Below are 57,671 nucleotides of genomic sequence, written 5' to 3'. Positions count from 1 at the left end.
ACAAATGTAGGTGTTAGTTCTGTTTCAAGAAGAATTAATAGTACAGACAATTGGCCTAAAGTTCGTAAAGGAGCATGGTTAGCGATGGAGTCTAAAACAAATGGATTTGTTTTAAATAGAATTCCATTTAATAACCTAAATGAACCAATTGGTATTAACCCAGATAACTTTGTTGAAGGAATGACTATTTATGATACAACTAATAAATGTATGAAAATATACACTTCTAAAGATGATGGTGTATCATTTGGATGGTTCTGCATGACAAGTCAAGCTTGTCCTGATTAAAATAATAAACTAAGGCAATTAGCAATAGGTATTTTTTTCACCTATTGCTAATGCATTAGAAAACAACTAACCTTTTAACCTTTTTATATGAAAACTATAATTCCAATTATTGTTTTACTATGTTTTACAACAATAGTAAAATCTCAATTAACAATAGGAACACCAGAAGCAAGTAACTCATCTGTTTCGTTAGAGTTTTCCGAAGCTGAAAATAGAGGTATTATTTTACCTTATGTAGAAGACAAAAGTGCTATTACAGAAAGTGGTACTCTGATTTACGATGTTACTGATCATAAAGTAAAATATTTAAAAGACAGTGAATGGATAGACCTTTCAGTTGACGATAGTGGTTTGGCTGATATTTCTATTCAAACAACTAAAACAGAATTGCCAGATTCTAAAATGGCAATCGGAAATAATGCCGATACAGACGAAACAAAAGGTCTATTGGTATTAACAGATACAGACAAGGCTATGATACTTCCTAAAGTACCAGAACCTCATCTTAATATTATTGATCCTAGCCCAGGAATGATAGTTTATGATACTACAAACAGATTGCTTGCTGTATTTAACGGAAGTGTCTGGACTTTCTGGAAACCTTAAAATTAGAAACCTTCAAGAAAATCTTGAAGGTTTTTTTTATTTTAATGTACAGAGTAGTGGTTTTAAACAAAGTCCTAATTCCCTTATATCTTAAAACTAAACTCTAACTTCTAGTTTCCAACTTCTAAGCTCAAGATAAAAGGACATGATTATTTTGTGATGGCAACTTCCTCAAAAAAGTTGGCTTCGCAAAATACTTTGAGGTTAACGACTCAGGAAGAAAGCAACCAATAAGGTTGCGGGTTATTCAATTCTAAGTTTCTTTAAATTATCTCTATAGTTTTCTAATAATAAACTTTCTGTAACATAACCAACAAACTTTCCTTGTTTTGTAAGTAACATATATTCTATTTTTTTACTTTCCATCATATTTATCACATTTGCAGCATTTGCAAAAACTGAAGTTGATGATGCTTCTGTAATACAATCTTCGTAAGTTTTATTAGATGTATTATTTCTAAAAATAAACGAACGTATATGATCTAAAACTATAATTCCATGAATGGATTCGTCTTCATTTAAAATAGGAATAAAATCTTGTGTTGTTGATGCAAAAATCTCCCTTACATCTTCTATTGTATTATTTGGTGTTAATGTTTGAATATTTTTAATGTAAATAGAAAATAAATCGATCTTATTAAAAAGGTTTCTGTCTTTGTCGGATGTAAATACAATTCCTTGATCCGCTATAGAATGTACATCCATTGAGTATTTATCGTATCGTTTTGATATAGCAAAACTTATTGATGATACTAACATTAGAGGAATAATTAATCCATATCCTCCTGTAATTTCTGCTATTAGAAAAATAGCTGTTAATGGTGCATGAAATAGTCCACTAAGAACTGCTGCCATCCCTACAACAGTAAAATTTCCTATTGGTACAGTAAAACCTAATAAGTTGAAAAATTTTGAGACAAAATAACCCAAATATGAACCTACAAAAAGAGACGGAGCAAAGTTTCCTCCATTTCCTCCACTTCCCAATGTTAATCCAGTAGCAATAGATTTTATGAGAATCATAATTAATATTAATCCTAAAATAATCCATTGATTGGTTTTAAAAGTTTCTAACAAGGAATTATTTAAAAGAAAGCCTGCTTCGTCATTGGCTAGATATTTTATACTCTCATACCCTTCTCCAAATAAAGTAGGAAAGAAAAATATTAATATTGCTAAACTAGATGCCCCTACGAGAGCTCTCCAATATAAATTATCAGAATAATTCCCTATAAGATGTTCTACTCTTCTAAATAATCTGGCATGATATACAGAGATGAATCCAGCCAAAACGCCTAAAATAATATAGAAAATAACATTATGATAATCGAAACCAAGTGCATAACGAAAAGAAAGTAACATACTACTTTTTAATGTTAGATTAGCTATTAATGCTCCTGTTGCAGATGACAATAGTAAAGGAATAAAAGCTGTAACACTCATATCCGCCAAAACAATTTCTATTGCAAATAAAACTCCAGCAATTGGTGCATTGAATGCTGTTGCAATTCCTGATGCAACTCCACAGGCTAATAAGAGTGCTCTGTGTTTATATTTAAAACGGTAATATTGCCCATAGTTAGAACCAAAAGCTGCTCCTGTAATGGTAATTGGAGATTCTAATCCTGCAGAACCACCCATACCTACAGTTAAAGAGCTGGTTATAATTTGGGCATACATTTGCTTTTTTGGCATTATACCAGATCGCTTGGCAACAGCAATCATAATTTGTGATGTTCCTTTTTCTATAGATCCGTCTAAAAAATTTTTAACGACAAATACAGTTAATAAAATCCCTACTATAGGTAGTAAACTATTCATGTATGGTAATTTTAAAATACCACTAATGTAAACTGTGAATTGAAGTACGCTGTGCGCAAAAGATTTTAATACGATTACAGCAAAAGCTGAAGATATTGCAACTAATATACACGATAAATATAAAAATTGCCTCTCGCTTAAAACAAGTTTAAGGAGATTGAGTAAATTTTGGAAAAAATTTACACTTCTTTTTATAAATAGAAGAATCTTATATTTTCTGTTTAGTTGCATTAGACAAAAATAAATAAGATTTTAATACTCAAAAATTATAAAGTACTTTTTTTGAATATAAATAGTGTTAAACAAAATAACCAACTGCATGCAGTTGGTTATTTTGTTTAATTTAAGTAAAAAATTAAGGCGTTAATACTGCACGCCCCTTTATTTTACCTTGTCTCATTCTATCATAAACTTCGTTTGCTTGATCGAATTTATATTGTTCAATCTCTATATGAATTTTCTTTTGTCTAGCCAATCCTACAACTTCCATTAATTCTGTACGAGATCCCCAATAAGGGTTTGACATACTTACACCAAAAGGAAGACCATTCATACTATATTCATAGTAACCACCACCAAGTCCAACAATTGTTAAGTCGCCATCCATAGAAACTATTTTAGTTCCTAGCTCTATAGTTGGCGTTGCTCCTACAAAATCTAATACTACTTTTACTTTTTGAATTCCTGCAATTTTTAAAATCTGTTCTGCTGCATCTGCATCTTTTGAATTAACTGTGTAAGCTGCTCCTAAAGATTTTGCAAATTCTAATTTATCTTCTGTTACATCACAAGCAATGATTGCTGCTCCTGTCATTTCTCGTAAAATTTGAACTGCTACATGTCCTAATCCTCCTACTCCAATTACAACAACAAACTCATCTGGCATAAGTTTAGGCAAAGATTTTTTAATAGCTGAATAAGGCGTTAACGCTGCATCTGTTAATGGCGCTGCAATAACTGGATCTAAATCATGAATAGGAACCAATAATCTAGATGATGGCACTAACATATATTCAGACATCCCTCCGTCTAAACCTAATCCACCTCCATAACCAAGCTCACTTTGGTGATTGCAATAGTTTTCTTTTGATTGTTGACATGGTTTACAGTGTCCACATCCCCAAGGACCATATACTAAAACTGCATCTCCTTTTTTATAATCCGTTACTGTATCTCCTACTTCTTCTACCCAACCAGCATTTTCGTGCCCTAAAGTAAAAACTAAATCTCCTACAGTTCCTTCATCTATAATATGTAAATCTGAATGACAAACTCCCGCTCCTCCTATCTTTAATAAGACCTCATCGCCCTTTGGCGTTGGTTTTTCTAAATCATTAACAACTCTAACGTCTTTATGTCCAAAGTATCTAACTGCTTTCATATTTTTTTTAAATTTTGATGATAACCAAATTACAAAATGTAAACTTTATCTTAATTAAAAAAAATATTAAATATTTATTAAAACCTACTTTAGCGCTTTACCATAAACATCTAATGCTCTTTGTCTAGCTAAAGAATGCTCTACGATTGGTTGTGAATATTCTAGGGTTTCAAATTCTGTAACCCATTTTTTTATATACTTAAGTTCTTTGTCGAATTTTTCTGTTTGCAGTGTTGGATTAAAAACTCTGAAATATGGTGCAGCATCACAGCCAGAACCTGCTGCCCATTGCCAATTTCCATTATTTGCAGATAAATCATAATCATTTAATTTCTGAGCAAAATAAGTTTCTCCCCAGCGCCAATCTATTAATAAATGTTTACAAAGAAAACTTCCCACTATCATTCGGACACGGTTATGCATGTAACCAGTTTCATTCAATTGTCGCATTCCTGCATCTACAATTGGATAGCCCGTATTTCCTTGACACCATTTATCAAATTCTATTTCATTATTACGCCATTGGATTTCGTCGTATTTCTTTTTAAATGATTGATTGACAACATTAGGAAAATGATATAAAATTTGCATAAAAAATTCTCTCCAAATTAATTCTGAGAGCCATGTTGCATTATGCTTTAATGCAAAAGCAACACATTTTCTGATACTTATGGTACCAAAACGTAAAGCTGTTCCTAATTGTGTTGTTTTCTGAAGAGCTGGAAAATCTCTAAACTGATCGTAATCTTTTATAATTTCCTTATCTAATACTGGCTGAATAAATTTATAAGCTGTTTTCTGAAAGCCAATTTCTTTTAGTGAATGAATTTCTGAAAATGGTTGTTGGTAGAAGTTCGAAAAATTAGTTTTATGAGATTGATAATCTTCTTTCACTAAATTTTCTTTCCATTTCTTTGCATAAGGTGTATAAACAGTATAAGGAGTATTATCTTTTTTTAAAATATCATTTTTATCAAAAATAACTTGATCTTTATATGCTTTGAATGGTATATTTTTTTCTTTAAAAAAATTATAGATTTCTGTATCTCGATTAATAGCGCTTGGTTCATAATCTCGGTTACAGTAAACCGCTTGTATATCATATTTATCTGCTAAATCTCTGTAAACATCACTTGGTTTTTCGTAAAATGTTTGCAATTTAGATTGGTGAGATTTTAACTGATGATTAATTTCTGATAAGGCTTGATGAATGTAATCTACTCTCCTATCTTTTTTATCTTCTAGTTGATTTAAAATAGTAGCATCAAAAATAAAAATTGGTAAAACAGGAAATTCAGATTTTGTAGCTTGATATAAACCTACATTATCTTCTAAACGTAAATCTCTTCTAAACCAAAATATAGCAATTTTATCCTTCATTTATATTTTCGTTTTTGATTGATTTTTTAGCTTGAAATAATTTGAAAAAATATAAGTTTAATAAAAACTGTGTATATCCATAAACTGCATCTTCTATTGGAATTGTCAACATTCTAATTCCTAAAAAATCTTTCGGGTTATAATTTACTATTGGTGATTCTAATCCTGTTCCCGTTAAAACTCCATTTACAGGAAAAAAACCCAACATTAAAATTGTAAAAATAAGTGATGCCTTCCCTATCCAATCTACTCTAGCAATAAAGTGTAAATAGATTAACGTAATAATTGTTATAACAGCAGTAACTAAAGTATAAATCTTATCATAATGTAGCAATGCAACTACAGAGCAAATTATAATTGTAACAAAGGTTATTAAATTATTGAAACCGCTTAACCAATCTAGTTTAAAAAATTTATCGATGCAGAAATAAGTAAAAACACATGAGAAGGGAATAAAAATAAAAAACAAACATTCTTCCAATGGTAATCCTCCTATGTTAATTCCAATTGTATAATTTGTATTAAACCACCAAACTCCATTTGCTGTAAACCAAACATCCCAAGCAATAAAAGGAATTGCAACTATTGTAGATGCTTTTATAAAAGAACCAAAATGTTTATTGAATAATATTCGCTTATCAAACGAAGCTATAAAACAAATAATTACTGTAAAAAATAAAATTAGCGCGTAAGTATATTGTATCATTATTTTCCTTTATTAAAATACATTCTGAAATATTTCATTGGTACATATAAAAAACCAAAACACTCACCTTCTTCTTTTCCTAAATGTTTATGATGTTGTTTATGCGCTCTTCTTAAGGCCATAAAATAGGAATTTTTAGTTCTTGTAAAATATTTTAATCGCTGATGAATAAAGATATCATGTACAAAAAAATACGCCATTCCGTATAACATTATTGCTAAACCTATAAAAAACAAATAATTAAAATTATTTAATGATCCAAAATACATGAGAGCAATTGTTGGTAATGCAAAAATGACAAAGAAATAATCATTTTTTTCGAAATCACCTTCATTACTATGGTCATGATGATCTTTATGTAAATACCATAAAAAACCATGCATAACATATTTATGTATTAACCAAGTTGCGCCTTCCATTAATATAAATACAACAAGTACGATTAAAAAATTAAGCATATGTTATTGATTAAAAAATTGATCTAAAACTTGAAAACGATAATCAAATATCTTTTTTAATTTATCTTTTACAATTACTTGATGCGCTATACTTCCTAAAAAACCTAAAGGCAATTCGTAATCGACAGTGTCTTTCATTAAAACACCGTTCTCATTTGGAATAAACTCATGGAAATGATGCCAATATTTATAAGGTCCTTTTTCTTGAAAATCTGTAAAACTCTTATTTTCTTCTACCTGAATAATTTTTGTTGTCCATTTTAATGGAATATTAAAAAGTGGTGAAACAGTATAGTCTATTTTCATTCCAACAAAAATAGGTTGATCACTATCTTTAGAGAGAACTGTAAATGCCATGTCTTTTGGTGTTATTTTAGAAAGATTGTTAGGTGAAGAAAAGAATTTCCAAGCCTCTTCTACATTACAATTTAATTGTTGTTCTCTATATAACTGATGTCTCATATTTATTTTTTTATAAGTTCTTCTATATGTTGAAGAACAACATTTGATGAAATAGCAAATTGGTTGGAATTAATTAATTTAATATCTTCTTGTATATTACTCTTATATCCAAGAAATCCTGGTATATTTTTTTGAATAGATAAGCGAATAAATCTAATTTCTGGATTTGTTGGTGATAATTTCACTGCTTTTTCTATGTTACTTTTTCCTCTATTAAATGTACTTAATTTTTTAATGGGATTAAAAACATGATTCGCTTTAACGCTTTGCAAACCTCCTAAATATGCTAAAAAAATGGGTTCACCTTTTAATTCTTCCAATTCTTTAATCATTTGCAGGCATAGTTTTTTATCGGAAACTGCTTTTATATAGTTTTCTCTAAAAAAATTTAATGTATTATTTTGTGCATTAAGCTGCATTGAAACCAATAATAAAAATCCTACAATTATTCTCATTACAAAAAAGCTGATTTATAACGTAAATAGCTTTTAAAAGCAACATAAGCTTTCTGAGTATTAGGAATTCTTATTCTATTTTCTAAAATTTCGTCGGATGATTTATTTTTAATCTTCTCGAATAAAGAAAGATAATATTTATAAGCTAAATAAACTCCAAACATAGATGAACTTGGTAATTTTTTAATTCCAACAAGAGCTTCTTCAAACTCTTTTTTTATTTCCTCTTCTATTTTATACTTCACTTGATTATCAAAAATATTCATTTCAATATTAGGAAAATATGATCTTCCCAAAACATGATAATCATCTTTTAAATCTCTTAAAAAATTAACTTTCTGAAAAGCGGAACCTAATTTCATTGCATAAGGTTTTAACTCTTCATACTGTTTTTTATTACCTTCTGTAAAAACTTGTAAACACATTAACCCTACAACTTCTGCCGAACCATAAATGTATTCGTTATACAAATCAGAATTATATTCTACTTGTTGCAAATCCATTTCCATACTATGTAGAAATCTATTTATAAGTTCTCTATCTATAGCATATTTATGAATGGTTTCTTGAAAAGATTGCAAGATTGGATTAAGTGAAATCCTTTCTTCTAATGCATTATCTGTTTCAATTTTTAATCTATTTAATAATTTTTCTTTGTCGTAGTCATGAAAACTATCCACAATTTCATCTGCCAACCTAACATAACCATAAATAGCATATATAGCTGGTCTTATAGCTGGTTTTAATGCTAATATCCCTAAAGAAAAACTTGTGCTATATTTTTGGGTTGCTTTTTTACTTACATCGTAAGCAAGTTCGTCAAACAATTTTTTCATTTAATGTTAAGTTTTAAGATTACATATTTCTTGAGCAACAATTTTACCAGAAATTATAGATGGAGGAACTCCTGGTCCTGGTACAGTTAGTTGACCTGTATAATATAGATTATTTACTTTTTTATTTTTTATTTTTGGTTTAAGTACAGCAGTTTGGTTTAAAGTATTTGCTAGCCCATAAGCATTACCACCATAGGCATTATAATCGTTTACAAAATCACTTACACAGTAACTTTTTTTATATTCTATTTTAGATAATAAATCCTTTGCTCCAGTTAATTTCTCTATTCGTTGAAGCATTTCTTTCAGATAAATTTCTCTTGTTTCCTCTTCATCATCTAAACCAATTGCCAATGGCATCAATAAAAATAAATTCTCACAGTTTTCCGGTGCAACATTTTTATCTGTTTTAGATGGACAACAAGCATAGAAAAGAGGTTTTTCTGGCCATTTCTTTTCACCATAAATACAATCTATATGTTCATCTAAATCATTTTCGAAGAAAAGCGTATGATGTTTTAAATTTGGTATTTCCTCTGTAATTCCCAAATAATAAATTAAACTAGACGGTGCAAATGTTTTCTTACGCCAGTAATCTTGTGTATAATTTCTTTCATCTTCTATTAATAAACTTTCTGTATGATGATAATCTGATGAAGCAACTACGTAATCAAATTCTTTTAACTCACCATTTATTAATAGAGATTTTATATCACCATTTTGCGTATTTATTTTTTCGACTGTATGACTAAAATGAAATATTGCTCCTTGATTTTCGGCTACTTTTTGCATAGCTAATACCAACTGATAAAATCCTCCTTTAGGATAATGTGTACCCAAAGCATAACCTCCATAATTCATTAAACTATACAATGCTGGAATATTCTTTGGTGAAGCGCCAAGAAAGATAACAGGAAACTCCATTAATGTTCTCAATTTTTTATTCTTAAAAAATTTTGAAACATAACTTCTAAAATTTGATAGCAAATCTAACTTTATGGCACTTTTTGCAATTTTAGGAGAAATAAATTCTAACCAATTATGACATGGTTTATTTACAAAATCTTGCATTCCAACTTCATATTTATATTTAGCAGATTGCATAAACTTGTCTAATAAATCACCAGCACCAGTTTCTATTTTTTCAAATAATAGTTTTAAGTCGTCATATTTTTCTGGAATAGCAATTGTTTCATCCTCAAAAATCATTTCAAATTGAGGGTTAAGAGAAATCAATTCGAAAAAATCTGAAGATTTACAATCAAAGTCTTTAAAGAACTTATCCATAATATCAGGCATCCAATACCAACTTGGTCCCATATCGAATTGATAACCCAAATAGGTTGTAAATTGTCTTGCTCTACCACCAGGTTGATTATGTTTTTCGAAAACATGCACTTCATAGCCTCCTTTTGCTAGATATGCAGCAGCAGAAATACCAGAAAACCCAGATCCAATTATGGCTATTTTTTTCTTCATATAAGAGATTAAAGCATTTAATACTAAATTTTAAATTACTTTATACAAAAATACACTTTTTAAACAAATAATAGTACTATAATGTACTTTTATACAAATTTTGATATGATAAAAAATCAAATCACTTAAATTTAAATACTTATAAAACATAAACTTACTTAAATATTAACAACTTAACTGTGTATAAATGATTTCTAAACGATTATTTAACAAATAAAAATTTATAAAAAACAGCATTTTACGAAGATTTTGTCAAAAAAAAAGCAATATTTATGAATAACTATTAATTTAAAAATCAATTTTTGAAGAATTTTTATGGTAATTTTTAATAAAAACTGAGTTATTTTTAAAAAAGTTTATACATTATTTTAAAAAAATAGGTTTAAAATCATCATAAATTATCTTACTCTTTTTAAACAAAAACAGAATGTTATATTTAATGAATTTAAATAAAACAAATTGCTAATAAAGTGTTTATACATTTTATTATGCACCTATCCCTATTTGTACAATAAATTAAAACTATGATATTATAAAATAAACCTATAATGGTATAGTTTTTAAGTATTGTCATTTTATTTTTCACTTATCGTATTATTGTTTTTTTTTATAACTTTGAGTCAACCGATATAACCTATTACTAACCAAAACCTATTGTTATATTATTGTTAGGTTAACTCTGTATGATAATGTAAACAGTAAACTACTTGAATGACCAAAGTAAACCCTTTGGTCATTTTTTTATATAAAAAAAGATGAACTTTCGTCCATCTTTTATAAGTGTTATAGTATTTTATTAATCTAATATTTTTTCCAAATCTGCTCCTCCTTGTATATTTCGCATTTGTCTCTGTATATGACTTGCGCGTCTACTAATATAAGGAGATGGAGGATTTACATTATATTTTCTTGGAAGTGGTAATGCCGCTGCAATTCTAGCCGCTTCATTATTAGATAGATCTTTTGCAGGTTTTTTAAAATAATATTCAGAAGCTGCTTCAACTCCAAAAACACCTATTCCCATCTCAGATGTATTAAGATACATTTCTAAGATTCTTTTTTTACCCCATATCTTTTCTATCATAAAAGTAAAGTAAACTTCTAATCCTTTTCTCAACCAAGATCTACCTTGCCATAGAAATACATTTTTTGCTACTTGTTGAGAAATTGTTGAACCACCACTTAGCTTTTTACCTTTCTTATTTTTCTCCATTGCTTTCTCAATTCCTTCGAAATCGAAACCATTGTGCGTAGGAAATTTCTGGTCTTCTGAACCAATAACAGCTAATTTTATATTTCTACCCATTTCATCATATGAAATATAATCTCTATTAAATTTACCTTGTTCTACCATTTGTTGAACTTGTGTAATTGTAAAAGGAGGATTAATCCATTTTAATGCAACAATATATAATATATGAGCTAAAAATAAATAAAGTAGAACTCTACGAATAAACTTAAACATACTTTTTATAAATAATCTAAAAACAAATTTAAATGAATTATTGAAACTTTATCAATTGTATAGACCATCAATTTAAAAAAATTAAAACTTTCTTTCACTCAGCTATGTTCTAACAATTCACTAACTTTGACCTTGTAAATAAAAAACAATGAATAACGATATTTTAAACTTAGAACCGAAAGCCATTTGGAAAAACTTTTCTGCTTTAAATTCGGTTCCAAGACCATCAAAAAAAGAAGAGAAAGTTCGTCAATTTATCATCAAATTTGGAGAAGACTTAGGTTTAAAAGTTGAAACTGATGAAGTTGGTAATGTTTTAATCAAAAAATCTGCTTACCCAGGAATGGAAGATCGCAAAACAGTTGTAATGCAATCACATTTAGACATGGTTTGTCAGAAAAATAATGATGTAGAATTTGATTTTGATACACAAGGTATTGAAATGTATATTGAGGATAATCGTTTTGTTACAGCAAACGGTACTACATTAGGTGCTGATAACGGAATTGGAGTTGCTACAATTATGGCAATTTTAGAATCTAAAGATATTCCTCATCCAGCTATTGAAGCATTTTTTACAATTGATGAAGAAACAGGAATGACTGGTGCATTAGGATTAAAAGCTGGTTTTTTATCGGGTAAAATTCTTTTAAATTTAGATACAGAAGAGGACGACGAATTAGATATTGGTTGTGCTGGTGGTGTTGATGTAACTGCAACAAAATCATATTCTGCTGAAGAAGTAAACGGAACTGCTTTTATTTTAACATTAAAAGGTTTAAATGGAGGACATTCTGGAATGCAAATTCACGAAGGTTTAGGAAACTCAAATAAATTAATTGCACGCTTACTTAATGTTGGTATAGAATATAATATTCACATTGCTCACATGGAAGGAGGAAGTTTACGCAACGCTATTCCACGTGAATCTTGGGCAAAAATTGTTATTCCTACTGAAAATGTAGAAGGATTTAAAACAGCTTTCGAAACATTACAAGCGGAAATTATTGAAGAATATCAAACAAAAGAACCTAAAATGATTATTACATTAGAGCCTACAGAGGTTACTAATGCAATGTCTACATTAGATTCTAAAGTATTCATTCAAACAATTATGGCTGCTTATAACGGTGTTTTCCGTATGAGTCCTGATGTTGAAGGTTTAGTAGAAACATCTAATAATGTTGCTCGTGTAGAAGTTATCGAAGGAAAAGTTAGAGTTTTATGTTTAACACGTTCTTCTGTAGAATCTGGAAAAGAAGCTTTAGCACAAACATTAAAAAGTGGATTTGAATTAGGTGGATTTGATGTTAAATTTTCTGGTTCTTACCCAGGATGGAAAGCAAACACTCAATCTGAAATTCTAGAAATTATGAAAGCTATTTACATTAAACAAAATGGTGAAGAACCAAAAGTTGTAGCTTGTCATGCTGGATTAGAATGTGGTATTATTGGAACAAATTATCCTGGTTTAGATATGATTTCTTTTGGTCCAAATATTTCTGGAGCTCATTCACCAGACGAAAGAGTTGAAATTGTTTCTGTACAGAAATACTGGAAATATTTATTAGAAATTTTAAAAGAAATTCCTAACGATGGTCCAATTGATTATAGCTGCGCTAATTCTAAGAATAAATAATATTTTTCTAAAAAATAAATTTTAAATATCGCTCCACATGGAGCGATATTTTTTATTTTTACTAACCTTATTTATAGAAAACATATGAAATCGATTGTAAGAATTTTCTCTTTTATTTATCTCCTATTTTTAATAACATTCATTAACGCACAAAGCTCAAAAAATTATAGTTACAAAATTGATAGTATTCTACAGTCAAAACAAACTATTCCTTTTAACGGTGTAATACTTATTGCAAAGGATAATAAAATAAATTACCAAAAAAGTGTTGGATATAAAGATATTGATGCAAAAATTCCTCTTGACATGGATACTCAATTTGAAATCATGTCAATTACAAAACAAATAACAGCTGTTTTAATTCTACAAGAAGTTGAGAAAGGGAATATTTCGCTTAATCAATCTATAAAAAATTATCTTCCTAATCTTACACAACCATGGGCAAACGCTGTAACTGTACATCATTTATTAAACCATTCTCATGGTATTGATGACATAGAAAAACCCTTGTTGTTTGAGCCTGGTACAAATTTTAAATATGGAAACCTTTCTAATATTTTATTAGGAAAAATTCTAGAAAAAGTTACTGAACAATCTTACGCTCATCTTGCAGATAATTTGTTTAAAAAACTAAAGATGAATAACACTTCATTTTATTCTTCTCTGCAAAATCCCAATTTAGCTAATGGATATTTTTTTACTGATAAGCCAAATAAAGTTAATGATCCTATTAGCGTAGAAAGTTATCCGGCTGATGGTGTTATTTCTACTGCTGGTGATTTACTAATTTGGAACAATGCTTTACATAAAGGAAAGATATTACCTAAAAAATTATATAAATTAATGACAAGTGAGTCTATAAAATCTCAGCATGATTTATTTGGTAAAGAACCAATGGGATATGGTTATAATATTAGAATTGCAAAACATAATAATATAACTTATTTAGGACATACTGGTTTAGGAAATGGTTATTCTGCATTAGATATTTATATTCCTGAAAAGAAAATAAGTTTAATTATTTTAGAGAATCAGATGCCAGAAGATAGTGACTTATATTATTTTTCAGAAAATTTAATAAAAAACGCACTACTAGATAATCTTTAATTTATCTCTTTCTTTTTTTACTAAAATAGCGATAGTGATTTCAATACCTCCTTTTGGTTGCGATTTAGCAAACAAAAGAATATGGAGAATGCTTCGACAGGCTCAGCATTACAAAGTTTGATAAAATGAACGAATATATAAATGACGTTTCGTCAAGCTCAACGTGAAAAAAGTGTTTATGATGTAATCTAATATCTAATATCTAATATCTAATATCTAATATCTAATATCTAATATCTAATATCTAATTTATTTTATACTTTTAGATAATGAAAGATTATTATCCACAACGTATAATTTGCTTAACCGAAGAAGGAACAGAAATTTTATATTTAATCGGCGAACAACATCGTTTAGTTGGTATAAGTGGTTTTACCTATCGTCCTCCACAAGCTAGAAAAGAAAAACCAAAGGTTTCTACTTTTTTAGATGCTAAATTTGATGAAATTATTGATCTGAAACCAGATTTAGTTGTTGGTTATTCTGACTTACAAGCTGATATTGCAGCAGAATTAATAAAAAGAGGTATTAATGTTTTCATCTTTAATCATCATACTGTAGAAGGAATTCTGAATATGATTATACAATTTACATCTCTAATTGGATGTTTAGAGAAAGGATTAGAATTAGTAAAAAATTACGAAGTTAAAATTGAAAGAATAAAACAACAAGCATCTACTTATAATATTCAACCTCTTGTTTTCTTTGAAGAATGGGACGAACCTATTATTGCTGGTAGTACTTGGGTAAACGAATTAGTTGAGATTGCTGGAGGTAAATTAGCTTTCCCTGAGTTAAAAAATAAAAACTTAGCAAAACAACGTATTTTATTACATGAACAAGTTATAGAAAGAAATCCTGATGTTATTATTGGTTCTTGGTGTGGAAAAATGTTTAAACCAGATAAAGTAAAAGAAAGAATTGGTTTTGAGAATATAACCGCAATTAAAAATAATCATCTATTTGAAATAAAATCTGAATTAATTCTTCAGCCTGGTCCTGCTGCTTTGACAGATGGACTAGACGAAATTGTAAAAATTATTCAGAACGTTATAAAAAATCCCGCTAATTAGCGGGATTTAAATTTATTTTATAATATTAACTTCTCGGGTTAATGTAACACCAAATTTAGTTTTAATATCATTTATAATTTGTTCAGATAAATCATAAATTTCTCTACCAGTAGCATTTCCATGATTTACCAAGACTAATGCTTGTTTATCGTGAACACCAGCATCACCAAAACGTTTACCTTTCCAACCTGCTTGCTCAATTAACCAACCAGCAGCTAATTTAACACCAGCATCTGTTTTGAAATGAGAAACTGTTGGATAATTTTTCTCTATCTCAGCAAACTCTTCGATTGTTACAACAGGATTTTTGAAAAAACTTCCAGAATTACCTATTTGAGAAGGATCTGGTAATTTACTTTCTCTAATTCTAATTACAGCTGTGCTAATATTCTGAATTGTAGGTTCTGTTATATTCTCCTGTTCCAATTCTGTTTTTATAGCACCATAATCTAAATGTAACGTATGATTTTTCTTTGATAATTTAAAAGTTACAGCAACTAAAACGTATTGACCTCTCAACTCATTTTTAAAAACAGATTCACGGTAACCAAAATTACATTCTTCGTTTGTAAAAATTCTTTCGTCTCCTGTTTCAAGATGAAGTGTTTGTACTTCGGTAATATAGTCTTTTACCTCTACTCCATATGCACCAATATTTTGCATAGGTGCTGTACCAACATTCCCAGGAATTAAAGAAAGATTCTCTAATCCTCCGAAATCATTTTCCAATGTCCAAAGAACAAAGTTATGCCAGTTTTCGCTTCCTTGTGTTTTTACAAAGACTTCGTTATCATTTTCGTTAATGATTTCGATACCTTTTAAATTAAGTTTTAAAACAACACCAGGAAAATCATCAACAAAAAGTAAATTACTTCCACCACCAATAAATAAAATTGGTAGATTATTTTGACGACGAAAAACTAGAACTTTCTTTAAATCTTGAATAGTTGAAACTTCTGCAAAATATTTTGCTTTCGCTTCAATACCAAATGTATTATATAATTTTAATGAATAATTTTCGATGATATTCATTTCGATATGTTTTTAGATTATCTAATTGTACCAGGATATTGTTCTAAAGCAATTTTTAATAATTCAACAGAACGTATTAAATCTTCTTCTTTTAAAACATAAGCCAAACGTACTTCTTGTAAACCTGAATTTGGAGTAGAATAAAATCCAGCTCCTGGAGCTAACATAACAGTTTCTCCATCAGAACTAAATGATTCTAATAACCAAATTGCAAATTTTTCTGCATTATCTACAGGTAATTGAATCATACAATAGAATGCTCCTTTTGGATTTGGACAAATAACTCCTGGTATTTGTTGTAATCCTTCTACTAATGTATTACGACGTTTTAAATACTCTGCACGACAATCTTCGAAATATGTTCCAACATTTCTGTGTGCTAACGTTGCAATATATTGTGATATTTCTACTGGACTTAAACGAGCTTGTGCATAAAGCATTGCTGCATTCAAAAATTCTTCGTTTCTAGTAATTAAAGCTCCAGAACGAGCTCCACATAAAGAAAAACGTTTAGATTCTGAATCTATCACAATTGCATTATTCTTTAATTCTGGGAAACTTAAAACTGATGTAAATTCTTCTTCAGTATATAAGTACTCAGCATAAACTTCATCAGAAATTAAATAAATATCATGTGCAAGAACTAATTCTTTTAATTGATTTAATTCTTCTTTAGAATATACATAACCAGTTGGGTTTCCAGGATTACATATTAAAATAGCACGTGTTTTATCTGTAATTTTCTTAGCAAACTCTTCTACAGATGGTAAAGCAAAACCATTTTCTATTGTAGATGGTACTGGAACAATATTTACATCATTCTCACAAGTAAACCCATTGTAATTTGCATAAAATGGTTCTGGAATAATAACTTCGTCTCCTGGATTTGCAATAATTCCGAAAATAAATAATAAAGCTTCAGAACCTCCTAATGTTGCAATAAAATTAGTAGGATCTAAATTAATTCCTCTATTTGTATAATAGTCTGCTAAAGCTTGACGGTAATCTAATGTACCTTCCGAATGTGTATAAGAAATAACATTTGAAGGAAAATTCTTTAAACCATCTAAAACTGCTTTAGGAGATTCAATATCAGGTTGACCAATATTTAAATGATATACTTTTGTTCCTCTTTTTTTAGCTGCATCTGCGTATGGCACCAACTTTCTGATTGGCGAAGCAGGCATATTTTGAGATTTTTCTGATAATATTAACATTTATTGTATTTTTTTAAAGTTGTATTGACTTTTTTTGGTATTGTTTTTGTAATTTTAATGATGTAAATATAAATACGTTTAATCTCAAAAAAAACTAAATTATGAGTAAATTAAATAATGCGACTAAATTATTAGCAGGTTTAGCAATCGGAACAGCAATCGGAGCAGTAGTGGGATTATTATATGCACCAGAATCTGGAGCTGACACAAGAAAAAAATTGAAAAAAGAAGCTGACAAATACAAAAAAGAATTAGACAAGTATGCTAATGATTTTTCTGAAAAAGCTAAAAAATCTAAAAAAGAGTTAGAAGCTAAATTAGAAGATATCAAAGCAAAATTGGCTGAACAAAAAGATGAATTCGTAGCAAAAGCAAAAGAAGCTGGTAAAGATTTAAAATCTAAAGCAAATCAGAAAAAAGAGGAGCTTAAAGACGAATTCCAAGAAAATGTTGGAGTTTAATTTAAAAAAACATAAAACTTTCTAATTATAAAAACTAACTTTACCCGAAAATAATATTCCTTATGTTTAATGAACTAAAGACCTATATTAATAATAGAATAACCTTAGCAAAATATGATTTAGTTGATTCACTAAGCAGCATGTTAGCAGGTGGGATATATATATTAATTATTTCAGTTTTTGCACTGTTTCTTTTATTATTAGGAAGCTTAGCTTTAGGATTTATTTTGGGTAGTTACTTTGATGATACTGGATTAGGTTTTTTAACCGTAACTGGAATATATTTTATGGTAATGGTTTTATGTATATTATTCAAAAAGAAAGTAAAATTAATTTTGACTAATATTGCGATAGAAAATGCCATGGAAGCTATGTTGAACCAAGACGACGACGACGATGAAGAAGACGAAGACTAAAAAACAAAAAGAAGTGTCAACTATAAAAAATCTAGAAGATTTAAGACATGCTAGACGAAGTCTAAAATTACAAATGAAAGCAGCAGAAAGAAAACATGAAAATTCTTTCGTAAATAAAGCTGTTAATCTCGTGAGTAATCTTAGATCCGATACAAGTTTTGCGTCATCTAGAATAGAAAACACATTAAATTGGGTTGGCGATAAAGCCTCTAAAAAATACCCAATGAATGGTCTTTCGAAAATCATTATCTCTGGTCTAATAATGGTTGCAGTTCCAATTATTACCAGTAAAATTCAAGATTTTATAGAAGAAAAGTTTTAAGTAGAAACGCCTATTTTGATTTCAAAGTAGGCGTTTTTATTTTATTTAATATTTTTTGTGATAGTATTCGTTTTCAATCACTTTATTATCTTTTTTATCCACAGCCTCTTGGCTTCTTAATTCTACTCTACGTATTTTTCCAGAAACTGTCTTTGGTAAACTTTCTACAAACTGAACAATTCTCGGAATTTTATATTTTGCTAAATGTTTCTCGGTAAAATTAAATATCTCGAGTGCCAATTCTTCCGAAGGACTAAAATTTGAAGATAAAACCACAAACGCTTTTATGGCATTACTTCTTAATTGATGAGGACTTGCAACAACTGCCGCTTCTATAATAGCATCATGTTCTAATAAAATACTTTCCACTTCAAAAGGACCAACTCTAAAATCTGAAGCTTTAATCACATCATCATCCCTCCCAACAAACCAAACATAACCATCATTATCTTGATAAGCTTTATCTCCTGTATAATATAAACCATGTTTAAAAACAGAAGTCATTTTCTCTTTCTGAATTAAATATTCTTTAAAAATTCCATTGACAGTATCTGGTTTGTGAATAACACAAATGGTTCCTTCTTCGTTATTTGGTAAAATATTTCCTTCATCATCTGCTATTACAACATCATAAAGAAAAGTAGGCTTACCCATAGAACCAAATTTCACTTTTTCTTTTGGTAGATTAGCAACCATTGCAGTAGATTCAGATTGTCCATATCCATCTCTAATTGTAATGCCAGTTCCTTCTTTCCAAACATCTATTATTTCGGGATTGAGAGGTTCTCCAGCGGCAACGCATTGACGTAAATTAAAATTATACTGTTTTAAATCTTCAAGTATTAAAACGCGTAAAGCTGTTGGTGGAGCACAAAATGTAGTAACACCAAGCTCTTCTATTGTTTTTAATTGTTCTTCTGGTATAAATTTATCTATGTGGTATCCTAAAATTGTTGCACCCATATTCCAAGGAGCAAAAAAACTACTCCAGAAAAATTTTGCCCAACCTGGTTGAGAAATATTATAATGTATATCTCCTTGTTTCATTCCAACCCAAGCAGAAGTTGTAAAACCACCAACAGGATAAGTGAAATGAGTATGTACAACAATTTTTGGTAATCCTGTTGTACCAGAAGTAAAAAAGTAGAATAAATCGTCATCAGAATTTGTAGAAGCAGCTTCAGCATCTTTTGGTTCACTCCACAACTCATTAATATTTGTCCAACCCTCTCGTTGACCTTCTGTAATAAGTTTTACTTTTATTTTTTTATCGAAATTAGATTCTGCTTCATCAATTTTTGATGCATTATTTTCATCTGCTAAAACAATTTCGGGAAAAGTGGATTGAAATCGAAAAATTAAATCTCTCGTATCTAAGGTTGTTGCAGCTGGAATAACAATTATTCCGCCTTTAATTGCTCCTAAATAACTAATCCATGTAATGGGTAATAATGGAACTTGAGAAAACATTTTATCTCCTTGCTCTATTCCATTTTTCCTTAGAAAATTTAAAAATTGATTGTATTTTTCTGCTAAATCTTGAAAAGTATAATCTTCTCTTTTATCATTATATTTCCAAATAAGAGCTTTTTCATTTCCTAATTTTTCAACATTATGTGGTTCGAAAATATCACTAACCCAGTTAAATTTTTCTGGTTTAAAGATTGTTATATCTTTAAGTTGATTATAGTTTTCTTGTTCAATGGTTGATCGAATAGAGTCAAATAAGTTTTTAATATCCATTAATTAATGCTTTTAAACTAAATTTAAATAATTTATATCATCAATCAATACATTAAAAACAAAAAAAAGGAATGATTTAATAAAATCATTCCTTTTTATATAATTTATTGAGAATATGTTAATCTCTACCTCTTCTTGAGTTTCCTGATCTGTTACGGTCTCCTCCGCGGTAACCACCACGATCTCCTCCTCTATTATCTCCAGATCCTGATCTATCACGGTCTCCACCACGGTAACCACCGCGATCTCCTCCTCTATTATCTCTATCACGATCTCCTCCACGGTAACCTCCGCTTCTTTCACGATCTCCGTCACGACGACTGTTAAATCCTCTTCCGCGAGAATCACCTCCGCCATTACGACGACGATCACCTCCGCGATCTCCTCCACCACGTCTTGGTTCTGGCTTAGAAATTTGAACATCTAAATCAACTCCATCACGTTGAGCATCTTTGAAAGACTCTAAAACTAAAGATTCAAATTGCGTATCAACTTCGAAGAAAGAGAAATTACGTAAAATTTCGATTTTACCGATTTCGATATTACGGTTACGAGTTTGCTCGTTAATTAATCCAATTAAGTTTGGAACACGTAAGTTGTGTTTTTGTCCAATATTAATAAAGAATCTTGAGAAATCACGACCTCCACGACGATTAGAAGAACGATCATTTCTATCTCCACGATCACCTTCTGGTGTAATATCTTTTGTATTTTTATAATACTCTAAGAACGAGTTAAATTCTACAGTTAAGAAACGTTTTAATAAAGTATCACGATCTAAACTAGATAATTTTTCGTTTACAGTATCCATGTAAGGCTCGATTAATTCTTCATCTACTTCGATATTCTCGATTTTTTCGATTAAAGAAATTAAACGTTTTTCACAGATTTCTGCTCCTGTAGGAACATTTTTAGGCTCTATCTTAGAAGCGATTAATTTTTCTAAATCTCTTACTTTTCTAGCTTCACGTCCACCAGAAATAATAATAGAAATACCTTTGTTACCAGCACGTCCTGTACGACCTGAACGGTGAACATAAACTTCTGGATCATCTGGTAAATTAAAGTTGATTACGTGTGTTAATTCGTTAACGTCAATACCACGAGCAGCAACGTCTGTTGCAACTAAGATTTGGATATTTTGATTACGGAATTTTTCCATCACGTGGTCACGTTGAGATTGTGATAAATCTCCGTGTAATGCATCAGCATTATAACCATCTTGCATTAATTTATCTGCAACATCTTTTGCTTCACGACGAGTTCTACAAAAAACGATACCATAAATATTTGGGTAATAATCTGCTAAACGTTTTAGAGCTAAGTAACGATCAGATGAACGTACTAAATAAACGTGATGCTCTATGTTTTTTGATGCAGTATTTACTTTACTTACAGCAATTTCTACTGGATTGTGCATATACTCAGAAGCAATACGACGAACCTCAGAAGGCATTGTAGCTGAAAATAATAATGTTTGTTTTTCTTCTGGAGTAGTTTCTAAAATTGAATCAATCTCATCACGGAATCCCATGTTTAACATTTCATCAGCTTCATCTAAAACTGTCCATGTAATATCGTTAATTTTTAATGCTTTACGCTTAATTAAATCCATTGTACGACCTGGAGTCCCTACAACGATTTGAGGATTATCTTTTAAACCTCTAATTTGTTTAGTGATATCAGCACCACCATAAACTGCTTGTATACGTACTCCACGCATATCTGCAGAAAAAGATTCTAATTCTTTAGCAATTTGTAAACATAACTCACGTGTTGGACACAAAATAATAGCTTGTACCGCTTGTGAATCAGTTGATAAATTATTTAAAATTGGAAGCCCAAATGCTGCTGTTTTCCCTGTTCCTGTTTGCGCCAATGCAATAACATCTTGATCAGATGATAGGATTTGTGGGATAGCTTTTTCTTGGATTGGAGATGGGGTAACGAATCCCATTTTCTCAATTGCAGTAAGGATTTCTTCTTGAAGTCCTAATTCTTTGAATGTAACCATTGTTAGATACGATACCGAGATAATGAAATTCATTTAATATTTCATACCACGGTTTTTTTTAAATTATTTAACCAACAGATATGAAAGAATAAAATTAAATGGCTGAGCAGCCTAAAAAATCCCTAAATGAATATTCTTTAACATCCGTACCTTAACTCTAAAAGGCTGTGCAAATGTAAGGAATATTTTTTAATTACACAATATAGTTTCACAATCTTTCTAAAATGGATAACACACTAACAGATAGCACTTTAAATAAAATTAATTAGCAATCTGCAATATTTACAGCTACCGCCAACCCTCCTTCCGATGTTTCTTTGTATTTATTGTTCATGTCTTTAGCGGTTTCCCACATTGTATTTACAACTTTATCTAAAGGAACTTTCGCATTTAAAGGATCTGTATCTAATGCTAATTCTGCTGCATTTATTGCTTTTATTGCTCCCATTGTATTTCTTTCAATACATGGAATCTGAACTAAACCTCCAATTGGGTCACAAGTTAATCCTAAGTGGTGTTCCATTGCAATTTCTGCTGCCATTGTTACTTGTGCTGGTGTTCCTCCCATTAATTCACAAAGAGCTGCTGCTGCCATTGCAGAAGAAACTCCAATTTCTGCCTGACAACCTCCCATTGCTGCTGAAATAGTTGCTCCTTTCTTAAATATGGAACCTATAACACCTGCAGTGGTTAAAAATTGCTCAATTTCTTTTTGTCCGGCTTTATGGTTTTCAATAACTAAATAATACATCAATACAGCTGGTATTACTCCTGCACTACCATTTGTAGGTGCTGTAACTACTCTACCTAAAGATGCATTTACTTCGTTAACTGCTAATGCGAAACAACTTACCCATTTTAGAATTTGACGAAAATAGACTTTTGTTTTTCTAATAGATTTTATCCATTCTTCTGGTGTTGAATATGGTGTTGCTCCTACTAAATTTTTATGCATATTGTAAGCACGACGCTTAACATTTAACCCTCCTGGTAAAGTACCTTCTGTATGGCAACCAATATACATACACTCTAACATTGTATTCCAAACACGCATTAGTTCGTGATGAATTTCGTCTTCTGTTCGAATAGATTTCTCATTTTCGAACATTATTTCTGAAATTGATTTATTTTCTTGGTTACAAAATTCTAATAATTCTGTTGATTTATTAAATAGAAAAGGGAAAGCACAATTTACATCTGTTGAAGCTATATCTTCGTCTTCTTTTGTAATGAAGCCTCCTCCTATAGAATAAAAGGTTGAAGTATAAATTTCATTTTCAAAAGATGCTGTAAATGTTAATCCATTTGCGTGAAATGGTAAAAAATCTCTATTAAATACAATATCAGTTTCAGGATTAAAGTTTATTAAAAGTGTATTACCTACTTTTAATTTTTTATTTTCTTTAATAGCTGAAACAATTGTAGAAATATCTTCTACTGGAACATATTCGGGATCTGCACCACTTAATCCTAACATTACAGCATAGTCTGTTGCGTGACCTTTACCTGTTAATGATAAAGAACCATACAAATCTACTCTAATATGAGAAATTTGATCAAAAATATTAGCTTGTTTCAATTCCTTTAGGAAAGCTTCAGCAGCACGCCAAGGTCCTAAAGTATGAGAACTTGATGGTCCAACACCAATCTTAAGCATATCAAATATCGAAATGCAATCCATATTGTATCTTTAATTTAAATTTTTCCAACACAACACAAATATAGATGTAAAATTCTCATATTCGTTTTTTTAAGTACTAATTTTTATTAATTTAAAAAATATTGATAATAAAATGCTTAAAATAAACCACATATATAACTTAAAAAAGCTGTTTTCTTTATAGAAAACAGCTTTTTTTAAGTTATATATTTTTATTCTTTTATTTGAATTTATCCCAATACGGATAGATAATAGCTAAACCATAACCAATGAATACAAATAATGTAAACATTGTAAATAGTGTTCCATCTGCCATAAACTCTGGCTGAATTGCTGCAGCAAGAAATAATGAACCAACTACCATATAGACTCCTAAACGCTTATAGGCATTAACTAAAAAAATTCCGATTAAAGAAATTATTCCGAAAGCAATTGTTACAATAGGATACCAAGTTGGCATTTCTGGCGCATCTCCATTCATCATTTGACGGAATAAATAATCTCCAGTTATAACTAATTGTACGCCTCTATATAAAATACTTAAGATTAAAAAAGCCATAATAAAAATCATTGATTTAAAAAGGAATGACTTTTTGTTTCCTGTATGTTTTAAATCCTTTGACTTTGTATTATCTGACATCAAAACTTTTGTATCAAATAAATCGTCTCTTTCTTGCGTTTTATCTACCTCTTTTGTCATTGTAAATTTTATTAAAATAAGAAATCGTAACCTTTTAAACTTAATTTTTCGTATTTCTCTTCATCAAAACGATACAGTTTTGAGACTTTACGATGTTGTTTAGGATCTGTCGTATTTCCTGTTTCAATAATTAAGTTAGAGTTAAAGATTTTCTTTCTAAAATTACGCTTATCTAATTCTCTATTTAAAGCTTTTTCATACAAACTTTGTAATTGTGCAATTGTAAATTCATCTCCTAATAGATTAAAACCTACTGGACGACGTTTTACACGACGTTTTACACGTTCTTTTGCATATTGTACAATTTCGTTATGATCAAAAGCTAAATCTGGAATTCTATCGTAAGCATACCATTCTCCTCCTTGTGCTTTTACTTTTTCTTCTATCTGAGGTGTTAATTTCACCAAAGCATAATAGGCAACATTTATAACACGTCCTAAGGGATTACGAAAAACTTTTGTAAATGCCTTTAGCTGTTCTATATATGTTTGATGTTCATCATAAGCAATTTTCTCAATTAATAGTTCGTGGATTGCTTGATCATTACTATCAGTAACACCTATAAATTTTCCTGGTAAAACTAATCCTCCTTTAAAAGGATCATTTAATTTTCTGTAAACTAATATTTTTAGATCTTCTCCATCAAACCCGAAAAGCACGAGACTTGAACATAGAGCGACCTGAAAATATTTTGCTTTTTCTTCGTCTGTCATTGTGTGGGATGATTATAATGGTTATTTCTTAATGAAATATTGAATGCATTAATCTATTCTTATCATTAAAAGATTCTTCTAATGATATCATTGATTCTGTTCTTAAAACATCATCAATCAAATCTATTTTGTAAATAACCTCTTTTGCATCTGCAGTATCTCTTGCTCTAATTTTACAGAAAATATTATATTTTCCAGATACAACATGTACTACAGTTACATTTGGTATTTTATATAATTCGTCGATTACTTTTTGAGTTTTGTTAGTTTTTGTTAACAACAATCCTACATAAGCTACAAATTGATAACCCATTTTATCATAATCAGTAATTAATGTAGTTCCTTTGATGATACCAGCTTCCTCTAATTTTTTAACACGAACGTGAATTGTTCCCGCAGAAACATTCATCTTTTTTGCTATTTCAGTAAATGGCATTCTTGTGTTATCAATTAAATACATCAATATTTTCTTGTCAACATCATCAATTATGTAATTCATTTTCCTAATTTTTGACTATTATTATTATTTTAATAAAAAATCGAATTAATTTTTAGCAAAATTATAAATAAAACAAACAAGTATCAAAATATTTTTTAATGATTTATTTAATATTTTACTTTTGCTACAATAAATAGTTCTAATAAAAAGAACTAATCACTTTTGTTTGTTTGCGCGAGTTTATTGTCTAACCACAATAAACTCTTTTTTTATTATCCAATTCTGACTAAACCTCTCCTTTTTACAGTTGTCTTTTGTGAAGTGTTATTTTTTTGCGTGCTAACAGCAGAATCTTTCTTATTTGGACTAACAGAATCTAATTGTTTACTTTCTTCTCTTCGTAAATTTGTCGGTGAAATAATAGAATCGAATCTTCCTTTATTTTCTTCTACCTTTTTCTTAGATTTTCTTTTACTGTCATCTAATCCTAAGAAACCTCTAAATGTATCAAAACTCTTGTGGTACTGAATTCCTACTCCAAAACTTTGATTTAAATTGTTATTCATACCAGGCAATAAACCAAAAGTAGTTGGTTTAGTAAATCCTTTTAATAAAAGCGATCCGTTATTTAATTTCGAAACATCATAAGTAGCTTCAAAATTACCATCAAAATTTTCTTGTAGATTTTGCGTATTTGCTACAGTAATTCCGTAAGATCCTCTAAAACTTAAACGATTATTTACACGATATGAAACTGATGTTCTAATTTTATCGTTAGTTTGCGAATTAACACTTCCTCCCACATACTCCATTTGAAAATCAACATTTCCTGCAATTGACGATAACATACCTGCAATTGTAGAAAGACCAATATCTGCAGCAGTACTTGTTACTCCAGATTGTACCGCAGATGCATCTCCAAATTTACCTGTTAGTAAAATATAACTAAACTGTAACATTTGTTCTTCTGTGTTCGATCTAAATTTAGATTGTAATTGAGAGTTAATATCTGAACCAGCATTCGGAATAGATAATCCGAAATCTATTTGTGGCTTCTTTAATGTCTCTTTTATCGAGATAGATAAAATTGCATCATGAATTTGAGAATATCCAATTCCTAAATAATCACCCACATTAGAAACAGAACGTTGATATTCTGCTGTAATATTTAATGAGGCATCTAAAGGATTTCCAGAAAACTGAATTGATGAACCTTTCTTTACAACAAAGTCTTTTGGAATTAATGGTATCTGTCTAAATTCGTACATACCGTTTTCTATATTATAAACTCCTGTAATGCTTAATCCAGCTCTATTCATTAAGAAACGTAGATTTTCTGCCGTACCTCTTGCTGTTGCTTTATCATTTGTAGCAGCATCAAAAACAAGGTTAACTAATGCATTTGGATAAGCATTAATATTAACATCTATCGTCATTCCCTTTGGTGCACGAACATCTTTATCTTCCTTGCCATCTAAATTCTGATTAGGAACAAATCGTACTAAATTGTTTTCAGACTCTACTGTTGTACTTCCTGTATTGATTGTTAATTCTGAATTTCCAACAACTGTTGCATCTCCAGAAATCTCTAATTCTTCTACAGCTCCAAACATTGTTACATTACCTTTTGCGAATATTTTACCATGAAACAACTCATTATCTTTTATCGTCGTATTCATAACTAAAAGGTTTTCTGTATCAAACTGTAAGTTGAGACCCCATTTACTTAAATTTCTAAAAAGTATGGCTCCATCGACTTTTCCTTTCGTATTATAGGCTGTGTCTTTAAAATTAACGTCATTTAAAATGATACTTCCTGGACTATTCCCTTGTTTAGAAACAAATAAATCATTTTCACCTTCAAATAAATAATCTGTACCTAGGAAATTAACTTTTAAACCAAGGTCTTTTGCAACCATTGTTCCAGCTAAGTTTGGCGAGTCAACAGGTCCATCTATCTTCATATCTCCAGAAAGTGAGCCTCTCATGTTTGAGAAAACTGTTCCTAAGAAACCTTCTAAGAAATCGATATGAAAATCATCTAAATTAGCCAATACATCTAATTCTGGTCCTGTTGGTTTATTAATTATATTACCTCTTGCTAATAAAGATTCTATTTGCTCTTTTTGTAAGCTTAAACCAAAATTAAATTTCTTATCAGAAACATCATATCCTCCTTCTAAAGATAAATTTCCTAATTCAAAATCATTAACAGCCAATCCATTAATTGTTGTTTCTAACGTTGGCTCTAATTTTTCTTTTGTTCGTGTTATATCAACTTTTCCGTTTGCAATACCTGCAATTTTTAAATTATTAAGAAGTGTTTTAGGAATTATTCTTTCTAAATTTAAATCTTTAAAATCTGCATTAAATGTGTAATCTACGTTATTATTAAATATCCCACTCAGTTTAAAATATTGTTCATCATATTCTAAAGATAAATCTTCAACTTTTATTGATTTGTTTACTCTATTAAATATTACACGATCTAATTCTAAACTATTCTCTTTGTTAATTGTCCATGTTGTAGAATCAATTTTTATCGTAGAAGGTGAGAAACCAAAGATTAAATCATTTTTATTTTGGACTGTATGAAACAGATTTAAATTGAATAATATTGGATTTTTCTTTCCTATGTTAAAATCTGTATTAACGATTAAAGTATCATTAATTGGTTTTGAATTTACATTTATTGCATTAATAGAAACTCCTCCAACTTTTAAACTGTCAATTTTAGCATTTAAATTCGGTAAATCTTCTATTGTACTTAAACGTACATTTGACTGAAACAATTGAATTCCTCCGTATTTAACACCTGGAGTATCTAAATTAGCTTCTAATTTATTTGTATCTCCATTTATATTACCCGAAATATGTGTTTCTGGCTCTATAACTATAGATGGATCTATATACTTTAATAAATTTTGTTCAACATAAACATCAAATGAGAAATTTTGATTTTTTGAAATCTTTTTTGTTCGGAAAGATGGAATTAAGTTTACCAAAGAATTATTTAATACATCTGCAACTTCGGTGATATTAAAAACACCATCAATACTTGCTTGCATGTAATTTGGAACATCAAGTTTAATAATCTTCTGCTTTCCTATAATTTGAGAGTTTAATGTAACATGAGCCAACTCTACTGTATCTTTTTTCGAGCGAAAGTATAAGTTTTTTAAATCTATATTTCCTCTTAAATCGTTTATACTTGTTAATTGGAATTTACCTACAACATCTCCTCTAACAATAGCTCCTAGATTTTTTGTTAATCCTAAATAATCTAAATTAATTTGTCGAATATTAGATGTAAAATCAAAATCGTAAGGTTTACCACTAAAATTAATTTTACCATTTAATTTAGCACTCAAATTAGGATCTTTAATATCAAACAACCCATTAAATTGATAGTTTTTAACCAAACCATCAACTGTAATATTTTGGTATCGTTTTCCCATTAAATCTAAATAACGAAGATTTCCGTCCAAATCTAGATTCATATATTTTAGGTCTGTTCCTTTACCATCAAATCTAAATTTACCACTTACATAACCTAAATCTTTAACTTCTGTTAATTGACGTAAGTTTAAATTCTTCGCATCTAATGTTCCTTTATAAATTAAGTTTTTAGGATTTTTATAATTTCTAATTTGAGCTTTTATATCTGCATCTCCTAAACCAGAAATTGCATAACCATTTGCTAAAATTTCGTTTGTATTTAATGACAAATCTCCTCGATAATTTAAATTACCAAAACGATTTAACATTGCTGGAATTTTAGTTGAAATAAATTTCGGAAGTAATTTTGTAATCTTTTGGTACGATGTATTCAGCTTTACATTTCTTGTAGAGAAACTTAATAAATCGCCATGTAAAACATTTTGTAACTGTAAACGGTTTGCACCTATATAATTATCTTCTCCTTTTAATTCGAAGTCAGTAAAAGTTAAATTATTTAGCGTACCATTTACTTTTCCATATACATCTACAGATGAATTTTTATCGAATTGTTCTGAGAAATATCTAATTTCTTTAAAATTAATTTTAGAACCTCTGTTAAATACAACATCCCATCTTACCTTATCTTCAAATTGAGACATGTCAGCTGGATCGTCATAGCTTAATAACAAATCTCCATCTAATACAGATGTGTCTGTTTCTAACTTAAGATTGTCTACTCTAATTTCTTTTGAAGAATAATGTACTTTACCTGTAAAATCGTGAACATTATAAATTTCATTGTGTCTTTTACCAACAAAATTAAAACGCTCCATTTTTGCTGTGATATCAGAATCAACTAATTTAAAGTCTTTCACAGACATATTTAGTTTTTCAGCATCTAACCAAACGTTTCCTGAATTTTGATTAACAATAGAAGCCTTTCCATCTTCTAAAATAAAGTTACCATCTAGCTTAAATATTTTATTTGGATCTTTTGGCTTATCAGAACTAAAATTATTTACAAATCTTATAAAGTTTGCAATCGAATCTCCTTTGTAAGTAATAACACGAATTTCTGGCTGAACTAGTTTTACTTCACTAAGATCAATATGGTTTTTATTAATACCAGGTAATAGTGTCCACAAATCTATCGTCGTAACCAACGATTTAGATTTTAAGAAATCATAGTTATGATGATCTTTTATCTTTACTCCATAAAAATGTATTTTCCCAAAAAAATCTATATCAACAGAATCGACACTAATTTTTGTATTTAAGGACTTATTTAATTTTTCTAAAGCAAAATGGGCTATTTTTGTCTGTACTGCAGGTATTTGTATAGCAATCATTACTGTCAAAACCAGTGTTAAAACAAGTATAAATAATGGCAATAAAAATCTTCCTATTCGTCTGACTACTTTCAATGGTTTAATTTTACGATATTTGTAGCGTAAAAATAATTATAAATTTTATTCTACAAGGTATTATGAGCGTTAAAAACTACATTTTAGCCATAGAATCTTCTTGCGATGATACAGGAGCTGCAATAATTGATGGAAATAAAATCTTATCTAATGTTGTCGCTAGCCAAAAGATTCATGAAATATATGGCGGCGTAGTACCCGAATTAGCTTCAAGAGCACATCAACAAAATATTGTTCCAGTGGTGGATCAGGCCTTAAAACAGGCAAATATTACAAAGAAAGATTTAAAAGCAATCGCTTACACAAGAGGTCCAGGATTAATGGGTTCTTTGTTGGTTGGCGGAAGTTTTGCAAAATCTTTTAGTCAATCGTTAAAAATTCCTTTAATTGAAGTTAACCATATGCAAGCGCATATTTTAGCTAATTTTATTGAAGATGCGAACGACGAAAAACCAACTTTTCCATTTTTATGTTTAACTGTTAGTGGTGGACATACACAAATTGTCAAAATAAATAATTATTTTGACATGGAGATTTTAGGAGAAACAATAGACGATGCAGCTGGTGAAGCATTTGATAAAGCTGGTAAAATATTAAATTTACCTTATCCTGCTGGACCAATTATAGATCAGAAATCTAAAATTGGAGATCCTAAAAAATTCACTTTTGCTAAACCAAAAGTAGATGGATTAAACTTTAGTTTTAGTGGCTTCAAAACCTCTATTTTATATTTTATTCAGAAAGAGGTGAAGAATAATCCTAATTTTATTGAAGAAAATATTGATGATTTATGTGCTTCTATTCAGCATTCTATTGTTAATATTTTAATGGATAAAGTAAAAAAAGCAACCGAAGAAACTGGTATTAACCAAATTGCAATTGCTGGAGGAGTTTCTGCAAATTCGGAAATTCGTCAGCGTTTAAAAGATGGAGAAACTGCTTATGGTTGGAAAACTTTTATTCCAAAATTTGCATACACAACAGATAATGCAGCTATGATTGCAATGGTTGGTACATTAAAATACGAACATAAAATATTTACAGAAAATACAGCAAAATCTGTAGCTAAATACCATATTTAATGAAATTATTTTTTGGAGAAATATATGACGATCACGCTATCTTGAATGAAGAAGAAAGTCATCATTTTGCAAAAGTTTTACGTGGACAAGAAGGCGACGTAGTTCATGTAACAGACGGAAAAGGTAAGCTTGCCAAAGTTGAAATTAATTCTATTTCTAAAAAAGTTGTTGAAGGAAGTATTATTGAATTAAAAACTGATTTTGAAAAGAAAAATTATTATCTACATGTTGCTATTGCTCCAACAAAGACAATGGAACGTTTAGAGTTTTTCCTAGAAAAAGCAACAGAAATAGGAATTGATGAAATTACTTTTTTACAGACTTTTCATTCTGAACGAAAAAACATAAAAATTGAGCGTATTGAAAAAATCATACAAGCTGCGACAAAACAATCTTTGAAAGCTTATTTACCAAAAGTGAATGATTTAACGAAGTTTAATGATTTTATTAAGCAAGATTTTGAAAACTTTACAAAGTGTATTGCTCATTGCGAAGATGATATAGTAAAAACACCATTAAAATCTATTTTAGAAAATGAGCCAAATAAAATTCTTATTTTAATTGGACCAGAAGGAGATTTTTCTCGTGATGAAATACTAAATGCTGAAAAAGAAAACTACAAAGGAATAAGTTTAGGTCAACAAAGATTTAGAACAGAAACCGCAGCATTACAAGCTGTTTTCGCCATAGACTGGGAATTAAAATCATAATAATAGAAAAATCCGATTCGAATGAATCGGATTTTTTAGTCAAATAAAAAACATCAAAAATTGCATTATTATGAAAGATTTAGAAACTTTCTCCGTGCTGAGAAATATCTAAACCTTCAAACTCTGCTCTATCTCCTACGCGCAAGTGAATCATTTTATTCGTTAAATAAAACAATAAAATTGCACCAAAAAATGTAAAAATTGAAACGAATAGTAATGCGATCATGTGGTGAGTAAATACTCCTATTCCTCCATGTAATAAACTTGCATTTTCTCCGTGTGCAAAAATTGCCGTCAAAATCATTCCCATAATTCCTCCTACTCCATGACAAGCAAAAACATCTAAAGTATCATCTACTTTTTTCAAGACTTTCCAGTATAATAAAGAATTAGAAACAATTGCAGTTATAAAACCAATGAATAAACTTTCTGGTATTGTAACAAATCCACAGGCAGGTGTTATTGCTACTAAACCAACAACAGCACCAATACAAGCTCCCATAGCAGAAACGTTTCTACCATTTAATCGATCAAAAAATATCCATGTTATCATTGCGGATGCGGATGCTATTGTAGTTGTACCAAATGCTAATGCAGCAGTGGAATTTGCCCCTAAAGCAGAACCTGCATTAAAACCAAACCATCCAAACCAAAGCATTCCTGTTCCTAATAAAACAAATGGAATATTAGCAGGTTTATGTTCTCTGTTTTTTCTTTTTCCTATAACAATAGCTCCTGCTAATGCTGCAAAACCTGCACTCATGTGCACAACAGTTCCTCCTGCAAAATCTTTTACTCCGAAATATTTATTTAATAAACCTTCTGGATGCCAAACCATGTGACAAAGTGGTGTGTAAATTAATAAACTGAATAGAACCATAAATAATAAGTAAGATATAAATCTTACACGTTCAGCGAAAGATCCTGTTACCAAGGCTGGAGTGATAACAGCAAATTTCATTTGAAATAAGGCAAATAAAACAAAAGGAATTGTTGATGCCATGTCTTTATGAGGAAATGCTCCGACGTGATTAAAAAAGGGATATGAAAAAGGATTTCCTATTAAACCATAATGCTCACCATTGATTGTGATTCCGATAGATTCTCCAAAAGAAAGAGAAAAACCAACGACAACCCATAAAATAGAAATAACGCCCAATGCTATAAAGCTTTGCAACATGGTTGAAATAACATTTTTCTTTCCTACCATTCCTCCATAAAAAAATGATAATCCTGGTGTCATTAACAATACTAATCCTGCGGCAGCTAAAATCCAAGCTACATCGGAATTTACAATATTATCTTCTCCTAAAAATTCTCCAGTGTGAGGTAAATCTGTTACAGGTTTCCAAAATAACCCGGCAATTGCTACAATTGCAATAATGGCAAATGAAACTTTCCATTTCAATCCGACTTTCATAAGTTCTTGTTTTTTTATTCAAAAATATAAAAAAAGAACAAAAAACAAATTTTACCCCTAATTTTTTAGGAGTAAATTATATATATTTCTATTTTTAATAAATAATAAGTGTGTTTTTTATGGATTACTTAATAATATTTTCTCAAAAGCTTTTCTCATACCCCCTCTGTAAAGAACTTCTCCACAGTAATGATAATCTAACTTTTCAAAAACGCGTAACATTCCTACATTATCAAAGTTTGTATCAACTCTTATACTATTAATATTCTTAGATAATGCTACTTTTTCAGCTTCTAGCATAATCCAAGTTCCTAATCCTTTAATTTTAATTTCTTGAGAAACTGCCAATCGGTGTATAGCTATGTATTGATTATCTGTTATCCATTCTCCAACCAAATCATTGTAAGCAATTTCTTCTTTATCACTAATTGCTACATAAGCAATTATATCAGAATTATTTTGCTTTACAACATATGCAAAACCATTGTAAATATCATCTTTGATGACATCTGGATTTGGGTATCCATCTTGCCATTGATCACTCCCCTCTTCTCTTCTTTTTTGAATAGCTTGTTGCAAAATATTCCAAATAGAATCTAAGTCTTCTATGACAGCCTTATTTAAACTTAAGTTTTCTAACATTTTTTTCATTTAATCAATATAAAATTAATCATATATTCTAAAAACAAAGTAAATCAATCCAAAAAAAAATGCTATCCGAAGACAGCATTTTTTTTAAGCTTTATTATATAATTTCTTATAGAGATCTTGGTATTTAGCCAAAACATTTTTTCGTTTTAATTTTAAAGTTGGTGTTAATAGACCTTCATCTATTGTCCATTCTTCAGGCGTTAATTCAAATTTCTTTATTTGTTCCCAATGCCCAAGACCTTGGTTCATTTTTTCTATTTCTCTTTGAATTAAATCTACAATAGCAGAATTTTCTATTAACTCTTCATTCGTTAAAGGAACTGCTATGTTTTTAATTTTTAAATAATCTTTTAACGTCTGAAAATTTGGTTGAATAATTACACAAGGCATTTTTTCACCTTCTCCTACAACCATTATTTGTTCTATGAATCGAGATTGTTTAAATTTATTTTCAATAATCTGAGGAGCAATATATTTTCCTCCAGATGTTTTAAACATTTCTTTTTTACGATCCGTAATTTTAAGTAATCCTTTTTCAATTACTCCTATATCACCTGTTCTAAAATAACCATCTGGTGTAAAAGCTTCTGCTGTTTTTTCTGGATCATTGTAATATCCTTGAGTAATATTTGGTCCTTTAACAAGAATTTCTCCGTCTTCGGCAATTTTAACTTCTACTCCATTTAACGGAGCACCAACTGTACCTATTCCAAACATTCCTTTTTTCATCGCATTTACAGAAATAACAGGTGATGTTTCTGTTAATCCATAACCTTCTAAAATTGGAATACCAGCTCCCCAAAATATATGATTTAATCTTGGTGCTAAAGGTGCTGAACCAGAAACCATACAAACTAAATTACCTCCAACTCCTTCTTTCCATTTACTAAAAACTAATTTTTTAGCAACAGAATGTTGTATATCAAATAAGAAACCTTTGGATTCGTATGGATTATAATCTTCTACAAGATTTAAAGCCCACATAAAGATTTTTGTTTTTAATCCTCCTGCAGATGCTCCTGTATTATAAATTTTATCGTAAACTTTTTCAACCAATCTTGGTACAACTGTCATTACATGAGGTTTTACCTCTTTCATGTTTTCACCTAATTTATCTATACTTTCTGCATACCAAATTCCTATACCCATGTATTGATATAGATAAATTAGCATTCTTTCGAATACGTGATTTATTGGCAAGAAACTTAAAGCTATTCCATTTGCTAGAACTTCTGGAACACGCTCTTTCGACATAATAACATCTGAAACTATATTTTCGTGAGTTAAAAGAACTCCTTTTGGACGACCTGTTGTTCCTGAAGTATATATAATTGTAGCAATATCTGAAGGTTTAACCAACTTTTTTATACTATCTACTTCGTGTTGAGTTGAAATATCTTCGCCTAAATCTTTTATCTCGTTATAATTAGGCACTCCAGGTATTTCTTCAAAACTATAAATACCAACTAAAGATGGTACTTTAGATTTAACTGAATTTACAGTATGATATAATTCTTTATCAGAAACAAAAATAAACTTACATTCAGCATCATTTAAAATAAATTCAAAATCACTTTCAGATAAAGTTGGATAAAGAGGAACACTAATTGCTCCTACTTGTTGAATACCGATATCACAAATATTCCATTCTGTACGGTTATTAGACGTAACAATTGCTATTTTATCTTCTGGTTTTATTCCTAATTGTAATAAACCTCTACTAAACGCATTTGCTTTTCCGTAATATTCTTGTGTGGAAGTTTTTACCCAAACCCCATTTACTTTGGTTACTAAAGAATCTTCTCTTGGATTATTTTCGAATTGATTTTGAAGAAAATCAAATAGTCTTTTTATTTCCATGGCTTTGAATAAATTTATAATGCAAAATAATAAAAAATACTTTCTAAAACAAGTAGACAAAAAAAATAGTGTAAAAATTACACTATTCCTTTATTTGCTATTTTTTATTCTTCTTCATCTAAAGAAGCCATCTCTGCATCATAAAAATCAAGAGCTTCTTCGATTAAATTTGCTACCTCAGTATCAAATTCTTCATTATCTTCTTCTTCAGAAATATCTTCAAACCATTCTATGTCATCATTCTCTACATCTAATAAAAAACGAGGATATTCTGTGTGTAGAATAAAGATTTTATCTGGAAATGCAGAATTATCTGCAACTAAAAATTTTGGTAATTCCATTTTTTATATATTTTTTAATTTATCTTCTAAATTTATCTTCACATTCGGATTATCTCTAATCAATTTATTTGTTTGTCTATTGTATCTAATTATTAAAAATACTGCCGAAGCCGTTAAACCTACACCTAAACCAATCCACATACCAAAAGCACGCATTTCGAATATAATTGCTAAGGTAACACCAATAGGAATAGCAATCAACCAATAAGATACAAAAGTTAAGATTGATGGAATTTTAACATCCATCATCCCTCTTAATGCGCCTAATAAAACCAACTGTATTCCATCTGACATTTGAAACAGCGAAGCTATAATTAATAATTGAGCAGAAAGATTAATTACATCTTGATTATCTAAATATATTGTTGGCAACTGATAACGGAACATAATAAATAATACACCACAAATTATCATAAAAGTAAGTACCATCATGATACAAGACCAGCCAGCTTCTCTTAACGTTTTATAATCTTTTAAACCTAATTGATTTCCTATACGAACCGTCGCAGCAACACCAATTCCTGTACACATCATAAAAGTTGTTGAAGCTAAATTAATTGCTATCTGATGAGCAGCTAAATTTATTTTCGCTAATTCTTGATCTGCAATTGAATTTGTAAATGTATAACCACAAACAAATGCTGCTAAAGAGAATGCACTCATTTCAAAAAAAGAAGTTAATGCTGTTGGAATCCCAATTGAAGCAATTCTTTTGAAAATGATCTTTTTAAAATCAGCTACTTTAAAACTTGCTTCTTTTAAGACTGATTTAGTTTTCTTAAAGTTTAATAGAACAATTAACAAGAAAATCATCATAACTAATCTTGCAACAAAAGTTCCCCAAGCCGCACCAGCAACTTCTAAACGAGGAAATCCCCAATTTCCATAAACCCAACCATAATTTAATACGATATTAACAACATTACTTAAAACTGTTGCTATTGTTACTGGAATCGTTAATGATAACCCCTCTGATAATTGACGGAATGTTTGAAAAATCATTAATGGAATCATAGAGAAAGTCATTATCGTAAGATAAGGAATACACTTCTCTACAACATCGGCTGGTTGCCCCATGTAAAACATTAATGGTTTTAAAAATGTTATTAATAAAAATAAACACACCGACAATGTTACATTTAACACCAAACTATGAGAAAAGTATGCACCTGCCATTTTTTTATCTCCTTTAGAATCTTCCGCAGCAATCAAAGGAGAAAGTGCAAAACTAAATCCGAAAGCAAATACTAAAATTGCAAAAAATAATGAGTTTCCTAAAGATGCAGCAGCTAAGGATGTTTTCCCTAAAACCTCATCTTCAATATTATCATATTTTCCTCCAAGTCCACCGACCATAATATTATCAATAATGTTTACTGAGATTTGTCCCATTTGAGTAATCATTACTGGTAATGCTAATTTAATATTACGTCTTAAATGCTCTTTTAATTCCAATTTATTTATTTTTATTACGTGCAAAGATACATCAAAGGTTTTGCATCTACATTTAGAAATTGTGAAGGATATTCTTTTTATAAAAAAATCCTTTAGCAAAATTTACTAAAGGATTTTTTAAGTTTTAAAATATTGTATTTAACAAACTGTTACTGTTGAAATTCTACAATGAAACCTCTAATTGGATTTGAAGAACTTCCTGCAGCAGGAATATCATTCCAAGGATGTGTCGATGTATAACCTCCTCTTACAACAGTTTGATTACTATTTTTATGATAAAAATGAACAAACCCTTCTGTACCTCCACTATTATTGGGTTCGTTTGTAGCAAACCAATTTAATTTAGCCACCGATGCTGTTCCTTGAGCTGCATAATTATGATTTGGTTGCTCTCCAGTTATCCATTTCATTTCTGGATTTGGAACCAAAGCTGTTCCTGCATTCCAACTATATTTTGCAAAACCTATCCATCCACCGTTCGTATCAAAAACTGTTAATGGTGTTATTAAATTTGCTTCAACATATTGCCACTCTGCATCTGTTGTAAAGGTTGCTAAATAACCTCCTAAGCTTTTTGCTGCATAATAAGCCTGATACCAAGTTACATTTCCACTCGTTTGGTAAACAGCATAAGTATGCCCGTTACCTGAAAAAGTTCCAGTAGCAACCTTAGTTATTGTTACACCTGATATAGCAGGAACCGCAGCAGTACTAGCAGTAGCTGTTGAACTTGGTATATAACCCAAAATATTAGGATCCACAATAGATGATATATTTATTTGACCACTTTGAGAACTCATCATTTTTTTCCAAATTGCTCCATCAAAATAATAAATACCTTCTTCGTTTATATTAATTCTTGGTCCTGTCGCCGTTCCTCCAGCAACACCTGTTATATAAATAATTGCTCCTTTCTGATTAACACCATAAACAAATGTATTATTCGTTAATTCTTGTAAAGTTAATCTTGGAGGTTGAAAACCTAATAATTGCGTATTATCCAAAGCACTTGATACTCTTCTTACATCAATATCTAATGACACTTTTGGCGCTTGCGTATTAATCCCTACTTGTGATAAAACTAAAGTAGATAAGCATAAATTAAACAGTATATATATATGTTTCATTGTCTTTTAATTTTTTAAATATTACTGCTGAAATTCTACTACAAATCCTCTAATTGCTTGTCCAGTATTATTTGCCTGAACATCATTCCATGGATGTGTTGAAGTATATCCATTATAAACCCTTGTATTACCTATTGAAGCTCTATAAAAGTGTACAAATCCTTCTGTACTACTACTATTATTTGGTTCGTTTGTAGCAAACCAGTTCGACTTTCTTACAGCAGAACTTCCTCCTTCTGAATAATCATGATTTGGTTGTTCTCCAGTTATCCATTTCATTTCTGGATCTGGAACTAATGCTGTACCTGCAAACCAGCTATATTTTGCAAAACCTATCCATCCATCGTATGTATTAAATTCTGTACGAGGTGTTATTAAATTTGTTTCAACAAACTGCCATTCAGCATCTGAAGTAAAAGTCGCTAAATACCCTCCTAAACTTCTTGCAGCATTGTAAGCCTCATACCATGTAATTATTCTACCAGCTAGGTAAGTCGCATAAGAATGTCCATTTTCATTATAAACAGCAGATCCTAATTTAGTCACAGTTGTTCCACTAATTGTAGGCACACCTGCAGTCATTGCATTAGCAGTTGTACTTGGTACATACCCTAAAATATTTGGATCTACTATAGAAGATATACTTACGATATTATTAACAGATAAAACCATATTTTTCCATACGCTTCCATCAAAATAATAATAACCTTCATCTACAATATTTATTCTTTGACCAGTTGCAGCAGTACCAGAAGCATCTGTAATATAAACTAACGCTCCAACTTGATCTGCTCCATATGTAGCAGTAACATTACTTAACTCTGTTAAAGTAAGTCTTGGTGCCTGAAAACCATAAGGTCTATTGTTATCAAGTATATTCCCTGAAGTATCTCTAGCAACACTTACATCTAAAATAGAAGTAGGTGTATTTGTATTAATTCCCATTTGAGCTAACAACAAACTAGATAGAAGTAAATTTAAAATAATATATAATTGTTTCATAATTCTTTAAATTTTATTGTTGAAATTCAACTATAAACGAAGTAATAGTTTCTCCCGTATTATTTGCAGTAACATCATTCCATGGATGAGTAGTACTATATCCACCATAACTTACTGTATTATTAGAACTTGTTTTATAAAAATGAACAAATCCTTCTGTACCTCCACTATTATTTGGTTCTCCAGATCTAAACCAGTTAGATTTCCTAATCGACGTAACACCTCCAGCGCTATAATCATGATTTGGCTGTTCTCCTGTTATCCATTTCATTTCAGGATTTGGAACCAAAGCTGTTCCTGCATTCCAATTAAACTTAGCAAAACCTATCCATCCAGATGGTGTAGATGTACTTAGTAAACCTGCATCAACAAAAGCCCACTCAGCATCTGTAGTAAATGTAGCTAAATAACCACCTAATGATCTTGCTGCATTATAAGCTTCGTACCAAGTTATTACTCTTCCAGCAATATAATAGGCATAAGAATGTCCGTTTGTTGTATAGGTTACATTACCAGCTTTAGTAACAGTTGTTCCAGTAATTGTTGGCACACCTGCCGTCGTTGCATTAGCAGTAGCGCTTGGCACATACCCTAAAATATTAGGATCTATTAATGTTGAAACACTCACTGTATTACTCATTCTAGACTGTACTTTTTTCCATACAATTCCATCGAAATAGTAATAACCAATAGTTGTTACATTTACCAACTGACCAACTGCCGTACCACCAGATACATCGTTAATATAAATCATGGAACCTTTTTGATTGATTCCGTAAACCGCAGTATTTTGAGAAAGTTCTAATCTACTAATTGTCGGAAGTTTTACACCATAATTTTGTGTATTATCATTAACAGCTCCTGCTAAATTTCGTTTAGCGCTTACATCAAGTGTAGATTTTGGATCATTAGTATTAATCCCTACTTGGGAATTTACTGTTATAGTAAAAATGGTAAAACATATAGAAAGTAATTCTTTTTTCACTCGTCGTAATTTAAATAGTTAACCACAAATTAACCATTTTTTTAAAAAAAAGACAAGTAAAGTAACAACTTAAAACTTTAGCAAATAAATACTTAAACATAATCAATTACATAACAACCCTTTAAGGAAATATTAAATAAAAAATTTAACAACAATAGTTATTAAAGATATCTTGTATAAAATACATTTCCAAAAGAAATAATAAATCCAAAGAGCAATATATTTTTTATTATCTTTATTTCTACCATATCCAATAATTAGATAAAAAAATAAAAATGACGATACAAGAATTTAAAAACAGCTTAGATTTACCTTTAATAACTTCTCCTATGTTTTTAGTTTCTAGAACAGAATTAGTAGTTGAAGCTTGCAAAAATGGAGTTTGTGGAACTTTCCCTTCCCTTAATGGAAGAACTGCCGAAAATTTTGAGCAAATGCTAATTGACATCACTTCTCAGTTAAAAAAGTTCGAAGAAGAAACAGGAAAAAAACCAGCACCTTTTGGGGTAAATTTAATTGTTAATAAAACCAATACTCGATTAGAAACAGATTTAGCGCTTTGTGCAAAATACAAAGTTCCTTTAATTATTACTTCTCTTGGAGCCGTAAAAGAACTTGTTGACGCTGTACATAGTTATGGCGGATTGGTTTTTCATGATGTTATAAAGAAAAGGCATGCAGAAAAAGCGGCAGAAGCTGGTGTTGACGGGATAATAGCTGTTGCTAATGGTGCTGGAGGACATGCAGGAACTGCAAATCCTTTTGCTTTAATTGATGATATTCGTTCTTTTTATAATGGATGTCTTATTTTAGCAGGTGCTATGAATACAGGAAATGATATTTTAGCAGCAGAAACAATGGGAGCTGATTTTGCTTACATTGGAACTCGTTTTATTGCAACAAAAGAAGGAAATGCTGAACAAGATTACAAGCAAATGATTGTAGATTCTACTTTTGAGGATGTTTTGTATACAGATGGTATTTCTGGTGTTAATGCTAATTTTTTAAAACCTAGTATTATTCATTCTGGTATTGATTTAAACGAAAAGAAAGAAGAAGACTTTTCTAAATTAATTGGTAGTGATGGACATAAAGCTTGGAAAGATATATGGTCTGCTGGTCATGGAGTTTCTGGCATAAAAGACATTCCTACTGTAGGTGAATTAATTACCCGTATGAAATCTGAATACAAAAATGCATTAAATGAAAATGTAAATCGTCTAAATAATTTAAAATTTTAATATCGTATAATGAAAACAACTCAAGAACTAATCGAATTAATTTCTCTCAAAAAATTAGAAGAAAATTTATTCGAAGGTGAAAGTTCTTTCATGGGAAGCCCAAACGTATTTGGAGGGCAAGTAGTTAGCCAAGCATTATATGCGGCTTATCAAACCGTTCCTGCAGATCGTTTATGTCATTCGCTACACTCCTACTTTATTTTACCTGGTAATTTAGAAATTCCTATTTATTACGAAGTAGATAATTTAAGAGATGGCGGAAGTTTTAGTACACGAGTGGTTACCGCTAAACAAGAAAACGAAGCTATTTTTGTAATGACATGTTCATTTCAAACGAAGCAAGAAGGTTATGAACACCAAGAAGATATGCCTATTGTAAAACAACCAGAAGAATTAATGAGTTGGAATGATATTGCAGAACAATTTGGCACTATTTTACCAAAATCTATTATGAGGTTTGTATTAGCAGAGCGTCCATTAGATTTTAAACCAATAGAGTTTATTAACCCATTCGAGAAAAAAGATTATGACAACTTTAGTAATGTATGGTTAACTTTTCATGATGTTCCAGACAATTTACCTTTACCTGTCATTCATCAATTAATAGCTTATAGCTCTGATTATAATTTATTATCTACCGCTATAAAACCGCATGCATCTAAAGCTAATTTCGGAAATACACAAATGGCAAGTTTAGATCATTCTTTGTGGTTTCACAGAACACCTAATTTGCAAGATTGGATTTTAGTAAGTAATGAATCTCCTAGCGCAAAAGATACGAGAGGTTTTACTAGAGGAAATCTTTTTAACCGTTCTGGTGAATTAATTTGTAGCGTGAGCCAAGAGGGTTTGATTCGACCAATACAAAAAGGCAAATAATTAAAAAAGTCTTGCCGATGGCAAGACTTTTTTAATTCTCTAAAATTATTTCTTAGCAAAATGTTCTATAAAATGATCCGGATGCGCTCCAGTTCTTTCATCATTATCAAGAGAATCTATTTGTTTAATATCATCATCTGATAACTCAAAATCAAAAATATTCGCATTTTCTATAATTCTTGAAGAATTTACACTTTTTGGAATTGTAGCAACTCCTTTTTGTAAATCCCATCTTAATATAATTTGAGCTGGATTCTTGTTATATTTCTTAGATATATCAAGCAATAATTCATTATCCAAAATTCTACCTCGCATTAATGGTGACCATGCTTGATAAGCAATATTTTCAGTTTTACAAAAATCTACTAAATCTTGCTGTATCAACCTTGGATGAAATTCATTCTGTAAAACCATCGGAGGAATCTCTGCTATATTTTTCACTTCTTCTATATGATGCTGTAAACCATTAGAAATTCCAATTGCTTTTACTAAACCGTTTTTATACAATTCTTCGAAAGCTTTCCAAGATTCTAAATATAATTCTGGAACAGGCCAATGAATTAAATACAAATCGATATAATCTAAATCGAGATTTTTAAGTGATTTTTCAAAAGCTTTTAAGGTTTTATCATATCCACAATCCTCAATCCAAACTTTAGTTGTTATGAATAATTCTGATCGATCGACATCTAAAGATTTTATTGCTTTACCAACTCCATCTTCGTTATTATAATAAGATGCTGTATCAATTAATCTATAACCATTTTCAACAGCTGTATGTATAGCATTGTTTAACTCTTCTCCGTTATTTGTTTTATAAACACCTAAACCAAAATAAGGCATCTCTACCCCATTGTTAAGTTTTATTCTTCCGTTTATATCTGTCAACTTATCCATGTTATAAAAATACAAAAAGCAATTAAGAAATTGCTTTTTGTTTATGTTTTAAAATATATTAAATGCTAACTGAATGTTACCTGAATTATTAATTGGACTCCAAGTTGCTGTTGCGCTAATTGGTAATTCGTATCGTCCTAAATGCAAAGTTCTACCCATAATAAAACCAACATTTGCTAAACCAGATTTTGGTCCATAAAAGTTTCTTCCTTTATCTTCCTCTTCTGGCGAAAGTGCAAAAGCACCTCCAACAACAAGATCTAAATTAATGGCTTTATTTTTAACAACTGGATAAGATGCCTCAACATAAGATGAATAAAGATTCTTCTCATTATTTACACCTCTATCACGTCCTTGTATAACTGTAGACCAATATAATCTTAGAGGAATTTTATCTGAAACGACATAAGCGACAGATAAATCTAAAAAGTGTCCCGTTTTATTTGCATCATATTCAAAGAAATCAGAATTATTCCAAGTTGCATTGGTAGAATAATTGTAGATATCCCAAAGTGCAAATGTTAAATTCTTTACAGGTGAATAAACTACATAATAATCAAATTCTCGGTAGACACCATTTGTTCCGTAACCTCCCCAAATACCAGCTTTTAATTTACCGTCATTTGTTGATACACCAGCATCTACTGCCATAACAGCAGAATTTGTAACTGCTAAACCTCTCCATAAATGCATAGATTTAATTTGTCCATGAAGATAAAAAGGCGTTATTTCTTTTTGAAACTCATCATTTAAAGACATCGAAATACTATCCGATTCTTCTTGTACTTCTTGTGCAGAAACAAATGAACCACCTAGAAGTACCGCACTAGAAACTATAATTGTTTTAAAATCGATTCTCATATTAATTGTGTGGTTTAATTTGAAAGAAAATTAAATAATAGTGCAGCAATTATAGCTCCTAAAAGTGGTCCTACAATTGGCACCCAAGCATACCCCCAATTACTACTTCCTTTACCTTTCATTGGTAAAATAGCATGCATTATTCTTGGTCCAAAATCACGCGCAGGGTTAATAGCATAACCAGTTGTTCCTCCTAAAGACAATCCAATAGACCAAACAATAAAAGCAACAGGTAAAGCACCTACAGAACCTAAACCAATTTTCACTTCTTCTGTACCAGCTGTACCAGAAGCACCAGCAAAATAAAATACACAGAATACTAAAACAAACGTTCCTAAAATTTCCGATAATACATTTCTAAAAGCATTCGGAATTGCTGCTCCTGTTGAGAAAACTCCTAACTGAGCTCCTGGATCATCTGACGTTGCATCAAAATGATCTTTATACATTGCCCAATTTAAGAAAGCTCCTATCATAGCTCCTAATAATTGCGCTAATACAAACATGGGTACATTTGCCCAATCAAATTTATTTGCGAGTGCCAAACCTACTGTAACAGCAGGATTTAAATGAGCACCACTAACAGGTCCTGCAATTACAACACCAGCAAAAACTGCTAATGCCCAACCTGTAGTTATAACAATCCAACCAGAACCATTTCCTAAAGATTTTTTTAGCGAAACGTTAGAGCACACTCCTCCCCCTAATAAGATAAGAACGGCAGTTCCTATTAATTCAGCTGTAAATTCATTCATAATGTTTATTTTTTGTGGTTAATATTTTAATCTTCGATCCAATTTTGTGTTCTCGAAACTGCTTTTTTCCAGAATTTTAATAAATCTTCTCTTTTTTCATCTTCCATTTCATTAGAGAATTTTCTATCTTCTTTCCATTGAACTTTAATTTCTTCAATATCTTTCCAGTAACCTACCGCTAATCCTGCTAAATAAGCAGCTCCTAAAGATGTTGTTTCTAAAACTTTTGGACGAATTACATCATTTTGAATTAAATCTGATTGAAATTGCATTAGGACATTATTAGCACAAGCACCACCATCAACTCTTAATTCTTTAATTTCTGCGTTGATGTCAGATTCCATACTCTTAATTAAATCATTTACCTGAAATGCAATTCCTTGAATAGCCGCTTTTGCAATATGTGCTTTTGTTGTACCACGTGTAATTCCGAAGATTGCTCCACGTGCATATTGATCCCAATATGGCGCACCTAATCCTGTTAATGCAGGTACAAAATAAACACCTCCGTTATCTTCTACAGAAGCTGATAACTCTTCACTTTCTGGCGCAGAAGAAATTATTTTTAAACCATCTCTTAACCATTGAATAACAGCTCCACCAACGAATACTGAACCTTCTAATGCATAAGTTGTTTTTCCATTAATTTTCCATCCAACAGTAGTTAATAAGTTATTTTTAGAAAAAACTGGTTTATCTCCAATATTCATTAATAAGAAACAACCTGTACCATATGTATTTTTTGCCATTCCTTCTTCAACACACATCTGTCCAAAAAGTGCAGCTTGCTGATCTCCTGCAATACCTGCAATGGGAATTTTAGTTGAAAATAATGTTGTAGAAGTTTCTCCATAGATCTCACTACTTTCCTTAACTTCTGGTAACATAGATTTTGGGATTTGGAATAACTCTAATAATTCATCATCCCATTCCATTGTATTGATGTTAAAAATTAATGTTCTAGAAGCATTAGAAACATCTGTAATGTGCATTTTTCCTCTTGTAAATTTCCATACAAGCCAACTATCTACAGTACCAAAACAAAGTTTTCCTGCTTCTGCCTTTTCTCTTGCACCTTCTACATTATCTAAAATCCATTTTATTTTAGTTGCACAGAAATATGAATCAATAACAAGACCTGTTTTTTCTAAAATTTTATCTGTATACCCTTCTTCTTTTAAAGAATCACAATATTTAGAAGTTCTTCTATCTTGCCAAACAATAGCATTATAAATAGGATTTCCTGTTTCTCTATCCCAAACAATTGTTGTCTCTCTTTGATTTGTAATTCCTATCGCTGCGATATTTGTCCCATTTAAATCAGATTTAGCAACAGACTCTGCTGCAACTGATGATTGTGTAGACCAAATTTCATTCGGATCGTGCTCTACCCAACCTGGTTTAGGGAATATCTGTTCAAAATCTTTTTGAGAAACTGCTACAATTTCTCCATCATGATTATAAATTATCGCTCTAGAACTTGTTGTTCCTTGATCTAATGCAAGGATAAATTTTTCTTGTGTTTCCATTTTGTGGTTTTAAATGAGAATAATAATTAAATTTTGAGATAGTAGAGATGCTTATATTAAAATTGATAAATCTTAGCTAATTCTTTAAAATCAGCGACTTCTTGATTAACCCAAGATTCATCTTTACCCAACTCCTTCGCCATTACAGTAGCAACTTTTTCTGCAACTGCTACAGCTCCATGTGCATCGAGTAACAATAATCTAATACGTCTTGCTAAAACATCTTCTAACTTTAATGCCATTTCTTTGCGTACAGCAAAAACAACACATGCATAAGTATATTCGTATTGAGGTAATAACTTTTCTGCAAGTTCTGGTTTTTCATTTTCTAGCTTTAATATTTCTGCTCTATCAGAACCATAGAAATATAAATCTTCGTTATGATTAACCGTAGCATCGTAACCATGTATATGAAGTTCTTCTGTTTTACATGGTTTGTTTGGAAGTTTATTTAACTCAATTACTTTATCAATTGTATCTTGAGCCATTCTTCTAAATGTAGTCCATTTTCCTCCTATGATTGTTATCAAATCACTATCAGAAACAATAATTTTATGACTACGAGATATTTCTTTTGTATTTTTCCCTTCTCCTTGAGGAGCAGCCAAAGGTCTTAATCCAGCAAATATTGCTAACACATCGTCCTTGGTTGGTTTCTTTGTAAGGTATTGTTGTGCTGTCGTTAAAATAAAGTCTATTTCTTCGTCTAAAGCTCTTGGCTCTAATTCAGCATGATCTCTTAATGTATCCGTTGTTCCTAAAATCAATTTATCGTGCCAAGGAACAGCAAACAATACACGTCCATCACTTGTTTTAGGAATCATTAAAGCATTTTCTCCTGGTAAAAAACTTCTATCAATTGTAATATGAACTCCTTGACTTGGTTTTACCATATGTGGAGCTCCTGGTTTATCTAATTGTAATACATTATCAGCATAAACACCAGTAGCGTTAATCACTACTTTCGCACGAATTTCAATTACATCATCCGATTCCATTGTTTTAATTTTTACTCCAGAAACTTTCCCTTTTTCATCCTTAAGTAAACCAACAACTTTAGTGTAATTTAAAACACATGCCCCGTTTTCTACAGCAGTTTGCGCAACATTTAATGCTAATCTAGCATCATCAAATTGCCCATCCTGATAAACAACTCCTCCTTTTAAACCATTTGGTTTCACAGTAGGAAGCATTTCTAATGTATTTTTTGAATTAACGTATCTAGATTTTCCTAAACTTAATTTACCTGCTAGGAAATCATAAAATTTAAGACCAACTGTATATAATATATTATCGAAATAAGTATAATTAGGTATTACAAAAGATGTATTTCTTGTAAGGTGCGGTGCATTTTTTAATAAAAGACCTCTTTCGTGACAAGCTTCTTTTACTAAGCTCAAATCTCCTTGCGCCATATACCTTACACCTCCGTGTAATAATTTAGTCGCCTTACTCGAAGTACCTTTTGCAAAATCTGCTTGTTCAACTAAAAGCGTTTTATACCCTCTAGTTGCTGCATCCATTACACACCCAAGACCAGTTGCTCCTCCTCCAATCACAACCACATCCCAATCTTCTGACAATTTTACCTGATTTAATAAAAAACTTCTTACCATAATTATATGTTTCGTAATCAAAAATAATAAAAAATAATTAATTAAAAATAAAAAGAAACATTTTTATTGTATTTAATACAACAATAAAAAACAAAAAGTTTCTTAAATTTGAAATACTTTAAAAGTTAATTATCATGATACATGTAGAAACAATGGCGCAAAGACATAATTACATTTTAAATGAATTAGAGAAAAATGATATGTTAAAAGTTTCTGATCTAACGAAAAAATTAAATGTGTCTATTGTCACAATCAGAAAAGATCTTAAAACGCTAGAAAACAAAAATTTAATATACAGAACACATGGATTAATTTATAAATCTAATCCCTATACCCAAGATATTAATGTATCTGAAAAAAGTCTTATTAATGCAGAACAAAAGAAAGAAATAGGAAAATATGCAGCTACATTAATAGAACCTAATGATGCTATTTTAATTGCTTCGGGAACTACTGTTCTACATTTTGCCAATGCTATTAATGTTACCTCTGGAAAGTTAACCGTTGTTACTTCTGCTATGAATGTTGCTTTAGCATTAAGTGGAAAAGCAAATGTAGAAGTTATTCAACTTGGTGGAGTTGTACGTCCTAACTCTAGTTCTGTAGTTGGACCTTATGCAGAAGAAATCCTTAAAAATCTTTCATTTTCTAAATTGTTTATTGGTGTAGATGGTGTAGATGAAAACTACGGCTGTTCGACATCTAACCTACTAGAAGCCAATTTAAATAACTCTATGATTAAAGCAGCACAAAAAACGATTGTGTTGACTGATAGTAGTAAATTTGGAAAAAAGGGATTTGGTAAAATTTGCGATTTAAATGAAGTAGATTATATTATTACGGATAAAAATATTACAGAAAAATCTAGAAATGCTATTGATAATCTTGGAATAGAACTTACAATTGTGTAAGTTTCTTTTAGTTTCTATTAATTTCTTTTCTCATAAAAAAAGCGTTACAATTTGTAACGCTTTTTTTATTTTTATTGTGATGATTCTAATTGTAAATCTATTTGTCTTCGTCTAACACTCTTAAATGCTCTGTAGCAAACATACAAAACAAATAAAACTAATATAAATGCTAATGGAGCAAATACAAAAGCTGCAATTGTTAATAAAATTGAACTAAATGTTTCTCCTGTATTTACTAAGAAATTTCCTGCTCCTGCTGTCGTAGTTGTTGAAACAGCTCTTGCTGCTGCGGTTGTACCACTTATTGTAGCTGCTGTTCCTCCTCCTGCAATTATTGCTAATGTCCAAGTTGCAACCTCATTCATTTCTGGTAAAGTGACACCAACAGCAAATGTTCCTGCAATTGCAGCTAACGGAATAGCTATTGTATCTAATGTATTGTCGATAATTGGAATGTAATACGCTCCTACTTCTACCAACATCGCAACAGAAAGTGTAATTAATGTTGATGTATTTCCAATCCACATCCAACTCTCATCAATGTTAATATAGTTGCCTCCTAACTTTGCAGCTAAGCTGAGCACAAATAGGGGTAAAAACACTCTAAATCCTGATGCAGCCGCCAATCCTATTCCTAGAAAAAGGGCAAACAGGGTGTTTAATGATAATAATTCGTTCATTTTTTTGTCTTAATTATGGTTTTGATTAAATAAATATACTAAATAAAAAAATTATAATTAGGGATTTTTTTCTTTCCTTTGCACTCGATTAATAAAGCCTAAGTACTGAAAAGTACTTTTTTTGTGTCAAAAAATTACAGATGTTTAAGAAATATTTAAATAATAAATTAAACAAAGAATCAATCTTAATACAGATTGTTGATACACTATTTTTATTAAACCGCCCAACCATCAACTCTACATATAAATTACACGAATTTGTCAAGTTTCATTCATATTTTATTTTAAATTCTGAAAGGAAAATTTTATCTTTAAAGAAATTTTAATGTTTGATCTTGCAATGGACACAGAAAACGAAATTAAAAATCATAATATAACAAAAATGCTAGTAATTGGAATTGCAGGAGGTACAGGTTCAGGAAAAACAACTGTTGTTAATAATATTTTAAGAGATCTTAATGCAGAAAGTGTAATTGTTATTTCTCAAGATAATTATTACAAAGATCACCTGGATTTATCTTTTGAAGAACGTTCTAAAATAAATTTTGATCACCCAAGATCAATAGATTTTGAATTATTAAAAGAACATGTTGCAGCACTTAAAAGTGGTAACTCTGTAGAGCAACCTGTTTATTCATTTATTACGCATAGCCGCAAAGAGGAAACTATTTTAACACATCCACAAAGTGTAATTATAGTAGAAGGTATTTTGGTTTTAACAGATGCAGAGTTACGCGATTTATTCGACGTAAAAATATTTGTACATGCAGATTCTGATGAAAGATTAATTCGTCGTGTACGTCGTGACATACAAGAACGTGGTCGTGATTTAGATGAAGTTTTAACGCGTTATCAAAAAACATTAAAACCAATGCACCAACAGTTTATAGAACCGTCTAAAAACTATGCTGACATTATTATTCCAAATATGAAAAAGAAGAATTCTGTTGCTATTAAGGTTTTAACTACTGTAATTAAAGAAAAATTAAATTCACAAACTGCTATACAATGAAAAAACAGTCGGAAGAAATAATCGATGAAGAATTAACGCCAGCTATTCCAAAGAAAAAAATAAAGGATACGAGAGTATTTAAATTTGTTTGGAATCGTTATTTTATTTTAACAGTTGCGTTTCTTGTTTGGATGTTTTTTTTCGACCAAAATTCATTTTTTGTTCACCGTGAGTTAGATAAACAAATTCGTCTTTTAGAAAATGACGAAGAATACTTTCAGGAAAATTTGGATAGAGAGACTGAAAAACTAAATCAGTTAAATAATAATCCAGCAGAAATTGAAAGAATTGCCAGAGAACAACATTTCTTAAAAAAGGATGATGAAGATATATTTATCATCCAAGAAGAAAAAGTTGAAAAACCACAAAACAAAAAAAATGAGTAAACTATTTGATAATTTTGAATCGATTTCTGAAAAAGAATGGAAAAATAAAGTTCAAGTAGAATTAAAAGGTTTAGAATACAACGAAACTTTACTTTGGGGAACAAATGATAAAATCAATGTTAAACCATTGTATACTAAAAATGATGTAGACTACTCCTCTATTCAACCTTTGCCACGAAAGGCTAAAGATTGGAAAATCATTTCTAAATATACCGAAAATACAAATCAAGATTATAGCTTTTTATACGGTTATTTAATTGAAGAAAATCAAATAAAAACCTCTACAAGTCTTCCTAATTACTTAGATTTATTTATAAAGTACAATGACTTTAGTAATTTAGAGACGATAAATAATCTTCCAAATCTAAAATATTTAGATTTAGACGTATATGGTTATTTAGCACAAAATGGTTTGTGGTTAAATGAAAATGAAAAAGGTTCTAAGGAAATCGTAAAAAAGGCTTTAGAATTAGATAATTTCGACAAAGTTATATCAATTCAAGGAGATATCTACCAGAACGCTGGTGCTAATCATGTACAACAAATCGCGATTACACTTGCGCATGCAGTAGAATATTTAGAAAATTTTGGTGCTGATATTGCCGATAAAATTTATTTTAAATTTTCTGTTGGAAGTAATTATTTCTTTGAGGTTGCTAAATTAAGAGCATTTCGTTTTTTATGGCAATTAATTTTAGAACAATACAACAAAGAAAGCGAGGCTTTTATTTTTACATCAACATCTAACCGAAATAAATCTAAATTAGACATTTACAACAATGTTATTAGAACTACTTTAGAAGCTTCTTCTGCTATTTTTGGAGCAAGTGATGCCTTGTTTGTAGAATCATACGACAAAGTTAATAACGAAACTGATTTTGGTTTAGAATTAGCAGCTAAACAACAATTGTTATTACAACAAGAATCTTATTTAAATCAGTTTTCTGATCCTGCTGCTGGTTCTTATTACATAGAAAGTTTAACGAATCAATTAGCTGAAAAAGCATTAGAGTTATTCAAAACAATTCAAAATTTTGGAGGCTTTGTAAAAGCATTAGAGAATGAAACAATTCAGGATTTAATATATACAACAGCTAAAAAAGAACAGAAAGATTTTGATGAAAAATCATTGAAATTAATTGGTGTTAATCAGTTCCGAAATCCTGCTGATGAGATTGAAAAGAAATCGAAAGAGAAGATTGTAAAGCATGTTCTTTTTCTTCCTATCGTTCCTACTCGATTAGCAGAAAAAGAAGAGAAAAAATAAGCTACTCTAAGTTGTCCATTTCAGAAAAAATTTGGTATTCATTTTTGTAACCTCAATTTCTATGATAATTTATGGTTGTGCAAAACCATTCCAATTTTCAAATTTTATTAAATACTTCGAAACGGTTATCTTTTCATAAGATATTAGGCTCTTTTATGAATAAATAAAGCTAATTTTGCAAAAAATAAATTGCTTTAAAATTGAATATTGCCGTTTTAACAAAAGAATTTCAGGATTATTTAAAAAGTATTGAACAAGAAGATTTTAAATCTATCAGTTTAAAAAAATCTCCTTTTCCAGAAATAAGCTCAACCGAAATTGCACAACAATTAAAAGGTTTACAAGTATCTAAACATAAGTTCCCTACTCTTTATGCTAAAGAGAATATTTATTTTCCTCCTTCTATTAATTTAGAACAGGCAAGTTCTGAGGCTACAGCAACTTATAAAGCGAGTTTAGTAAAAGGAAAATCTTTAATTGATTTAACTGCTGGTTTAGGTATTGATACTTTGGCTTTTTCAAAAAGTTTTGAAAAAGTTTATCACATCGAACAAAATGAAATATTAAGCGAAATTGTAAAACATAATTCTTCTATATTATCACCTAATTTAGAAACTTATAATGGTACATTTCAATCTTTTTTCGAAGAAAATCCTACTCAGAAATTTGATGTCATTTATCTAGATCCTGCAAGAAGAAATTCCAGTGGAAGAAAGTTTATTTTAGAAGATTTAGAACCAAATATTTTAGAATGGATTCCTATTTTCTTTGAAAAATCTGATAAGATTATAATTAAGCTTTCGCCTTTATTAGACATTTCATCTACTTTACAGCAGATTAAAGAAATTTCTGAAATACATATTGTTGCTCTAAAAAATGAAGTAAAAGATTTTTTATTGATTTTAGAAAAAGGCAAGGAAACAAAAAATCCTTTTATAAAGGCTGTTAATCTAGAAAATAATCAAACAGATTTTAGTTTCTATTTTGAGGAAGAACAGAATACAGACGCAAAATACGGAACAGTTTCTAATTATATCTATGAGCCGAATGTTGCGATTTTAAAAACAGGAGCTTTTAAATTATTAACTCAGAAATTTGATTTGTTTAAACTTCATCAGAATACTCATTTATATTCATCAGATGAAATTATCGAAAATTTTCCTGGAAAAATTTATAAGGTTGAAGAACATATTAAAAATCCGAAAAAAGAAATTTTAAAAACGAAAGCGAATCTTTTAGTTAAGAATTTTAACCAACCAATTGATATTATCAAGAAGAAATTTAAAATTATAGACGGAGGCGAAACAACTTTAATTTTTACACAAAGTATAGAAGGTTTTCACACCTTAAAAACTTCTAGAATATAATTGATTGATGAAAAAGAAAGCTTAAATTTATAACACAACTATAATTGACCAAAATAATTACATTGAATATAAAGAATCAAATAGAAAATTTTATTTACGGAGAGGCACTTGCTGATGGTTTAAAAACATCTTTAGCTATTATAATTCCGCCTCTTGTTGCAGTAATCTTTGGGGAACTATATATTGGTGTCACAATAAGTTTAGGTGCGGTTTTAGCTCACATGACAGACACTCCAGGACCTTTTAAAGAGAGAAGAAATTTTCTGTGGCTTTCTGTTATCTTAATTTTCTTTATCTCCTATTTTACCAAACTTATTAATGATTTACCTATTTTTCTAGGAATTTCTTTAGTCGTTATTGTCTTCTTTTCTAATATTTTAGCTGTTTGGGGACAACGAGCAAGTGCTTTGGGAATGGTTGTTATGATGTCCATGGTAATGAATATGAGTAATTTAAAAGCTGAATTTAGTTCTTTTGAAGTTGCTTTTTATATTACTGTTGGTGCAGCTTGGTACAGTATATTTAGTTTATCTATTAGTACATTTAGACCTTATCGCTTGGCGCAACAAAACTTAGCAGATACGATGATTCATATTTCTGAGTACATAAGAATTAAAGCTTCTATGTTTGATAAGGATTCTAATTATGATGAGATTATAAAGAAATTGATTGATGAGCATGTTGTAATAAATGAAAAACAAAACATAGTTAGAGAACTTGTTTTTACTAATAAGCGATTAGTAAAAGATCAGACCCCTATTGGGCGCTCTATTGTTTTTATTTTTTCTGATTTAGTAGACATCTTCGAAAATGTAACGGCAACACAATACGATCATCAAAGAATACGTAAAGATTACGGTGATACAAAAGCAATTCGTAAGATTTATAACATGATGAATAAGATTGCGCATGAATTAAAAATGATTGCGTACCATATTAATTCTGATAAAAAGCCTAAGAAACCTACTTTTGATTTTGAAGTTGAATTAAAGAAAATTGATGATGCGATTAAAGAGCTTTATGCAGAAGGAAAAAAGCCACTTGTTTTAACCAAAATATTTATTAATCTTAAACAAATTGTTTACAAAATAGAGTTTATTCATAAGTTTTTCTATGATGACTCCTTTACCGAGAAGAAAAAAAATCCATTGGATCACGTTAAACAATTTGAGCCAACTGTAAATTATTCTTGGAGAAGAATGAAAGATCATTTTAATTTAAAATCTTCTTTTTTTAGACATGCATTACGTTCGTCTATTGTAATGTTATTGGCTTATGGTGTTACATTTATTATTCCGATGACTTACCATAGTTATTGGATTTTAATGACTGTAGTTGTAATCTTAAAACCTGGTTTTAGCGTAACTAAAAACCGTAATTACCAGCGTTTAAAAGGAACAATTTCTGGTGGTTTAGTTGGTTTACTAATTTTGTTAGTTATACCTCAGCACAGTATAAGATTTGTTATAATGTTAGTATTTATGTTATTGGCTTATACATTTATACGACAAAAATATGCGGTTGGAACTTTTTTCTTAACAGCATATATTCTTATAGCCTTTAGTTTTTATTCTTTAAAAGATTCTATTTATATCATTCAAGAACGTTTTATAGATACATTAGTTGGTGGTTTTATGGCTTTTATATCATGTTATATTATTTTTCCTACTTGGGAAAAAAATAGTATGAATGAGTATATACAAAAGGCGTTAATTGCTGATTATGAATTTATATTTCTTATTTTTAAGAAATTAGCGGATAATGAAGTTTCAACAACAGATTATAAAATTGCTCGTAAAGATATTTTTATTGCAATGGCTAATATTAATTCTGTCTTTCAGAGAATTATTTCCGAACCTAAGGACAAACAACACCACGCGAAAGAGTTAAATAAATTTACCATATTCAATCAATCTTTTGTTTCTTATTCTTTTGGATTAGTAAAAATCTTAAAAAAGAATAATTCGGTTATTTTAACTTCTGAGCATATCCGTTTAATAAAAAAGACATTGCAATTATTATTGCAAAACATAAGATTATACGGTCCATATGAAACTGAAAATCTTTTAAAAACAATTGATTTTACAGAAACAACTGTCATTTTTTCTGCAATAGAAACAGAGGAATTACAAAATGATTCTGAATTAATAGAAGATTTATTAGAGTATTTATACGAGATTACTACAGACTTTACGAAAGTTGGAAATGTCTTTGTGAAACAAGAAATAGTTATTCAGAAAGAAGAAGAAAAAGAACAGGAAGCTGTTGCTTAAAAATAGGAAGATACAAATTCGTCTATTTGACTGGAAAAAAAACAGTAGTAATCTTATGACTACTACTGTATAATTTATTTCTTATTAATGATGAGAATGCTCTTCTTTTTTTGGATTCGCTTCTGTTACATGCTCCCCTTCTGCTTCATCTCTTTCATACAAACAACAAGAGTGTAAACTTTTGTATACTTTTTCTGTTGCTTTTTTATCATTTGTATCATGTCCTACAGCTACAATTGCATCTTCTACAGCTGCTAAATCATTCTTTTTTTCGTTTAATACAATATTTAAATTATGTGTATTTTCGTCCCATGTAGCGACTTTAACACCTTTAACACTGTATGCTGCATTTTCTATTCTTTCCTTGCATTGACCACAATTTCCTTTTACATGTAAGTTGTGTTTTGCATTTTTATTCTGTGCTTGTGCACTAATTCCTAAAGTTGCTACTAAAGCAAACGCTAATATTTTTTTCATTTTTCTATTTTTTTATGTTTTTATGTTTTTATGTTTTTAAGGCACAACTTAATTCTTAATTCTTAATTCTTAATTCTTAATTCTTAATTCTTAATTCTTAATTCTTAATTCTTAATTCTTAATTCTTAATTCTTAATTCTTAATTCTTA

General features: G+C 30.0%; 52 protein-coding genes (1 of these 52 running past the window's edge). 18 read left to right on the top strand and 34 right to left on the bottom strand.

The features are described 5' to 3' along the window. Together BUA86_RS15380 and BUA86_RS15375 are read left to right on the top strand one after the other, a co-directional pair. Positions 1-288, top strand: the end of a protein-coding gene (locus tag BUA86_RS15380; protein WP_221405237.1) for a GEVED domain-containing protein. It extends 7,464 nt beyond the left edge of the window; 288 of the gene's 7,752 nt are visible here — the last part of the coding sequence; the start codon falls outside the window, past its left edge; it ends in the stop codon at positions 286-288. An 87-nt stretch (positions 289-375) separates the two neighbouring features. Then, complete coding sequence (locus BUA86_RS15375; RefSeq protein ID WP_072934036.1) at positions 376-894, top strand: hypothetical protein; 519 nt, start codon at positions 376-378, stop codon at positions 892-894. Between the two features lie 243 nt (positions 895-1,137). Here BUA86_RS15375 and BUA86_RS15370 read toward each other — a convergent pair whose 3' ends face one another. The 10 genes from BUA86_RS15370 to mtgA all read right to left on the bottom strand — a co-directional run bounded on the left by BUA86_RS15370 (position 1,138) and on the right by mtgA (position 11,337). After that, entirely contained in the window at positions 1,138-2,946 is a 1,809-nt protein-coding gene (locus BUA86_RS15370) for a chloride channel protein (RefSeq protein WP_072934035.1), read from the bottom strand. 124 nt (positions 2,947-3,070) lie between these two features. Continuing rightward, positions 3,071-4,096 carry an NAD(P)-dependent alcohol dehydrogenase gene (locus tag BUA86_RS15365; protein WP_072934034.1) on the bottom strand — a complete coding sequence of 342 codons (1,026 nt, stop codon included), beginning with the start codon at positions 4,094-4,096 and terminating at the stop codon, positions 3,071-3,073. 84 nt (positions 4,097-4,180) lie between these two features. Then, positions 4,181-5,476 (bottom strand): cryptochrome/photolyase family protein, encoded by a 1,296-nt coding sequence (locus tag BUA86_RS15360; protein WP_072934033.1) that lies wholly within the window; start codon positions 5,474-5,476, stop codon positions 4,181-4,183. Further along, positions 5,466-6,182, bottom strand: a complete 717-nt coding sequence (locus BUA86_RS15355; protein ID WP_072934032.1) for a lycopene cyclase domain-containing protein — start codon at positions 6,180-6,182, stop codon at positions 5,466-5,468. The genes BUA86_RS15360 and BUA86_RS15355 overlap by 11 nt, the downstream gene beginning before the upstream one ends. Continuing rightward, complete coding sequence (locus BUA86_RS15350; RefSeq protein WP_072934031.1) at positions 6,182-6,640, bottom strand: sterol desaturase family protein; 459 nt, start codon at positions 6,638-6,640, stop codon at positions 6,182-6,184. Before BUA86_RS15350 ends, BUA86_RS15355 begins: the two co-directional genes overlap by 1 nt. 3 nt (positions 6,641-6,643) lie before the next feature. Next, positions 6,644-7,102: an SRPBCC family protein gene (locus BUA86_RS15345; protein WP_072934030.1), complete on the bottom strand. Its 459-nt coding sequence runs from the start codon at positions 7,100-7,102 to the stop codon at positions 6,644-6,646. Positions 7,103-7,104: 2 nt separating this feature from the next. Next, positions 7,105-7,557 (bottom strand): hypothetical protein, encoded by a 453-nt coding sequence (locus BUA86_RS15340; protein ID WP_072934029.1) that lies wholly within the window; start codon positions 7,555-7,557, stop codon positions 7,105-7,107. Next, complete coding sequence (locus BUA86_RS15335; protein ID WP_072934028.1) at positions 7,557-8,393, bottom strand: phytoene/squalene synthase family protein; 837 nt, start codon at positions 8,391-8,393, stop codon at positions 7,557-7,559. Before BUA86_RS15335 ends, BUA86_RS15340 begins: the two co-directional genes overlap by 1 nt. 6 nt (positions 8,394-8,399) lie before the next feature. Then, positions 8,400-9,881: a phytoene desaturase family protein gene (locus BUA86_RS15330; protein ID WP_262891217.1), complete on the bottom strand. Its 1,482-nt coding sequence runs from the start codon at positions 9,879-9,881 to the stop codon at positions 8,400-8,402. 787 nt (positions 9,882-10,668) lie between these two features. Continuing rightward, positions 10,669-11,337: a monofunctional biosynthetic peptidoglycan transglycosylase gene (gene mtgA / locus BUA86_RS15325; protein ID WP_072934026.1), complete on the bottom strand. Its 669-nt coding sequence runs from the start codon at positions 11,335-11,337 to the stop codon at positions 10,669-10,671. A 148-nt stretch (positions 11,338-11,485) separates the two neighbouring features. Here mtgA and BUA86_RS15320 point away from each other — a divergent pair, with 148 nt between their 5' ends. From BUA86_RS15320 to BUA86_RS15310, 3 genes are all read left to right on the top strand, one after another. After that, positions 11,486-12,976: an aminoacyl-histidine dipeptidase gene (locus BUA86_RS15320; protein WP_072934025.1), complete on the top strand. Its 1,491-nt coding sequence runs from the start codon at positions 11,486-11,488 to the stop codon at positions 12,974-12,976. Between the two features lie 84 nt (positions 12,977-13,060). Beyond that, entirely contained in the window at positions 13,061-14,083 is a 1,023-nt protein-coding gene (locus BUA86_RS15315) for a serine hydrolase domain-containing protein (protein WP_072934024.1), read from the top strand. A 269-nt stretch (positions 14,084-14,352) separates the two neighbouring features. After that, complete coding sequence (locus BUA86_RS15310) at positions 14,353-15,156, top strand: cobalamin-binding protein (protein WP_072934023.1); 804 nt, start codon at positions 14,353-14,355, stop codon at positions 15,154-15,156. 12 nt (positions 15,157-15,168) lie between these two features. Here the strand turns inward: BUA86_RS15310 and murB are convergent, their stop codons facing one another. Beyond that, positions 15,169-16,188 carry a UDP-N-acetylmuramate dehydrogenase gene (gene murB, locus BUA86_RS15305; RefSeq protein WP_072934022.1) on the bottom strand — a complete coding sequence of 340 codons (1,020 nt, stop codon included), beginning with the start codon at positions 16,186-16,188 and terminating at the stop codon, positions 15,169-15,171. A gap of 17 nt (positions 16,189-16,205) precedes the next feature. Beyond that, positions 16,206-17,405, bottom strand: a complete 1,200-nt coding sequence (locus BUA86_RS15300; protein ID WP_072934021.1) for a pyridoxal phosphate-dependent aminotransferase — start codon at positions 17,403-17,405, stop codon at positions 16,206-16,208. A gap of 101 nt (positions 17,406-17,506) precedes the next feature. Here BUA86_RS15300 and BUA86_RS15295 point away from each other — a divergent pair, with 101 nt between their 5' ends. The 3 genes from BUA86_RS15295 (at position 17,507) to BUA86_RS15285 (ending at position 18,604) form a co-directional block, all read left to right on the top strand. Next, positions 17,507-17,866, top strand: a complete 360-nt coding sequence (locus BUA86_RS15295; RefSeq protein WP_072934020.1) for a YtxH domain-containing protein — start codon at positions 17,507-17,509, stop codon at positions 17,864-17,866. Between the two features lie 62 nt (positions 17,867-17,928). Then, a complete protein-coding gene (locus tag BUA86_RS15290) occupies positions 17,929-18,282 on the top strand; it encodes a phage holin family protein (RefSeq protein ID WP_072934019.1) in 354 nt (117 codons plus the stop codon). Continuing rightward, positions 18,263-18,604, top strand: a complete 342-nt coding sequence (locus BUA86_RS15285) for a hypothetical protein (protein ID WP_072934018.1) — start codon at positions 18,263-18,265, stop codon at positions 18,602-18,604. The genes BUA86_RS15290 and BUA86_RS15285 overlap by 20 nt, the downstream gene beginning before the upstream one ends. Positions 18,605-18,649: 45 nt before the next feature. Here the strand turns inward: BUA86_RS15285 and BUA86_RS15280 are convergent, their stop codons facing one another. From BUA86_RS15280 to BUA86_RS15250, 7 genes are all read right to left on the bottom strand, one after another. Next, positions 18,650-20,347, bottom strand: a complete 1,698-nt coding sequence (locus BUA86_RS15280; RefSeq protein ID WP_178300433.1) for an AMP-binding protein — start codon at positions 20,345-20,347, stop codon at positions 18,650-18,652. Positions 20,348-20,465: 118 nt separating this feature from the next. Then, positions 20,466-22,394 (bottom strand): DEAD/DEAH box helicase, encoded by a 1,929-nt coding sequence (locus BUA86_RS15275; RefSeq protein WP_244891559.1) that lies wholly within the window; start codon positions 22,392-22,394, stop codon positions 20,466-20,468. A 232-nt stretch (positions 22,395-22,626) separates the two neighbouring features. Next, the gene (locus tag BUA86_RS15270) at positions 22,627-24,042 is read right to left on the bottom strand and encodes an L-serine ammonia-lyase (protein ID WP_072934016.1); all 1,416 of its coding nucleotides are present in this window, start codon (positions 24,040-24,042) and stop codon (positions 22,627-22,629) included. A 199-nt stretch (positions 24,043-24,241) separates the two neighbouring features. Next, positions 24,242-24,721: a hypothetical protein gene (locus BUA86_RS15265; protein WP_072934015.1), complete on the bottom strand. Its 480-nt coding sequence runs from the start codon at positions 24,719-24,721 to the stop codon at positions 24,242-24,244. Between the two features lie 11 nt (positions 24,722-24,732). Then, complete coding sequence (locus BUA86_RS15260) at positions 24,733-25,434, bottom strand: NUDIX hydrolase (protein WP_072934014.1); 702 nt, start codon at positions 25,432-25,434, stop codon at positions 24,733-24,735. A 28-nt stretch (positions 25,435-25,462) separates the two neighbouring features. Then, on the bottom strand, positions 25,463-25,933 hold the full coding sequence (locus tag BUA86_RS15255) for an Lrp/AsnC family transcriptional regulator (protein WP_072934013.1): 471 nt from the start codon (positions 25,931-25,933) through the stop codon (positions 25,463-25,465). 212 nt (positions 25,934-26,145) lie between these two features. Next, on the bottom strand, positions 26,146-30,738 hold the full coding sequence (locus tag BUA86_RS15250; protein ID WP_143147343.1) for a translocation/assembly module TamB domain-containing protein: 4,593 nt from the start codon (positions 30,736-30,738) through the stop codon (positions 26,146-26,148). A 62-nt stretch (positions 30,739-30,800) separates the two neighbouring features. Here BUA86_RS15250 and tsaD point away from each other — a divergent pair, with 62 nt between their 5' ends. Further along, on the top strand, positions 30,801-31,820 hold the full coding sequence (gene tsaD, locus BUA86_RS15245) for a tRNA (adenosine(37)-N6)-threonylcarbamoyltransferase complex transferase subunit TsaD (protein WP_072934011.1): 1,020 nt from the start codon (positions 30,801-30,803) through the stop codon (positions 31,818-31,820). Then, entirely contained in the window at positions 31,820-32,530 is a 711-nt protein-coding gene (locus tag BUA86_RS15240) for an RsmE family RNA methyltransferase (protein ID WP_072934010.1), read from the top strand. The genes tsaD and BUA86_RS15240 overlap by 1 nt, the downstream gene beginning before the upstream one ends. Before the next feature lie 79 nt (positions 32,531-32,609). Here BUA86_RS15240 and BUA86_RS15235 read toward each other — a convergent pair whose 3' ends face one another. The 8 genes from BUA86_RS15235 to BUA86_RS15200 all read right to left on the bottom strand — a co-directional run bounded on the left by BUA86_RS15235 (position 32,610) and on the right by BUA86_RS15200 (position 41,371). Beyond that, entirely contained in the window at positions 32,610-33,950 is a 1,341-nt protein-coding gene (locus tag BUA86_RS15235; RefSeq protein WP_072934009.1) for an ammonium transporter, read from the bottom strand. Between the two features lie 117 nt (positions 33,951-34,067). Then, complete coding sequence (locus BUA86_RS15230; RefSeq protein ID WP_221405231.1) at positions 34,068-34,601, bottom strand: GNAT family N-acetyltransferase; 534 nt, start codon at positions 34,599-34,601, stop codon at positions 34,068-34,070. 84 nt (positions 34,602-34,685) lie between these two features. Continuing rightward, positions 34,686-36,461: an AMP-dependent synthetase/ligase gene (locus tag BUA86_RS15225; RefSeq protein WP_072934008.1), complete on the bottom strand. Its 1,776-nt coding sequence runs from the start codon at positions 36,459-36,461 to the stop codon at positions 34,686-34,688. A 104-nt stretch (positions 36,462-36,565) separates the two neighbouring features. Then, positions 36,566-36,802: a hypothetical protein gene (locus BUA86_RS15220; RefSeq protein ID WP_072934007.1), complete on the bottom strand. Its 237-nt coding sequence runs from the start codon at positions 36,800-36,802 to the stop codon at positions 36,566-36,568. 3 nt (positions 36,803-36,805) lie between these two features. Then, positions 36,806-38,257, bottom strand: coding sequence for an MATE family efflux transporter (locus BUA86_RS15215; RefSeq protein WP_083580402.1), 1,452 nt, complete (start codon positions 38,255-38,257; stop codon positions 36,806-36,808). A gap of 149 nt (positions 38,258-38,406) precedes the next feature. After that, a complete protein-coding gene (locus tag BUA86_RS15210; protein ID WP_072934006.1) occupies positions 38,407-39,384 on the bottom strand; it encodes a C-type lectin-like domain-containing protein in 978 nt (325 codons plus the stop codon). Positions 39,385-39,405: 21 nt separating this feature from the next. Continuing rightward, entirely contained in the window at positions 39,406-40,386 is a 981-nt protein-coding gene (locus tag BUA86_RS15205) for a C-type lectin domain-containing protein (RefSeq protein ID WP_072934005.1), read from the bottom strand. 13 nt (positions 40,387-40,399) lie between these two features. Then, entirely contained in the window at positions 40,400-41,371 is a 972-nt protein-coding gene (locus BUA86_RS15200) for a C-type lectin domain-containing protein (RefSeq protein ID WP_072934004.1), read from the bottom strand. A gap of 275 nt (positions 41,372-41,646) precedes the next feature. Between BUA86_RS15200 and BUA86_RS15195 the strand changes: the two genes are divergently transcribed. Beyond that, entirely contained in the window at positions 41,647-42,612 is a 966-nt protein-coding gene (locus BUA86_RS15195) for an NAD(P)H-dependent flavin oxidoreductase (protein ID WP_072934003.1), read from the top strand. 9 nt (positions 42,613-42,621) lie between these two features. Continuing rightward, positions 42,622-43,491, top strand: coding sequence for an acyl-CoA thioesterase (locus BUA86_RS15190; RefSeq protein WP_072934002.1), 870 nt, complete (start codon positions 42,622-42,624; stop codon positions 43,489-43,491). Between the two features lie 45 nt (positions 43,492-43,536). On the opposite strand, the gene BUA86_RS15185 is transcribed toward BUA86_RS15190, so the two are convergent. From BUA86_RS15185 to BUA86_RS15165, 5 genes are read right to left on the bottom strand one after another with little or no spacing between them, the layout of a single operon-like run. Then, complete coding sequence (locus BUA86_RS15185; protein WP_072934001.1) at positions 43,537-44,388, bottom strand: aldo/keto reductase; 852 nt, start codon at positions 44,386-44,388, stop codon at positions 43,537-43,539. Between the two features lie 48 nt (positions 44,389-44,436). Continuing rightward, complete coding sequence (locus tag BUA86_RS15180) at positions 44,437-45,249, bottom strand: hypothetical protein (RefSeq protein ID WP_083580401.1); 813 nt, start codon at positions 45,247-45,249, stop codon at positions 44,437-44,439. Between the two features lie 14 nt (positions 45,250-45,263). After that, positions 45,264-46,004 (bottom strand): MIP/aquaporin family protein, encoded by a 741-nt coding sequence (locus tag BUA86_RS15175; protein ID WP_072934000.1) that lies wholly within the window; start codon positions 46,002-46,004, stop codon positions 45,264-45,266. Between the two features lie 26 nt (positions 46,005-46,030). After that, positions 46,031-47,533, bottom strand: a complete 1,503-nt coding sequence (gene glpK, locus BUA86_RS15170) for a glycerol kinase GlpK (protein ID WP_072933999.1) — start codon at positions 47,531-47,533, stop codon at positions 46,031-46,033. A 56-nt stretch (positions 47,534-47,589) separates the two neighbouring features. Continuing rightward, positions 47,590-49,149 (bottom strand): glycerol-3-phosphate dehydrogenase/oxidase, encoded by a 1,560-nt coding sequence (locus BUA86_RS15165; RefSeq protein WP_072933998.1) that lies wholly within the window; start codon positions 49,147-49,149, stop codon positions 47,590-47,592. A gap of 134 nt (positions 49,150-49,283) precedes the next feature. Here BUA86_RS15165 and BUA86_RS15160 point away from each other — a divergent pair, with 134 nt between their 5' ends. Beyond that, the gene (locus BUA86_RS15160; protein ID WP_072933997.1) at positions 49,284-50,060 is read left to right on the top strand and encodes a DeoR/GlpR family DNA-binding transcription regulator; all 777 of its coding nucleotides are present in this window, start codon (positions 49,284-49,286) and stop codon (positions 50,058-50,060) included. A gap of 71 nt (positions 50,061-50,131) precedes the next feature. Here the strand turns inward: BUA86_RS15160 and BUA86_RS15155 are convergent, their stop codons facing one another. Continuing rightward, positions 50,132-50,740 (bottom strand): DUF4126 domain-containing protein, encoded by a 609-nt coding sequence (locus BUA86_RS15155; protein ID WP_072933996.1) that lies wholly within the window; start codon positions 50,738-50,740, stop codon positions 50,132-50,134. Positions 50,741-51,122: 382 nt separating this feature from the next. Between BUA86_RS15155 and udk the strand changes: the two genes are divergently transcribed. The 5 genes from udk (at position 51,123) to BUA86_RS15130 (ending at position 57,045) form a co-directional block, all read left to right on the top strand. After that, positions 51,123-51,752 (top strand): uridine kinase, encoded by a 630-nt coding sequence (udk, locus tag BUA86_RS15150; RefSeq protein WP_083580403.1) that lies wholly within the window; start codon positions 51,123-51,125, stop codon positions 51,750-51,752. After that, on the top strand, positions 51,749-52,138 hold the full coding sequence (locus BUA86_RS15145; RefSeq protein WP_083580400.1) for an FtsB family cell division protein: 390 nt from the start codon (positions 51,749-51,751) through the stop codon (positions 52,136-52,138). Before udk ends, BUA86_RS15145 begins: the two co-directional genes overlap by 4 nt. Next, entirely contained in the window at positions 52,131-53,405 is a 1,275-nt protein-coding gene (locus BUA86_RS15140) for a methylmalonyl-CoA mutase family protein (protein ID WP_072934039.1), read from the top strand. The genes BUA86_RS15145 and BUA86_RS15140 overlap by 8 nt, the downstream gene beginning before the upstream one ends. 200 nt (positions 53,406-53,605) lie before the next feature. Further along, positions 53,606-54,772, top strand: coding sequence for an RsmD family RNA methyltransferase (locus tag BUA86_RS15135; RefSeq protein WP_072933995.1), 1,167 nt, complete (start codon positions 53,606-53,608; stop codon positions 54,770-54,772). Between the two features lie 62 nt (positions 54,773-54,834). After that, positions 54,835-57,045: an FUSC family membrane protein gene (locus tag BUA86_RS15130; RefSeq protein ID WP_072933994.1), complete on the top strand. Its 2,211-nt coding sequence runs from the start codon at positions 54,835-54,837 to the stop codon at positions 57,043-57,045. Between the two features lie 84 nt (positions 57,046-57,129). Here BUA86_RS15130 and BUA86_RS15125 read toward each other — a convergent pair whose 3' ends face one another. After that, a complete protein-coding gene (locus tag BUA86_RS15125) occupies positions 57,130-57,522 on the bottom strand; it encodes a heavy-metal-associated domain-containing protein (RefSeq protein WP_072933993.1) in 393 nt (130 codons plus the stop codon). Between the last annotated feature and the right edge of the window lie 149 nt (positions 57,523-57,671).

It is taken from the genome of Chishuiella changwenlii, from assembly GCF_900142565.1.
Taxonomy (GTDB): Bacteria; Bacteroidota; Bacteroidia; order Flavobacteriales; family Weeksellaceae; genus Empedobacter; species Empedobacter changwenlii.
Note: the sequence above shows the minus strand (reverse complement) of the source record. Positions and strands in the feature narration are given on the sequence as shown.

What these genes read in the sequence shown, in the direction of transcription:
- BUA86_RS15285 (WP_072934018.1), top strand. Translation starts at nt 18,263, where the DNA reads ATGAAGAAGACGAAGACTAAAAAACAAAAAGAAGTGTCAACTATAAAA.
- BUA86_RS15320 (WP_072934025.1), top strand. Translation starts at nt 11,486, where the DNA reads ATGAATAACGATATTTTAAACTTAGAACCGAAAGCCATTTGGAAAAAC.
- BUA86_RS15300 (WP_072934021.1), bottom strand. Translation starts at nt 17,405, where the DNA reads ATGTTAATATTATCAGAAAAATCTCAAAATATGCCTGCTTCGCCAATC.
- BUA86_RS15275 (WP_244891559.1), bottom strand. Translation starts at nt 22,394, where the DNA reads ATGAATTTCATTATCTCGGTATCGTATCTAACAATGGTTACATTCAAA.
- BUA86_RS15165 (WP_072933998.1), bottom strand. Translation starts at nt 49,149, where the DNA reads ATGGTAAGAAGTTTTTTATTAAATCAGGTAAAATTGTCAGAAGATTGG.
- BUA86_RS15335 (WP_072934028.1), bottom strand. Translation starts at nt 8,393, where the DNA reads ATGAAAAAATTGTTTGACGAACTTGCTTACGATGTAAGTAAAAAAGCA.
- BUA86_RS15205 (WP_072934005.1), bottom strand. Translation starts at nt 40,386, where the DNA reads ATGAAACAATTATATATTATTTTAAATTTACTTCTATCTAGTTTGTTG.
- BUA86_RS15345 (WP_072934030.1), bottom strand. Translation starts at nt 7,102, where the DNA reads ATGAGACATCAGTTATATAGAGAACAACAATTAAATTGTAATGTAGAA.
- BUA86_RS15265 (WP_072934015.1), bottom strand. Translation starts at nt 24,721, where the DNA reads ATGACAAAAGAGGTAGATAAAACGCAAGAAAGAGACGATTTATTTGAT.
- BUA86_RS15235 (WP_072934009.1), bottom strand. Translation starts at nt 33,950, where the DNA reads ATGAAAGTCGGATTGAAATGGAAAGTTTCATTTGCCATTATTGCAATT.
- BUA86_RS15310 (WP_072934023.1), top strand. Translation starts at nt 14,353, where the DNA reads ATGAAAGATTATTATCCACAACGTATAATTTGCTTAACCGAAGAAGGA.
- BUA86_RS15340 (WP_072934029.1), bottom strand. Translation starts at nt 7,557, where the DNA reads ATGAGAATAATTGTAGGATTTTTATTATTGGTTTCAATGCAGCTTAAT.
- tsaD (WP_072934011.1), top strand. Translation starts at nt 30,801, where the DNA reads ATGAGCGTTAAAAACTACATTTTAGCCATAGAATCTTCTTGCGATGAT.
- BUA86_RS15295 (WP_072934020.1), top strand. Translation starts at nt 17,507, where the DNA reads ATGAGTAAATTAAATAATGCGACTAAATTATTAGCAGGTTTAGCAATC.
- BUA86_RS15375 (WP_072934036.1), top strand. Translation starts at nt 376, where the DNA reads ATGAAAACTATAATTCCAATTATTGTTTTACTATGTTTTACAACAATA.
- BUA86_RS15315 (WP_072934024.1), top strand. Translation starts at nt 13,061, where the DNA reads ATGAAATCGATTGTAAGAATTTTCTCTTTTATTTATCTCCTATTTTTA.
- BUA86_RS15370 (WP_072934035.1), bottom strand. Translation starts at nt 2,946, where the DNA reads ATGCAACTAAACAGAAAATATAAGATTCTTCTATTTATAAAAAGAAGT.
- BUA86_RS15145 (WP_083580400.1), top strand. Translation starts at nt 51,749, where the DNA reads ATGAAAAAACAGTCGGAAGAAATAATCGATGAAGAATTAACGCCAGCT.
- BUA86_RS15240 (WP_072934010.1), top strand. Translation starts at nt 31,820, where the DNA reads ATGAAATTATTTTTTGGAGAAATATATGACGATCACGCTATCTTGAAT.
- BUA86_RS15225 (WP_072934008.1), bottom strand. Translation starts at nt 36,461, where the DNA reads ATGGAAATAAAAAGACTATTTGATTTTCTTCAAAATCAATTCGAAAAT.
- BUA86_RS15210 (WP_072934006.1), bottom strand. Translation starts at nt 39,384, where the DNA reads ATGAAACATATATATATACTGTTTAATTTATGCTTATCTACTTTAGTT.
- BUA86_RS15355 (WP_072934032.1), bottom strand. Translation starts at nt 6,182, where the DNA reads ATGATACAATATACTTACGCGCTAATTTTATTTTTTACAGTAATTATT.
- BUA86_RS15290 (WP_072934019.1), top strand. Translation starts at nt 17,929, where the DNA reads ATGTTTAATGAACTAAAGACCTATATTAATAATAGAATAACCTTAGCA.
- BUA86_RS15195 (WP_072934003.1), top strand. Translation starts at nt 41,647, where the DNA reads ATGACGATACAAGAATTTAAAAACAGCTTAGATTTACCTTTAATAACT.
- BUA86_RS15255 (WP_072934013.1), bottom strand. Translation starts at nt 25,933, where the DNA reads ATGAATTACATAATTGATGATGTTGACAAGAAAATATTGATGTATTTA.
- BUA86_RS15270 (WP_072934016.1), bottom strand. Translation starts at nt 24,042, where the DNA reads ATGGATTGCATTTCGATATTTGATATGCTTAAGATTGGTGTTGGACCA.
- BUA86_RS15175 (WP_072934000.1), bottom strand. Translation starts at nt 46,004, where the DNA reads ATGAATGAATTTACAGCTGAATTAATAGGAACTGCCGTTCTTATCTTA.
- BUA86_RS15350 (WP_072934031.1), bottom strand. Translation starts at nt 6,640, where the DNA reads ATGCTTAATTTTTTAATCGTACTTGTTGTATTTATATTAATGGAAGGC.
- BUA86_RS15190 (WP_072934002.1), top strand. Translation starts at nt 42,622, where the DNA reads ATGAAAACAACTCAAGAACTAATCGAATTAATTTCTCTCAAAAAATTA.
- BUA86_RS15160 (WP_072933997.1), top strand. Translation starts at nt 49,284, where the DNA reads ATGATACATGTAGAAACAATGGCGCAAAGACATAATTACATTTTAAAT.
- BUA86_RS15220 (WP_072934007.1), bottom strand. Translation starts at nt 36,802, where the DNA reads ATGGAATTACCAAAATTTTTAGTTGCAGATAATTCTGCATTTCCAGAT.
- BUA86_RS15125 (WP_072933993.1), bottom strand. Translation starts at nt 57,522, where the DNA reads ATGAAAAAAATATTAGCGTTTGCTTTAGTAGCAACTTTAGGAATTAGT.
- BUA86_RS15365 (WP_072934034.1), bottom strand. Translation starts at nt 4,096, where the DNA reads ATGAAAGCAGTTAGATACTTTGGACATAAAGACGTTAGAGTTGTTAAT.
- BUA86_RS15180 (WP_083580401.1), bottom strand. Translation starts at nt 45,249, where the DNA reads ATGAGAATCGATTTTAAAACAATTATAGTTTCTAGTGCGGTACTTCTA.
- BUA86_RS15185 (WP_072934001.1), bottom strand. Translation starts at nt 44,388, where the DNA reads ATGGATAAGTTGACAGATATAAACGGAAGAATAAAACTTAACAATGGG.
- BUA86_RS15140 (WP_072934039.1), top strand. Translation starts at nt 52,131, where the DNA reads ATGAGTAAACTATTTGATAATTTTGAATCGATTTCTGAAAAAGAATGG.
- glpK (WP_072933999.1), bottom strand. Translation starts at nt 47,533, where the DNA reads ATGGAAACACAAGAAAAATTTATCCTTGCATTAGATCAAGGAACAACA.
- udk (WP_083580403.1), top strand. Translation starts at nt 51,123, where the DNA reads ATGCTAGTAATTGGAATTGCAGGAGGTACAGGTTCAGGAAAAACAACT.
- mtgA (WP_072934026.1), bottom strand. Translation starts at nt 11,337, where the DNA reads ATGTTTAAGTTTATTCGTAGAGTTCTACTTTATTTATTTTTAGCTCAT.
- BUA86_RS15280 (WP_178300433.1), bottom strand. Translation starts at nt 20,347, where the DNA reads ATGGATATTAAAAACTTATTTGACTCTATTCGATCAACCATTGAACAA.
- BUA86_RS15155 (WP_072933996.1), bottom strand. Translation starts at nt 50,740, where the DNA reads ATGAACGAATTATTATCATTAAACACCCTGTTTGCCCTTTTTCTAGGA.
- BUA86_RS15260 (WP_072934014.1), bottom strand. Translation starts at nt 25,434, where the DNA reads ATGACAGACGAAGAAAAAGCAAAATATTTTCAGGTCGCTCTATGTTCA.
- BUA86_RS15230 (WP_221405231.1), bottom strand. Translation starts at nt 34,601, where the DNA reads ATGAAAAAAATGTTAGAAAACTTAAGTTTAAATAAGGCTGTCATAGAA.
- murB (WP_072934022.1), bottom strand. Translation starts at nt 16,188, where the DNA reads ATGAATATCATCGAAAATTATTCATTAAAATTATATAATACATTTGGT.
- BUA86_RS15360 (WP_072934033.1), bottom strand. Translation starts at nt 5,476, where the DNA reads ATGAAGGATAAAATTGCTATATTTTGGTTTAGAAGAGATTTACGTTTA.